Source organism: Pseudidiomarina woesei, from assembly GCF_001418345.1.
In the GTDB taxonomy this organism is placed as follows: Bacteria; Pseudomonadota; Gammaproteobacteria; order Enterobacterales; family Alteromonadaceae; genus Pseudidiomarina; species Pseudidiomarina woesei.
Genome location: NZ_LIPW01000005.1, coordinates 1 through 57,671, shown reverse-complemented (window position 1 = coordinate 57,671; position 57,671 = coordinate 1). Strand labels below are relative to the sequence as shown.

At 47.8% G+C, this 57,671-nt stretch carries 51 protein-coding genes and 1 tRNA gene (1 of these 52 running past the window's edge); 28 read left to right on the top strand and 24 right to left on the bottom strand.

Annotated features, from left to right (window positions below):
• From ASC40_RS08735 to ASC40_RS08720, 4 genes are all read right to left on the bottom strand, one after another.
• Nucleotides 1–138, bottom strand: partial view of an alanine racemase gene (locus ASC40_RS08735; protein ID WP_055439423.1) — the beginning only. The gene continues 999 nt to the left of window position 1, outside the view; the window shows 138 of its 1,137 coding nt (coding positions 1–138); it begins with the start codon at nt 136–138; the stop codon falls past the left edge of the window.
• 154 nt (nt 139–292) lie between these two features.
• A complete protein-coding gene (katG, locus tag ASC40_RS08730) occupies nt 293–2,446 on the bottom strand; it encodes a catalase/peroxidase HPI (protein WP_055439422.1) in 2,154 nt (717 codons plus the stop codon).
• A 336-nt stretch (nt 2,447–2,782) separates the two neighbouring features.
• The gene (locus ASC40_RS08725; protein WP_055439421.1) at nt 2,783–4,624 is read right to left on the bottom strand and encodes an Lnb N-terminal periplasmic domain-containing protein; all 1,842 of its coding nucleotides are present in this window, start codon (nt 4,622–4,624) and stop codon (nt 2,783–2,785) included.
• Nucleotides 4,625–4,640: 16 nt separating this feature from the next.
• On the bottom strand, nt 4,641–5,081 hold the full coding sequence (locus ASC40_RS08720) for a DUF3015 family protein (protein ID WP_055439420.1): 441 nt from the start codon (nt 5,079–5,081) through the stop codon (nt 4,641–4,643).
• A gap of 195 nt (nt 5,082–5,276) precedes the next feature.
• Here ASC40_RS08720 and ASC40_RS08715 point away from each other — a divergent pair, with 195 nt between their 5' ends.
• Together ASC40_RS08715 and proB are read left to right on the top strand one after the other, a co-directional pair.
• Complete coding sequence (locus ASC40_RS08715) at nt 5,277–6,869, top strand: ABC-F family ATPase (protein WP_055439419.1); 1,593 nt, start codon at nt 5,277–5,279, stop codon at nt 6,867–6,869.
• Nucleotides 6,870–6,975: 106 nt separating this feature from the next.
• On the top strand, nt 6,976–8,085 hold the full coding sequence (gene proB, locus ASC40_RS08710) for a glutamate 5-kinase (RefSeq protein ID WP_055439418.1): 1,110 nt from the start codon (nt 6,976–6,978) through the stop codon (nt 8,083–8,085).
• A 190-nt stretch (nt 8,086–8,275) separates the two neighbouring features.
• Here the strand turns inward: proB and ASC40_RS08705 are convergent, their stop codons facing one another.
• The gene (locus ASC40_RS08705; RefSeq protein ID WP_055439417.1) at nt 8,276–10,705 is read right to left on the bottom strand and encodes a S9 family peptidase; all 2,430 of its coding nucleotides are present in this window, start codon (nt 10,703–10,705) and stop codon (nt 8,276–8,278) included.
• Nucleotides 10,706–10,913: 208 nt separating this feature from the next.
• Between ASC40_RS08705 and ASC40_RS08700 the strand changes: the two genes are divergently transcribed.
• The gene (locus tag ASC40_RS08700) at nt 10,914–11,585 is read left to right on the top strand and encodes a hypothetical protein (protein WP_055439416.1); all 672 of its coding nucleotides are present in this window, start codon (nt 10,914–10,916) and stop codon (nt 11,583–11,585) included.
• A gap of 5 nt (nt 11,586–11,590) precedes the next feature.
• Here the strand turns inward: ASC40_RS08700 and ASC40_RS08695 are convergent, their stop codons facing one another.
• Nucleotides 11,591–12,466, bottom strand: a complete 876-nt coding sequence (locus tag ASC40_RS08695; protein ID WP_055439415.1) for a LysR family transcriptional regulator — start codon at nt 12,464–12,466, stop codon at nt 11,591–11,593.
• Between the two features lie 130 nt (nt 12,467–12,596).
• On the opposite strand from ASC40_RS08695, the gene ASC40_RS08690 reads away from it, so the two are divergent.
• Both ASC40_RS08690 and ASC40_RS08685 read left to right on the top strand, forming a co-directional pair.
• Nucleotides 12,597–13,532: a sodium-dependent bicarbonate transport family permease gene (locus tag ASC40_RS08690; RefSeq protein WP_055439414.1), complete on the top strand. Its 936-nt coding sequence runs from the start codon at nt 12,597–12,599 to the stop codon at nt 13,530–13,532.
• 107 nt (nt 13,533–13,639) lie between these two features.
• Nucleotides 13,640–14,689, top strand: coding sequence for an isopenicillin N synthase family dioxygenase (locus tag ASC40_RS08685; protein ID WP_055439413.1), 1,050 nt, complete (start codon nt 13,640–13,642; stop codon nt 14,687–14,689).
• A 2-nt stretch (nt 14,690–14,691) separates the two neighbouring features.
• Here ASC40_RS08685 and ASC40_RS08680 read toward each other — a convergent pair whose 3' ends face one another.
• From ASC40_RS08680 to ASC40_RS08670, 3 genes are all read right to left on the bottom strand, one after another.
• Nucleotides 14,692–15,429 (bottom strand): endonuclease/exonuclease/phosphatase family protein, encoded by a 738-nt coding sequence (locus ASC40_RS08680; RefSeq protein WP_055439509.1) that lies wholly within the window; start codon nt 15,427–15,429, stop codon nt 14,692–14,694.
• Between the two features lie 271 nt (nt 15,430–15,700).
• Nucleotides 15,701–16,618, bottom strand: coding sequence for a tetratricopeptide repeat protein (locus ASC40_RS08675; RefSeq protein WP_055439412.1), 918 nt, complete (start codon nt 16,616–16,618; stop codon nt 15,701–15,703).
• A gap of 21 nt (nt 16,619–16,639) precedes the next feature.
• Nucleotides 16,640–17,374 (bottom strand): hypothetical protein, encoded by a 735-nt coding sequence (locus ASC40_RS08670; protein WP_055439411.1) that lies wholly within the window; start codon nt 17,372–17,374, stop codon nt 16,640–16,642.
• A 72-nt stretch (nt 17,375–17,446) separates the two neighbouring features.
• Here ASC40_RS08670 and ASC40_RS08665 point away from each other — a divergent pair, with 72 nt between their 5' ends.
• Nucleotides 17,447–18,667, top strand: coding sequence for a sensor histidine kinase (locus tag ASC40_RS08665; protein ID WP_082432523.1), 1,221 nt, complete (start codon nt 17,447–17,449; stop codon nt 18,665–18,667).
• Complete coding sequence (locus tag ASC40_RS08660) at nt 18,664–19,344, top strand: response regulator (RefSeq protein WP_055439409.1); 681 nt, start codon at nt 18,664–18,666, stop codon at nt 19,342–19,344. Before ASC40_RS08665 ends, ASC40_RS08660 begins: the two co-directional genes overlap by 4 nt.
• Before the next feature lie 130 nt (nt 19,345–19,474).
• Here ASC40_RS08660 and ASC40_RS08655 read toward each other — a convergent pair.
• Nucleotides 19,475–19,551: transfer RNA gene (locus ASC40_RS08655), tRNA-Arg, on the bottom strand.
• A 79-nt stretch (nt 19,552–19,630) separates the two neighbouring features.
• Entirely contained in the window at nt 19,631–21,106 is a 1,476-nt protein-coding gene (locus tag ASC40_RS08650) for a serine hydrolase (RefSeq protein ID WP_055439408.1), read from the bottom strand.
• A gap of 106 nt (nt 21,107–21,212) precedes the next feature.
• Here ASC40_RS08650 and ASC40_RS08645 point away from each other — a divergent pair, with 106 nt between their 5' ends.
• Nucleotides 21,213–22,712 carry a tetratricopeptide repeat protein gene (locus tag ASC40_RS08645; RefSeq protein ID WP_055439407.1) on the top strand — a complete coding sequence of 500 codons (1,500 nt, stop codon included), beginning with the start codon at nt 21,213–21,215 and terminating at the stop codon, nt 22,710–22,712.
• Nucleotides 22,713–22,814: 102 nt separating this feature from the next.
• Here the strand turns inward: ASC40_RS08645 and cydB are convergent, their stop codons facing one another.
• The gene (gene cydB, locus ASC40_RS08640; protein WP_055439406.1) at nt 22,815–23,816 is read right to left on the bottom strand and encodes a cytochrome d ubiquinol oxidase subunit II; all 1,002 of its coding nucleotides are present in this window, start codon (nt 23,814–23,816) and stop codon (nt 22,815–22,817) included.
• Between the two features lie 3 nt (nt 23,817–23,819).
• The gene (locus tag ASC40_RS08635) at nt 23,820–25,214 is read right to left on the bottom strand and encodes a cytochrome ubiquinol oxidase subunit I (protein WP_055439405.1); all 1,395 of its coding nucleotides are present in this window, start codon (nt 25,212–25,214) and stop codon (nt 23,820–23,822) included.
• A 127-nt stretch (nt 25,215–25,341) separates the two neighbouring features.
• Between ASC40_RS08635 and ASC40_RS08630 the strand changes: the two genes are divergently transcribed.
• Nucleotides 25,342–25,767, top strand: coding sequence for a YqaA family protein (locus ASC40_RS08630; protein ID WP_055439404.1), 426 nt, complete (start codon nt 25,342–25,344; stop codon nt 25,765–25,767).
• Here the strand turns inward: ASC40_RS08630 and ASC40_RS08625 are convergent.
• A complete protein-coding gene (locus ASC40_RS08625) occupies nt 25,744–27,138 on the bottom strand; it encodes an amidohydrolase family protein (protein ID WP_072243431.1) in 1,395 nt (464 codons plus the stop codon). The genes ASC40_RS08630 and ASC40_RS08625 overlap by 24 nt on opposite strands.
• A gap of 128 nt (nt 27,139–27,266) precedes the next feature.
• Here ASC40_RS08625 and ASC40_RS08620 point away from each other — a divergent pair, with 128 nt between their 5' ends.
• Together ASC40_RS08620 and ASC40_RS08615 are read left to right on the top strand one after the other, a co-directional pair.
• The gene (locus ASC40_RS08620) at nt 27,267–29,342 is read left to right on the top strand and encodes a S9 family peptidase (protein WP_055439403.1); all 2,076 of its coding nucleotides are present in this window, start codon (nt 27,267–27,269) and stop codon (nt 29,340–29,342) included.
• Nucleotides 29,343–29,391: 49 nt separating this feature from the next.
• Nucleotides 29,392–29,892, top strand: a complete 501-nt coding sequence (locus ASC40_RS08615; RefSeq protein WP_055439402.1) for a TIGR00645 family protein — start codon at nt 29,392–29,394, stop codon at nt 29,890–29,892.
• Nucleotides 29,893–29,901: 9 nt separating this feature from the next.
• On the opposite strand, the gene alr is transcribed toward ASC40_RS08615, so the two are convergent.
• Both alr and ASC40_RS08605 read right to left on the bottom strand, forming a co-directional pair.
• Nucleotides 29,902–31,008 carry an alanine racemase gene (alr, locus tag ASC40_RS08610; protein WP_055439401.1) on the bottom strand — a complete coding sequence of 369 codons (1,107 nt, stop codon included), beginning with the start codon at nt 31,006–31,008 and terminating at the stop codon, nt 29,902–29,904.
• An 8-nt stretch (nt 31,009–31,016) separates the two neighbouring features.
• Nucleotides 31,017–32,390: a Na+/H+ antiporter NhaC family protein gene (locus tag ASC40_RS08605; protein ID WP_055439400.1), complete on the bottom strand. Its 1,374-nt coding sequence runs from the start codon at nt 32,388–32,390 to the stop codon at nt 31,017–31,019.
• Nucleotides 32,391–32,551: 161 nt separating this feature from the next.
• On the opposite strand from ASC40_RS08605, the gene ASC40_RS08600 reads away from it, so the two are divergent.
• Complete coding sequence (locus ASC40_RS08600) at nt 32,552–33,409, top strand: prephenate dehydratase (RefSeq protein ID WP_055439399.1); 858 nt, start codon at nt 32,552–32,554, stop codon at nt 33,407–33,409.
• Here the strand turns inward: ASC40_RS08600 and dinB are convergent.
• On the bottom strand, nt 33,379–34,461 hold the full coding sequence (gene dinB / locus ASC40_RS08595) for a DNA polymerase IV (RefSeq protein WP_055439398.1): 1,083 nt from the start codon (nt 34,459–34,461) through the stop codon (nt 33,379–33,381). The two genes, ASC40_RS08600 and dinB, sit on opposite strands and share 31 nt — an antisense overlap.
• A 173-nt stretch (nt 34,462–34,634) precedes the next feature.
• Between dinB and ASC40_RS08590 the strand changes: the two genes are divergently transcribed.
• A complete protein-coding gene (locus ASC40_RS08590; RefSeq protein ID WP_055439507.1) occupies nt 34,635–34,979 on the top strand; it encodes a c-type cytochrome in 345 nt (114 codons plus the stop codon).
• A gap of 230 nt (nt 34,980–35,209) precedes the next feature.
• Nucleotides 35,210–37,828, top strand: a complete 2,619-nt coding sequence (locus tag ASC40_RS08585; protein ID WP_055439397.1) for a sensor domain-containing phosphodiesterase — start codon at nt 35,210–35,212, stop codon at nt 37,826–37,828.
• Between the two features lie 7 nt (nt 37,829–37,835).
• On the opposite strand, the gene rep is transcribed toward ASC40_RS08585, so the two are convergent.
• Nucleotides 37,836–39,848, bottom strand: a complete 2,013-nt coding sequence (gene rep, locus ASC40_RS08580) for a DNA helicase Rep (protein WP_082432521.1) — start codon at nt 39,846–39,848, stop codon at nt 37,836–37,838.
• A 130-nt stretch (nt 39,849–39,978) separates the two neighbouring features.
• Here rep and ASC40_RS08575 point away from each other — a divergent pair, with 130 nt between their 5' ends.
• Complete coding sequence (locus ASC40_RS08575) at nt 39,979–40,218, top strand: accessory factor UbiK family protein (RefSeq protein ID WP_055439396.1); 240 nt, start codon at nt 39,979–39,981, stop codon at nt 40,216–40,218.
• Here the strand turns inward: ASC40_RS08575 and ASC40_RS08570 are convergent.
• Nucleotides 40,215–40,913 (bottom strand): hypothetical protein, encoded by a 699-nt coding sequence (locus ASC40_RS08570; RefSeq protein WP_055439395.1) that lies wholly within the window; start codon nt 40,911–40,913, stop codon nt 40,215–40,217. The two genes, ASC40_RS08575 and ASC40_RS08570, sit on opposite strands and share 4 nt — an antisense overlap.
• A gap of 144 nt (nt 40,914–41,057) precedes the next feature.
• On the opposite strand from ASC40_RS08570, the gene ASC40_RS08565 reads away from it, so the two are divergent.
• Both ASC40_RS08565 and ASC40_RS08560 read left to right on the top strand, forming a co-directional pair.
• Nucleotides 41,058–41,798: a ferredoxin--NADP reductase gene (locus ASC40_RS08565; RefSeq protein WP_055439394.1), complete on the top strand. Its 741-nt coding sequence runs from the start codon at nt 41,058–41,060 to the stop codon at nt 41,796–41,798.
• An 85-nt stretch (nt 41,799–41,883) separates the two neighbouring features.
• Nucleotides 41,884–43,422 carry a YifB family Mg chelatase-like AAA ATPase gene (locus tag ASC40_RS08560; RefSeq protein WP_055439393.1) on the top strand — a complete coding sequence of 513 codons (1,539 nt, stop codon included), beginning with the start codon at nt 41,884–41,886 and terminating at the stop codon, nt 43,420–43,422.
• Here ASC40_RS08560 and ltaE read toward each other — a convergent pair.
• Nucleotides 43,408–44,418 (bottom strand): low-specificity L-threonine aldolase, encoded by a 1,011-nt coding sequence (gene ltaE, locus ASC40_RS08555; RefSeq protein WP_055439392.1) that lies wholly within the window; start codon nt 44,416–44,418, stop codon nt 43,408–43,410. The genes ASC40_RS08560 and ltaE overlap by 15 nt on opposite strands.
• Nucleotides 44,411–45,040: a hypothetical protein gene (locus ASC40_RS08550; protein WP_055439391.1), complete on the bottom strand. Its 630-nt coding sequence runs from the start codon at nt 45,038–45,040 to the stop codon at nt 44,411–44,413. The genes ltaE and ASC40_RS08550 overlap by 8 nt, the downstream gene beginning before the upstream one ends.
• Before the next feature lie 184 nt (nt 45,041–45,224).
• Between ASC40_RS08550 and ASC40_RS08545 the strand changes: the two genes are divergently transcribed.
• The 4 genes from ASC40_RS08545 (at nt 45,225) to ASC40_RS08530 (ending at nt 48,138) form a co-directional block, all read left to right on the top strand.
• Nucleotides 45,225–46,196 (top strand): PLP-dependent cysteine synthase family protein, encoded by a 972-nt coding sequence (locus ASC40_RS08545; protein WP_055439390.1) that lies wholly within the window; start codon nt 45,225–45,227, stop codon nt 46,194–46,196.
• Between the two features lies 1 nt (nt 46,197).
• The gene (locus tag ASC40_RS08540; RefSeq protein WP_055439389.1) at nt 46,198–47,361 is read left to right on the top strand and encodes a cystathionine gamma-synthase; all 1,164 of its coding nucleotides are present in this window, start codon (nt 46,198–46,200) and stop codon (nt 47,359–47,361) included.
• A 105-nt stretch (nt 47,362–47,466) separates the two neighbouring features.
• On the top strand, nt 47,467–47,673 hold the full coding sequence (locus tag ASC40_RS08535; protein ID WP_055439388.1) for a hypothetical protein: 207 nt from the start codon (nt 47,467–47,469) through the stop codon (nt 47,671–47,673).
• Between the two features lie 39 nt (nt 47,674–47,712).
• Complete coding sequence (locus ASC40_RS08530) at nt 47,713–48,138, top strand: VOC family protein (RefSeq protein ID WP_055439387.1); 426 nt, start codon at nt 47,713–47,715, stop codon at nt 48,136–48,138.
• 8 nt (nt 48,139–48,146) lie between these two features.
• On the opposite strand, the gene ASC40_RS08525 is transcribed toward ASC40_RS08530, so the two are convergent.
• Nucleotides 48,147–49,073, bottom strand: coding sequence for a pyridoxal-phosphate dependent enzyme (locus ASC40_RS08525; RefSeq protein WP_055439386.1), 927 nt, complete (start codon nt 49,071–49,073; stop codon nt 48,147–48,149).
• A gap of 115 nt (nt 49,074–49,188) precedes the next feature.
• On the opposite strand from ASC40_RS08525, the gene ASC40_RS08520 reads away from it, so the two are divergent.
• Nucleotides 49,189–49,803 (top strand): YjaG family protein, encoded by a 615-nt coding sequence (locus tag ASC40_RS08520; RefSeq protein WP_055439385.1) that lies wholly within the window; start codon nt 49,189–49,191, stop codon nt 49,801–49,803.
• Nucleotide 49,804: 1 nt separating this feature from the next.
• Here ASC40_RS08520 and ASC40_RS08515 read toward each other — a convergent pair whose 3' ends face one another.
• Nucleotides 49,805–50,098, bottom strand: coding sequence for a DUF1145 domain-containing protein (locus ASC40_RS08515; protein ID WP_245622248.1), 294 nt, complete (start codon nt 50,096–50,098; stop codon nt 49,805–49,807).
• On the bottom strand, nt 50,099–50,722 hold the full coding sequence (rsmD, locus tag ASC40_RS08510; RefSeq protein ID WP_055439384.1) for a 16S rRNA (guanine(966)-N(2))-methyltransferase RsmD: 624 nt from the start codon (nt 50,720–50,722) through the stop codon (nt 50,099–50,101).
• Between the two features lie 87 nt (nt 50,723–50,809).
• Here rsmD and ftsY point away from each other — a divergent pair, with 87 nt between their 5' ends.
• From ftsY to ASC40_RS08480, 6 genes are all read left to right on the top strand, one after another.
• Nucleotides 50,810–52,033, top strand: coding sequence for a signal recognition particle-docking protein FtsY (gene ftsY, locus ASC40_RS08505; protein WP_055439383.1), 1,224 nt, complete (start codon nt 50,810–50,812; stop codon nt 52,031–52,033).
• Complete coding sequence (gene ftsE / locus ASC40_RS08500) at nt 52,030–52,704, top strand: cell division ATP-binding protein FtsE (protein WP_055439382.1); 675 nt, start codon at nt 52,030–52,032, stop codon at nt 52,702–52,704. The genes ftsY and ftsE overlap by 4 nt, the downstream gene beginning before the upstream one ends.
• A gap of 3 nt (nt 52,705–52,707) precedes the next feature.
• Nucleotides 52,708–53,688: a permease-like cell division protein FtsX gene (gene ftsX / locus ASC40_RS08495; protein WP_055439381.1), complete on the top strand. Its 981-nt coding sequence runs from the start codon at nt 52,708–52,710 to the stop codon at nt 53,686–53,688.
• A 129-nt stretch (nt 53,689–53,817) separates the two neighbouring features.
• Complete coding sequence (gene rpoH, locus ASC40_RS08490; RefSeq protein ID WP_055439380.1) at nt 53,818–54,684, top strand: RNA polymerase sigma factor RpoH; 867 nt, start codon at nt 53,818–53,820, stop codon at nt 54,682–54,684.
• Nucleotides 54,685–54,866: 182 nt separating this feature from the next.
• Nucleotides 54,867–56,579 (top strand): RHS repeat domain-containing protein, encoded by a 1,713-nt coding sequence (locus ASC40_RS08485; RefSeq protein WP_055439379.1) that lies wholly within the window; start codon nt 54,867–54,869, stop codon nt 56,577–56,579.
• Nucleotides 56,580–57,020, top strand: coding sequence for a hypothetical protein (locus ASC40_RS08480; protein ID WP_055439378.1), 441 nt, complete (start codon nt 56,580–56,582; stop codon nt 57,018–57,020). It abuts the gene before it with no gap.
• The last annotated feature ends 651 nt before the right edge of the window (nt 57,021–57,671 follow it).

The following is a 57,671-nucleotide window of genomic DNA, read 5'->3' as shown; positions in this document are numbered from 1 at the left end:
TTTTAAATGTGGCCGCAATTGGCATCCAAGTCGATTAATACGTGTGGCTAAGCGGCCCACATTGCGTGCAAAGCGCACTTCATCAATCAATAAAAATGGTGTTTGTTCATCGTTAAGCCAGTGGCTCGATGTTGGCATAGCAGTTATCTTCTTGGTTGATCAAATAGATATTATTCAGAGTATTATTGATTACTTAAATAAGCAAAGAGGAATGTCGTTCCATGCTGCATATGGACTCGCTATAAAAAAAAGCCCAGCGTAAAAAGCTGGGCTCTTTTTTGCTAGCAGCTGACTAAATGTCAAACCGATCGGCGTTCATCACCTTCGTCCACGCTTTCACAAAGTCATGCACAAACTTCTCTTGTGAATCATCTTGTGCGTATAACTCTGCGTATGCGCGCAGTACCGAGTTTGAACCAAACACCAAATCAACGCGGCTGGCGGTGTACTTGGTGTCGCCAGTTTTACGATCTTGAATGGCATAACTGTTGCGGCCAGTTGGCTTCCAGCTGTAACGCATGTCAGTTAAGATACTGAAAAAGTCATTGGTTAAACAACCCACTTTGTCAGTAAATACGCCGTGTTTGCTGCCACCGAAGTTGGTACCTAATACCCGCATGCCGCCAATAAGTACGGTCATTTCAGGAGCTGTTAACCCAAGCAACTGTGCTCGGTCTAGCAGTAACTCTTCAGGGGCCACATTGTAGTCTTTCTTCAACCAGTTGCGGAAGCCGTCATGAACTGGTTCCAGTGGCTCAAAGCCTTCCACGTCGGTTTGCTCTGCGGTCGCGTCGCCGCGCCCAGGTGCAAAAGGCACATCAATGGATACGCCGGCTTGCTTAGCCGCTTGCTCAACACCGTAGTTACCTGCCAGAACAATGACGTCAGCAAGGCTAGCACCGGTTGCTTCAGCGATCGGTTGTAATGCGCTAAGCACTTTGTTTAAACGCTGCGGTTCGTTTCCTTCCCAGTCTTTTTGCGGCGCTAAGCGAATGCGCGCGCCGTTGGCACCGCCGCGTAAATCTGAACCGCGGAATGTCCGAGCGCTATCCCAAGCAGTCGCCACAAGCTCACTAATGCTTAACCCAGTTTCGGCAATTTTTGCTTTCACTGCAGCCACATCATAATGGGTATTGCCTGCAGGAATTGGGTCTTGCCACAGCAAGTCTTCTTTGGGTACATCAGGGCCTATATAACGGGCTTTGGGGCCCATGTCGCGGTGGGTTAATTTAAACCAAGCGCGCGCGAATACTTCAGAAAAATACGCTGGGTCATTGTAGAAGCGCTCAGCGATCTTACGGTATTCAGGGTCCATTTTTAGCGCCATATCGGCGTCGGTCATAATCGGGTTGCGGCGAATGCTTGGGTCTTCAACATCAACCGGCATGTCTTCTTCTTTGATATTAATCGGTTCCCACTGCCAAGCACCGGCAGGGCTCTTTTTTAGCTCCCAGTCGTAGGTAAACAGCAAATAGAAGTAGCCGTTGTCCCATTTAGTTGGATGCGTGGTCCACGCGCCCTCAATACCGCTGGTTACGGCGTCACGGCCAATACCTCGAGTTTTGTGGTTCATCCAACCCAGGCCTTGCTCTTCAACGTCAGCGGCTTCTGGGTCTGGCCCTAAATTTTCCGCACGGCCGTTACCGTGACATTTACCCACAGTGTGCCCACCGGCAGTCAGTGCCGCGGTTTCTTCATCGTTCATGGCCATGCGTTTAAAGGTAGTACGCATGTCTTTCGCGGTTGCTAACGGGTCAGGGTTACCGTCAACCCCCTCTGGGTTCACATAAATTAGGCCCATTTGCACCGCAGCCAACGGATTCTCTAAGCTTTCGCTAGACTTATCGCTGTAACGGGTTTTACCTAACCACTCTGTTTCTGAGCCCCAGTAAATGTCCTTTTCTGGGTGCCAAATATCTTCTCGACCAAAAGCAAAGCCGTAAGCGGGTAAACCCATAGACTCATAGGCCATGGTGCCGGCATAGATAATTAAGTCAGCCCAGCTTATTTTGTTGCCGTATTTTTTCTTAATCGGCCATAACAAGCGGCGCGCTTTATCAAGGTTGGCGTTGTCCGGCCAGGAATTTAAAGGTGCAAACCGTTGGTTGCCGGTACCGCCACCACCGCGACCATCAGCAATACGATATGAGCCAGCAGCGTGCCACGCCATGCGGATCATTAAACCGCCATAGTGACCCCAATCGGCAGGCCACCATTCTTGGCTGTCGGTCATTAACGCTTTCAGGTCTTTTTTCAAGGCTTCGACATCGAGTTTTTTCAGCTCTTGCGCGTAATTAAAGTCGGGCCCAAGCGGGTTTGTTTTGCTGTCGTGCTGATGCAAAATGTCTAAATTCAGTGCGTTAGGCCACCAGTCCATATTCGATTTACCGATAGCAGTGTGCCCGCCATGCATGACTGGGCATTTGCCTGCCTTTGAATCACTCATTAGTAAGCTCCTTCAAGCTTTATGTTGCTGATTTGATGTATTAACCTTAGACCCTATTGTTAATTTAGTAAAAGCTAATTAAACGACTGTGTTAATAGTTTTTTTCGATACATATGAGCGTGATCATGGAAAATATACGTAAGGCGTATGCTGCGGCAGCTCGAGTCGCACAGTACTCGATTTTGCGCCACCCAAGCAGAAGCATGGCTGAAACACTACGAGTTATTGCTGATCGCGCCGAACAATTTATAGAGCCGGATGTGTATGGGCGCGGTGAGCTGATTGAATCATTTGAACTGAAGTTGGCAAATATGCTCGGTAAGCCTGCGGCCTTGATTAGAAATACCAAGACCAGCCAAGCTGGGCAACATGCTCATTTTGTTTGGAAAGCATTACATGAAGGTCACTATGGTTCGTGTGAAATAATGACGCTGCACAGGTTGTTAGCAAAGATTGTTTATTGAACGAGCTGGTGACGCTAACAGGCTGTTGTACTTCGCAATAGCCTTTCTGTTGGCCAAAGTCGAACTCGACACCTGCGCGTATATTCAGCGTAACATTGTGCCGGTCGGTGTTGATTTCTTGAGTGTGAATTCGGCCCTGGAACATGGCGTACGGCGTAAAGTGACCCTGTTTATATGCCTTTCCAATACCGGCCTCAACAAAGCTTGAGAGCTTAGGTTGTGATGCGCGCAAACGGCGTCGCTCTGCTCCGGTTCGAATCATCCACGACATACCGCCATCATGAGCAAGCCCCGTACTACTTACGTTTAACGCTTCTATATTCAGTAGCCAAATCTTTTCGACCTCAAGCTTATGGTCTATAGCAACTATCTCAACCTCACCCATTGAAAGTGCAGAGTTGGGCAGCTTGCCCGCTGAAGGTTGCAAGCGGTCGTAGAAGCTCGGGCGCAAAGTAAGTGCGTAGGCGTTACCTTGCTGTTGGTAATGACGATAACTTAAGCGTATTAAATTTGCCGGCTGACTAAGATGAGGCGGCTCACTATTTACGCTTACACTTAACGTATTACCAGGTTCAAAAGCAAGTAGCGCCCGAAGCACTCTCGCTTTGTTTTGCTTCGGGGTTGGGTCATCGGGTTGCTGTCGCTCTAAAAACGTATAATAAGAGCTTAACGTGATCAGAACACGTTTTTGCTGCGCTTGCGTTAAAGCCTCATAACTTGAGGGTGTTTGCTTAGGTGAGCTAACCAAAGCTCTAACAGCCGTTTGTTCAAGCTGACTAAGTTGATGAAATTGCGCCTGAAAACTAGATTGAGCACTTTGTTTGACAGAAATTTTATGCACCAATTGTTGGTCAGGTTGATGCACTCGCTTCACAATGTCCGTTGGTAATACTGTCCATTCATTATGATCGACTAGATTGTTGTTACTGACCACCTCAATCGCGCGGGCGACATAATATGCACAATTTTTGCTCGTAAAAAAATACTGATAGTCGGTACGTGAGAGCTCCCATAAGTGGGCTGCAAGCAACTGTGCTTGCTGGGCGGTTAAAGCTAACTGGTAGTCCCACAAATTTCGTAATTCAACCTCGCCATATGAAAGGTTATGACGATAGAAGGGCTGAGCCGAATATCGAGCTTGATAACCACCAAACAAACCTTTGGCGATATAAGTTACTGGGTCGTCGTCATCGGGAACAACAGCGCCGAAATTAAGACTTGTATCGAGCAAGTTGCCGTTACCTGAATTATTTGAATCAATTCGTAAAAACAGGTGACCGTGAAAAGACGCTGGATTCTTTAAATAGCCATCAGCGAAAACGAGCGTAATTGACTGCACTGAGTCAGTGCCTAACCACTCTTGAAACTCGTTACAGTGCTGATAATTAAATGGTTCGACTAACTTCGCCTCTACAAGTGCTTGGTGGCGAGCGGGGAATAAACAGATATTTTGCGGTTGTTGAGTAAACGCAGTTAGTGTTGCATTCAATTCAGCAAGAGCATCTGTGCGGCCAGTACTCGCGAAAAAGAAACCGTCATTCTTAATTTCGCTAACACCGTCACTATTATATTGTAGTAGCTTCAGCCACAGCCGTTGTTGCGCAAACTCGCGGTGTGGCGTCGTAACTTCAGCAGTCGCTTTGGCCCCAAAAGAAAAGCCTTGAAGACAGATAAAAAGACCCGCAAACAGAGCGGGTCTAATAGCTTTTAACATGAACTGTCCTAGCAGCTTAGCTAGCGAAAGCGATAGCGCGTAGGTATAAAGCCTCAGCTTTCTTGACTACAGGCAGGTCAGCTTCAATTTGCAAAGAACGACGCAATTCGGCAACCGCCTTAGCGCGATCAGCAGGAGCAAGCATGTCCAACATGGCATTCAAATGCTCGCCTTCACCAATTGCCAAATCAGTTTCGATTTGCTCGTAGTTTTCATTGATGTACATGGCGGTAGCTACACTAGCACCTTTACAAGTCTCTTCGGAAACCGTTGCTGAAGTGACAGCAGTTGTACCCAAATCCCAAATAATGTTCGAGATTGCGGCAGCAGCGCCGTTATCGGGGAAAATCATGGCGCCAATACCGCATTGTTGCCATGGATTAACTTCGGCTTCAGCTTGTGGAGAAACAGAAAGAAGAACTGCAGCAGAAGCTAGCGCTAGTGATAATTTTTTCATGAATTAAGTTCCCTAATTATTAGTCTTTGATAAAACGGTAAAACTCGGCTTCGCTTCCGGCAAAAGCATCGAGTAACATCAGGATAACATGTTAACCTGATGAAAATAAATTAAAAATTTGAACTGTAATAGGCTTTGTAATTTGTCGCCAAACAGCGTAGATTACGCGCCTATTTTTTGTTCGGGTGTACATACGTGATTTCTGCTGCAAATATCACCATGCAATTTGGTGCAAAACCTCTTTTCGAAAACATTTCTGTAAAATTTGGCGAAGGTAATCGCTACGGTCTAATTGGCGCCAACGGGTGTGGTAAATCAACCTTTATGCGCATTCTTAGCGGTGAGCAAGAGCCGTCTGCAGGCAATGTTTCCATTGAACCTAATATGCGCGTGGGTAAGCTACGCCAAGACCAGTTCGCTTATGAGCAATTTAGCGTGGTGGACACGGTCATTATGGGGCATGAAGAACTGTGGCAAGTGAAAGCCGAGCGCGATCGAATTTACAGCATGGCCGAGATGAGCGAAGAAGACGGTATGCGTGTGGCGGACCTAGAAGTTGCGTTCGCTGAAATGGATGGGTATACCGCTGAGTCGCGTGCAGGCGAATTGCTATTGGGCGTTGGTATTCCGTTAGAAGCGCATTTTGGCTTGATGAGTGAAATAGCCCCGGGCTTAAAGTTACGCGTGCTGTTGGCGCAGGTCTTGTTTTCCGACCCCGACATTATGCTGCTCGACGAACCAACCAACAACTTGGACATTAACACCATTCGCTGGCTAGAAAACGTGTTAAATGAGCGCCAGGCAACCATGATTATCATTTCGCACGATCGCCATTTTTTGAATAGTGTTTGTACCCACATGGCCGATATTGATTACGGCGAATTGCGCGTGTACCCAGGTAACTATGACCAGTATATGTTTGCCGCCACGCAAGCACGCGAGCAGCTGCTCAATGACAATGCCAAGAAGAAAGAGAAAATAGCTGAGCTTCAGCAGTTTGTAAGCCGCTTCTCAGCCAATGCCTCAAAAGCCAAACAAGCAACCTCGCGTGCTAAACAAATTGAAAAAATTCAATTGGCCGAAGTAAAAGCTTCCAGCCGAGTCAGCCCATTTATTCGTTTTGAGCAAGAGAAAAAGTTGTACCGCTTAGCGCTTGAAATGGAGGGCGTGAATAAGTCGTTTGACGATTTGCACGTACTAAAAAACGTCAGCGCCATGATTGAAGTTGGCGAAAAAGTAGCGATTTTGGGTGCCAACGGTATCGGCAAAACAACCTTGCTTAAATGCTTAGTGGGCCAGCATACAGCTGACAGCGGCCTGATCAAGTGGTCAGAAAACGTCAACATTGGTTATTACGCACAAGACCATGCTGACTGGTTCAAAGAAAAGCTCACCGTATTTGACTGGATGAGCCAGTGGAAGCAGCCACACCATGACGAGCAAGCGGTGCGCGGCATACTTGGGCGTATGCTGTTTTCGCAAGACGATATTAAAAAGCCGGTGACTATTTTGTCAGGTGGCGAAAAAGGCCGCATGATTTTCGGCAAGTTGATCATGCAGCGGCCAAATATTTTAATTATGGACGAGCCAACCAACCACTTGGACATGGAATCTATAGAAGCACTGAACCTTGCGCTTGAACACTACGACGGTACGCTGTTGTTTGTTAGCCATGACCGCGAGTTTGTATCGTCGTTGGCCACCCGCATTATTGAGCTTACCGACAATGACATGCGTAACTTTGTCGGTAGTTATGACGATTATTTGAAACAGCAGTTACAAAGCTAAACATCGATAGCAATTCGCAACTGCTCGGATGTTCGCTTGCAAAAAGCCGTAGTATAGTTGCACCTTTCTTGGCCCATTAACTATGGACAAAAGTGGGTGAGCGCGCATGCTTGGTAAAAGTTGGCAACGAATTGTATTGAAAGTAGGTAGCGCATTAATTGCTCCTGATGGGAAAGGTTGCTCAAAGCGCTATTTATTGGCGCTGGCGCGATTTATAAGTGAGTGTCGCCAGCGCAAAATAGAGGTCATCCTTGTTTCTTCGGGCAGCGTTGCCGCTGGTCGGCATGCAATAGCGTTTGCACACCAACCCACTCCTATTTCTGTTAAGCAGGCCATGGCATCCGTCGGCCAGTATCAAATGATGAATTTGTGGCAGAACTTACTCGACTGCTACTGTGGTCAGTTGCTGCTAACGCATGACGATTTTAATAACCGCCGACGTTATATCAACATACAAAACGCCCTCCGTACCCTGCTCGATAATCACGTTCTGCCCATTATTAATGAAAACGACAGTGTCGCTACCGCAGAGCTTAAAGTGGGTGATAATGACAATCTGGCTGCGTTAGTGGCTGCGGCCATAGACGCCGACGTACTAATTATTTGCTCAGATGTGAACGGACTCTATTCTGCGAATCCACGCCAGCACAAAGATGCCCATTTAATCTCGCTAGTAGAAACTATTTCCCCCGCTATTTTTGCTATGGCCGGGGGCAGCCATCATGCCGTGGGTACTGGTGGTATGGTCACGAAACTACAAGCGGCCCAAAAAGCTAGTCAGCAGGGCATTGACACCGTGATTGTTAATGGCCAAAGTGCTTCAGCTTTTGAAGCATTACTGGCTGGTGAGTCGGTTGGTACGCTATTTCAACGGCAGCAAGACCGTTTGAGTGCGAAGAAACATTGGCTGCTACACAGCTTGAAAAGCCAAGGTGAAATTCAGCTCGACTCTGGTGCTGTGCGAGCGTTGCAAGAGAACGGTGCGTCGTTATTGGCTAAAGGCATATTAAGCGTAAGCGGCTCGTTTGATAAAGGTGACGCAGTATATTTGTGTGATGAGCAAGGCAATTCTTTTGCTAAAGGTATTTGCCAGTACCCGGCATCGGAGCTAACACGAATAAAAGGCCAACACAGCCAAAATATCATCACTATTCTCGGCTACTGTCCGCAAGAAGAAGTAGTGCATAGAAACGACCTCGTGCTCATTACTGAGTAAAGCAGCGCAGCAAGAACAACAAGGCGTTGGTGCTACAGGACATCCTCAAGCATCGCAATAAGAAGCCCTGCAACTATAACAAAGATATGACCTACCAGCGTATCGACTTCAAGGTTTGTAACACGGGAAGTGATGTGTTTACTCGAGCGCAGGTGAAAGAGAATATTCGAAATTTTTCAAACCACTTGCCTTACTCTTGTTCTTTTAAGTAGGTATCAAGCCAGCGCGTTTGCTCCCACAACATATGTAGAATAGATTCACGGGCACGATAGCCATGCGACTCATGGGGCAGCATCACTAAGCGAGCGCTGCCGCCCAAGCCTTTCATGGCTTGGTACAGTCGTTCTGACTGCATCGGAAAGGTACCCGAGTTATTGTCGTTTGCGCCATGAATCATCAGCATGGGTTCGTTTATTTTGTGCGCATGAAAGAACGGTGACATCCGAATATATAAATCGGTGTCGTCCCATACTGTGCGCTCTTCGCGTTGAAAACCAAAGGGTGTTAGGCTGCGATTATAAGCGCCACTGCGAGCAATGCCGGTGGTAAACAAGTCGCTATGGGCAAGCATATTTGCGGTCATAAATGCGCCATAGGAATGCCCCCCTAACGCAACTCGGTTTGGGTCAGTGATGCCGCGTTCGACACCTGCTGCAATCGCTGCTTTGCCGTTCATCACTAGCTGTTCAATAAACGTATCGTTGGGGCGTGCGTCACCTTCACCAACAATCGGCATGGTTGCACTATCTAGCACAGCATAGCCTTGCGTCGCCAAATATTGTGGACCCCAATAACTAATTCTGACGAATTCGTAGGGGGATCCTGAAATTTGAGCTGCCGCGGCTGAACTTTTATATTCACGTGGATATGCCCAAACCATAGTTGGTAACGGACCGTCACGGTCTTTATCATATCCTGCTGGCAGGTATAGTTCAGCCGACATAGCCAACCCATCTTCACGAGTATAAGTGATTAACTCACGCGTAATACCCTTGGTGTGAGGCATTGGGTGTGGGGTATTGGTCAACGCCCGCAATGAATCATCATCAAGGTCGCGCACGAAGAAATCGGCTGGGTCGTCAACACTTTCGCGCTGCATTAAGAATGTTAATGCTTGTGGGTCGATTAACTCTCTGGCTTGCTCAAAATAGGGAGCCTGACTGCGCCATAAACGTTCAACTTCTCCGGTGTTTAACGCGTAACGGTCAACAAACGGACGGTCGCCCTCGGCTGATGCGCCGGTGCCAGAAAGTAAGATATTATTGTTGGCTAAATAAAGCAGGGTGCGGCCGTCTTTCTGAATTGTGAATGGCTGACCCGGGTCGTTGTAGCGATCTTCCCACGAGCGTTCCCAAACCAACTCTGGTGAGCGTTTCCCTGTACTATCGATAAGCCATAATTTTTCGTTGCGATCGGCCCACCAGCGCTCCCAGACCAAGATATTTTCGGCGTCAGCAGCCAACGCACGTGAATAGCGCTTGCTTAAGTCAAGTAGCTTCTGCGGAGCTTTATTGAACGGCGCAGCTTGCTGAAATACACGATCACGCACGTCAGCTTTCACTGCAGGGTCACCTTGGTCAGCTGCTTCTGCCCAGACTAAGGTTGCGTCGGCATCGTTACGCCAGCTAATGGAACGACGGCCTTGCGCAACGGCATCAAAGGCAACAGGTAGGTTGTCGGCCAATGGTTGCTCGGCAACCTTATGCACTAGTTTCCCTTGCGGTGTCCAGACCTCGGTAGTCAACGGGAAGCGATACCATGGAACGGCATAAGAATAGGGACGTTTGATCTGACCAACTAATAGATAGTTGTCGTTAGGCGATGATAACACACTGCGATAAATAGCCGGGCTGCCAATATCTGTGGTTTTCCCTTTGAGATCGACAAAACTAATTTGGCTAGTGAAATAGTATTCAAATAATAATTCGTCTTGCTTGTTTTGTAATAAATCTTGGTAAGTGCGCCCCGGCGCCGAGCGCCCCATGCTTTCGGTTATGACCGGGCCCGTCGGCACGGTTTTTAATGCCGGTTGCTGCAGTTCGTCAGCTTTAAAGTAAGTATACAAACCTTTGCTGTCATGTCGCCACTCTAGCTGCGGCCCCCATACCGCATTTAACGGTTTCTTCGTCCATAGTTTTGCGCTTGATTTTTCGGCGTCGACAAGCCAAAGCTGAACGTGGTCATCGCGCATGTTGGCAAATGCAATATAACGTCCATTCGGTGACCAATGCGCGCCAATAATTTTTAAATTATCAGGCAACCCCGCGATAGAGCGCTGCTCGCCAGTTTCAACAGTCACCAATTTTAGTGAATTAATGTAGCGAGCCTGGCTCACTGTATAGTTGAGCGGGTTTATCCGCCGGCCAGCAAGCTTAATTTCGTCAGCTGCGACGTCATGAATATCAGGTAAGGAAGGATACCCTAGCACCAGTAATAGCTTGCCATCAGGGCTTAAGTTGGCGCCAGGCGAAGGTGCCGCATCAACGATATCAATAATTTCTTGGGCGGGTTGCTGGTAGTCTATTTTTACCGGGTTAGCGGCAACTGAACTGGTACCGGCAAGTAAAGAACTTAACCCGAAAATTACTGCAAATGAACGTAATCGCTTCGATTGCTTCATATTAAGAGCCTTTTTACTTGAATGAACAGAGATAGCTTTAAGCTAACATAAATTCATTGCAAGCGACCTTTATACTAAGCTGTTAGGTCGCAGGAAGTGAGGCATTCAACGCCTATGCCCGCCTTCTAAGTACTGATTGGCATAATAAAAGTTTTATATCTACAATGGTTGTGTAAAAAATGTTAACAATAAACAAAGGAAATTTGTTATGCGATATGTAAACTCACTCTTGTTGCTGCTGGTTTTGCTTATGTCATTCAATGCATTAGCTGCTACCGGCGGGAAGGTAACAATGATGGACGAAGGCGAACGGGTGCAGTTGGAATTTTTAGGTAAAGAGCTGTTACGCATTAATGATAACAGCGGTCAAGGATACATGGTTATGCGTGACGAAAAATTGTACACAGTCATGCAAGAAGCTGGTCAAACTATGGTGTTTGATTTGTCAGCAATGGCGGCTATGGTAGGCGGCAATATGGAAGAACCCAGCGTGTGGGGGGATGAGGTTCGCGAAATACTCGATATCTCTAACACGGGTAACCAAGAAACAGTAGCAGGTATTGTCGGAGAAGTGTTTACGATGCGTTATGTAGATAGTCGTGGAAGAACTCAAAACAGTACCTTGGTTTTAACTAAAAACGAGACAGTTTTTGCCATGACTCAAACCATGCTGGCAATGACAAAGTTACTTATTCAAGCCAGCAACACTAACGTTGATAAGAGTTTCACTGAAATGGAGCAACATATTCTTGGCAAAGGCTATGGTGTACTGAAGCAGGGAGATGATTTTCAGCTGACCCATATTACCGATGAAGCGCCGGCGGCCAGTCGCTTTGAATTACCAGCAAAACCGATGCAAATACCTGGTATGGGGCGATAAGCGCCTCATACCAGCTGTCGGAAGCGCTCTATGATTGCCTGATTTTGATTATCGCGGCGACTCACTATGTACCATTGTCCCGGCAATGGGAAACCAGCAACATTGAGCGTCGCGACAGGGTCATTTGCATGCGCAACAATGTGTTTTGACAGCACTGCAAGCCCGCTACCTGCGGCAACGCTCAATAATATGGCCTCATTACTTTCTATTTCGCTGCGATACCGCAAATGAATACCTTGGCTAGCCAGCCAAGAATCAAAAACCATGCGCGTTGCAGAACCGTTTTCACGCATGAGAAATGGCTCGTGTTGTAACTGCGCAAACGTAAGCTCAGTTTGGTTTACTGCCCAATGATCACTGGGCGCAATAAGTACTAATGGGTTTTCAATAAAAGCTTGAGCATCGGCATTTTCGTCCGTAGGCGGATGACTAAATAAATACACGTCGTCTTGACCTTGGAAGTAGCGCTGTAATGTGTTGGCACGGTTGCCAATATGTAATGTAACGCGTATGTCCGGGTAGGCACGGTTAAACTGCGCAACCAATTGCGGCACTATGTATTGAGCCGTATTGACTAGCGCAATATGCAGTTCGCCATGGGTGCCACTCTCTATTGCGGCTAGGGTATCGGCACAACTTTGAACGCGACGCAGAACATCGCCAGCAGCTTGGTAAACTTGTTCACCAGCAGTAGTGGGCAGCATATGCCGACCTTCTTGGTACAACAAGCGACTGCCGAACAGCTCTTCTAACCGCTTAACTTGCGCCGACACGGTGGGTTGCGTAAGGAACATACGTCGCGCTGCAGCTGAAATACTTCGGCTCTCAACAACTTGAATAAATACATCAAGCAAGCGAAAGTTTAGGTGGCGAATATCCATAACGACCTTTTCTCAGTGAATCTCAGTGAAATAGCATAGATTAATCTCTATACCATATTTCAAATATATTTATTTTTAAATATAGATAAATTTGCGCATACTACCGCGCAATTTGGAAAAGGAGGTAACCATGCCAGATATCGTGATAGCGTTCTTTATGCTGGGTTTAATCGCAGGCGTCGTTAAATCTGATTTGAAAGTACCCGGTCAGATATATGAAATCTTGTCTATATTGCTCATGCTAAGCATCGGCATCAAAGGTGGATTGGCTTTACACAGCGATTATCAAAGCGTGGTTTGGTCACACTTGCTTGCTATTATGGCACTGGGGTTAATTATTCCGCTAATTGTACTTCCTGTACTTTATAAAATAGTCAAACTACCGCGTGTTGATGCAATTAGTATTGCTGCGCATTATGGCTCGGTCAGCGCTGGTACTTTTGCCGTAGCTTGGGCCTTAGCAACCAGTGCAGGCTTACCCATCTCAGCAGATACCACGCTTTACCTTGTTATTTTAGAGCTACCGGCAATTATACTTATGCTGGCACTTTACCATTGGCAGCTGGGGCAAAAGGGTCAAAAAGCTAATATGGCAGCCATTTGGCACGAAGCGTTTACTAGCCGAGGCGTAATCTTACTTATTGGCGGTGTAATTATTGCTTGGCTGTACGGCCCTAAAGGACTTAGCTCTATCTCTGGGCTGGTTATCGATGGTTTTAAAGTGCTATTGGCACTATTTTTATTAGAGATGGGATTAACCACAGCTCGTATCTTTCGCCCGCTGCCATTAGCACACTGGCGCCTTGTGCTGTTTGCTGCAGTGGCACCGGCTATACTTATGTGGCCTGGTATTTGGTTAGCAAGCTGGCTAGATCTGCAAGCGGGAAGTACGCTAATTCTGGGCGCGCTGACAGCGAGTGCTTCTTACATTGCGGCGCCTGCTGCAATTAGGGCAGCAATTCCAGACGCGGATATAAGCAAAGCTATGTTGGCGGCGCTAGGAGTTACCTTCCCACTAAACGTATTGGTTTATGTGCCGGCAATGACCTCGTGGTTGAGCCGTTAAATGTCACGGTAATAATAGCGAAAAAATATAACATAGACGGATTCGTTCGTTCATAAACTAAACAAAGCGCCTTATATTGAGCGGGATATCGCTTAACGGAGGCGCCTATGAACGCTGCAACATTACCCATTATTTCTATGACCTCGCTGGAATCGGCTGCCGGGCTAGCCGCGTTGCGCGAAGCAGCAAGCGAGGTAGGCTTCTTCTACTTAACCGATCATGGCTTAAGTGAAGCTGCGCAGCAGCGTTACTTGGCGTTAACACGCACCTTCTTTCAACTGCCAACCGCCGTGAAACAGACGATTGATATGATTCACTCGCCACACTTTCGTGGATACAACGCGCTAGGTTCTGAAATGACTGCTGGCCGGTTAGATGCGCGTGAGCAGTTCGATTGGATGAATGAAGAGTTGGCACTGGCCCCCGACCAACTGCGTAGCCCTTGGCAAAAATTAATTGGCCCCAACTTATGGCCCAGTGCTATGCCAAGTCTCAAACCAGCTCTTACCCAGTTGCAACAGACCATGAGTCATATAACGGTTAATCTATTGCAGAAACTGTGCCTAGCTTTAGGCGTTACTAGCAATGCACTTGATCATACCTTAGGCTCACAACCTTATACCCATGCGAAACTAATTCGCTATCCCGCCCAGCAAGCACAGCAACAAGGCGTTGGTGCTCATAAAGATCCGGGTTACCTCACCTTAGTGCTGCAAGACGCTCAAAGTGGCCTGAAAGTTGAGCGAGGTAACGAGTGGGTTAACGTCGCTCCAATACCTGGCGCGCTGGTGGTCAACATTGGTGAGCTTCTAGAGCTAGCCTCAAATGGCTTCTTGAAAGCAACGAATCATAAAGTTGAAAGCCCAACAGGTGGCATTGAACGCTACTCAATCGCCTTTTTTATGGCCGCGCAACTATCGGCGACAGTACCCGTGCTGCCACTTCCAAGTCATCTAAAGGCGAGAGCGCTAGGGCCAAGCACTGATCCTAATAATCCACTTTTAACAGATGTGGGAAATAACGTATTAAAAGGGCGTTTACGCTCGCACCCACAGGTTACACGAAAGCACTATTGTGACGACCAATTAAGGCATTTGTTGGCAAAAAGCTTCGCACATTTGCCAACAAATGAGATTTGCAATGAGTGTCTTGCGTAGCGCTATAACTTAAATCGCGCATAAAGGGGATTATGGTCGGATACTCTACTTGTATCGTTAGCGAATGCTTCCTGAAGTGACAGATCGCGGTAGAAAATAAAATCTAAAGGGTGTTGCCGGTAGGTCTTAATATGGTGTGGATCAACCATGATGGCTTTCCGCAGTCCCAAACTGCGACAAAATTGCAGCAAGCGCAAGCGACGTTGACGGCTCCAAACGTTAAAATCGCCGGCTACAATAAGTGGTCCTTTATGCCCGAATATTTCTTCTTTAATTAACGCTATTTCTTGCGAGAACTGATTTGCACGCACAAAGTTCATCGCGTGAACATTCACCACTAACAGCGAACCGCCCTCTGCTAATGAGTGATACGAGAGCATGTAACTTTTGTGCGTGGCAAACATGCCTTCGCGCTTTTTACTTAGTCTAGGGTGAGCTTCTGTAAAAGCATATTGGCTTGCAGTGAGAACGCCATAAACAGAACGACGTGTTTGCATATTGGGCGCAATAGCATATGACCATTGTGGAAGAAACCAGCTATTTGGGGTGGTTAGCTTAGCCTCTTGAAGCAATAAAAATAGACAGGGGTAGCTAGCTAAAATACGAGCCAAAACCCGCTGAAAATCTTGCGATTCGGTAAGCTTTTGAGTATTCCAACACAACACTCCGAATTCTTCGCCATGATGAATAGGTTGCTTGTGTATAAATTGCGGAGGAATCACGATTTTAGGTTTTAGCACAACCCCACCTACAATAATGGCCAGTGACAACATAACGCTAAGCGGAAAAAGCGCCGCCATAAGGTTATGCGTTTGCTTATTGTAAGACTTCTTTTATTTTAAAAGAAGTCTAAGCATGAGCTGCATTGATTTACGGGGTAGTTACACTACACCACCGAATACCAATGCAATACAAATCAAGCATCTAGTACCTATTTTTGAATGACCCTGAATCACAGCGCAAATTGAAGTACTCTCTTACCTTGGCCCTGCGGCACTTCTAAATGTGCATTTAAAGGCGGTCGAGCAATTCATACAGTGCTTTGTCGTTCTCCTGACCAAGCTGCTGTGCAAGTTGGCGATGTGTTTCAACACCCGCTTCATTGTTGTCCAATTTCATGAGCTGAGCCATGCGAGCATGTGCCCAAGCAAGTTCTGGAATTTCTAAGTCGTTGTCGAATGCAAGAATGTATGCTTCCATACTTTGAATTCCATCTTGCACATCAATGCCGCTAAACACTGCATTTCTAGCCACTTGATAGCGAGCGTTTAGTTGTGCTGCACGAATTTCTGGATGCTCCGAGAGCGCGCTGTCTGCCTGTAACATAGCGGCTTGTTTGAATAAGGTGTGAGCGCCTGCATAATCTCCCTCTGCTTGCTTTTGTAGCCCCAAACGAAGTTTGAGTCGGGGTTCATTCGGGTGTTTTGTCATGGCCTGGGTTAATGCAGCGGTATAATTGTTAGCGTCGAAAACGTTCACTACACGTAATTGCGCAAGTGTACCTTGAAGGTTGTCGATCGTTGCTATATCAGCGGCCTTGGCCCGAGCCTTGGTCTCGCCACCGCCTACAATAGAAGGTGCATTCAAGTAGTAGTTCAGCGCGGCTAGTTGGTACTTCATATTAGTTGGCTCGAGGGCCACGGCTTTTTCAGTACACTTACGGCTTCTTGATGCATTGCGCATAGCGCTCAACATGCCTTCTCCCGCACGTAGGCCATAAATTACGCCACAGTAATAATTCACCTGAGGGTCCTCAGGGTACTGCTCAAGAAGCCTTTCCATTAGGCGCTGCGCAGGGCCAAGTTCATTTGGCAAATGTGCTTCTATTTGCTGCAGCTGAGGCTCAAGAGCTTGGGAATTATGTTGGGCCCAAGTGTTTACAGTGGCAAATGTGCATGCAGCGACTGTGAGAATAAATATGTGTTTCATAATCGGTCCTTATTTATGGCCTTAATTTAAAGCTTTGCGTGGCGGGTCATATTTCTTTGAGAGTTTGGCGATAAAGAATGATCCAATAACTCCAGGAGCGAACCAAAGGGCAGTTTGTACCCAGCCACTAGCGTGTAGTAACGAATTTCCACCAAACACAATGAAAGCGGTGTATGCACCAATTCCAGAGCCGAGATAAGCTCCCAAGTGTTCACGCAACCAAGCCGTTGGAGACACGCTTTTACGGTAGGTATAAACCAAGTTAGACACACCAATCACCACTCCAAGTGCGCCGAATGCAATGAGTAAAACGAGACTGTTAAAGAGTCCAAAAGCGCTAAGTGCTAATCCATTGATTGCAAGCGCTCCGTTGATGGCTAAAGGCAGAGGCTTTTTCAAGCCATTACGGTTGCGTTTGTGCTCCAGCACTTGATTACCGTGAAAAATAGCGCAGTGAATCAACATGCCAAGATGAATAAGAAACCAAGCAAAAATATAAGTTTGTTGTAGGCGCACCTCGGTAAGGTGAGGAACCGCAGCAAGTTCAGGTTTAACGGCAGTATTGAATAACAACACCATTACGGAAGCAAAAATGCCAGTCAACGCAACCACGTGCATACTTGAGCCATAGATTTTGCCGAATTTTTTGTGATTTAAACCGCCTTTACGAGAAAGTACAGGAACCCAAAATAGGCAGAGCGCGAGCGCTCCAGCCAGTACGTGAATTGCTACGGTAAGTTGATAGATGGTTAACATAATTGCCATTCCTCCGAGAACATAGGGGTAAAGAGCAGGCCTCTTAAACCATGGAGGAAATTTTAGGTGGCTATGAAAATGTATGTTAGTGACAGAAGTCACAACTTTAAAAATGACTTTTGGCCTATTGGTGATTTACGCAATTGCTTGCATACTCAGGCAATGGAACTGAAAAACTTAAAACTAGATGCTGATCGACTAAGCGGTATTGGCACCGTGCTGGTAGTGGCCGCTTTCGACTTATGGCTGTTACTCTCAACCACCAACGCAAGCATACCAAGGCTTACTTTGTTGGCGTTACTTTATGCAACTTTTACGGTTACATTTTTCATCAATACAAACGATGAAGTACCGCTCTCAAGATGGCCCCGACACCTAATAATTGGTGGTCAATTTGTAGTCATTTGTTCAATAATGTACACCACACCCAATATGTTTAATGCCATTTTATTAGTGGTGTGGTCGGCGCAGCTCCCTTATTTTATGCCTTTTCGCTGGGCGCTTTGGCTCACGCCACTGTGGAGCTTTGTTGCGTGGAGTACGCACTTTCTGCGTTGGCAGCCCGACGGCATTGTAATTACTGGGGTGCTGTTCACTACGTTTAATGTATTCGCGCTCATTATGATGGAGTCGAGGCGTAATGCAGAATTTCAAAAAGAGCGCGCAGAGCAAGCGAATCGAGAACTTATTGCTATGCAGTCACTTGTGAAAGAGGCGTCGCAGCAGGAAGAACGGCTGCGTATTGCCCGCGATATTCATGATCTTGTAGGCCATCATCTTACCGCGCTTACGGTGCAGCTCCAGGTGCTGGCGCGTAAGGTACCTGACGCTCTGAAAGTTGACGTAGAGCGTTCTCGTGCTATTTCGAAATTACTGCTCGCAGACGTGCGTGTTGCCGTAAGCGAAATGCGTGAACATGAACAACTGAATTTGCGCGAAGCACTTGAGGCTTTGGTCGAAAAATTACCGGGCATTGAGGTTTCATTGGCTTTCCCGAACAAAGTTGCGGTACTCAATTTAGAACAAGCGCTAGCAATATTGCGCGGTGTGCAGGAAAGCGTGACCAATAGCGTGCGGCATGGCAAAGCCACCAAGGTAGGAATTGAGGTGCAGCAATCTGAACGCGAACTTGTAGTGCGTGTTAAAGACAACGGGCAAAGCAGCAAACCGATCGAATTTGGCAATGGCTTGAACGGCATGCAGGAGCGGCTAAAAAGCTTTAATGGCACTGTAACTGCTGAGCGCCAAGCGCGCGGCGTTTTGGTGTGTCTTAGAATACCGGTGGGTTTATGAGCACTTTGCACTCACCCGAAAAGCACCGAGTTATGTTAGTCGATGACCAAAAATTAATTCGACAAGGCTTAGCGAGCTTATTGTCGCTTTCAGCCCATATTGAAGTAGCACATGAAGCAGCAGATGGCGAAGAGGCACTTGCGTGGATCAAAGCCCATGGCAGCGACATTGACATAATCCTGCTCGACTTAAGAATGCCAAAAATGAATGGTATTCAGCTTCTACAAGCCATGCGTGCAGAAAATATAAAAATTCCGGTTTTGATTCTGACCACCTTTGACGACCATAATATGCTTCTTGAAGCGTTGAAAGCAGGGGCGCGAGGGTACCTACTTAAAGACGTAGAACTCGAAATGCTAGTGAGTGGTATTGAGCGAATAGTCGCTGGCGAGTCAATGATTCAACCTACCATTACCACCTCGCTTTTAAACGGATTACAAGGCTTACATTCCGAATTTGAGGCCTTTGCCGCGCCCGAGGCGCTTTCCGCTAAAGAGCTAGAAATATTACGCCTTATTGCCGCCGGTTGTTCCAATAAAGAAATTGCCGACGCTCTTTTTAAGTCGGAAGGCACCGTTAAAAATCAAGTAAGCGCCATTATGGCGAAGCTTGGTGTGAGAGACCGGACGCGAGCAGTTTTAAGGGCTATTGAGTTGGGACTTATCGGGTTTTGTTAACGCTAAGGGAACCTATAGCTGCTCTCTGTCGCTAACTAGCTCCTTAAAATAACAAGTTCTAATCTTAAGTGCCTCAGTGGTGGCGGCTAATTAACGGTATTATCGGACAGACGGCTCTGAAATTCTTTGATGGCGCACCCGACAGGAGTCGAACCTGTGACCTCTGCCTCCGGAGGGCAGCGCTCTATCCAGCTGAGCTACGGGTGCGTAATAATTCGTGGTGAATCCAGAAGAGCCGGCATTATAGTGGCCAGTGGCAGTTATGTCTACCGCCACAGGCCTTATGTTAGTCTTGTTTCACAAGCTTGAGGTTATGAAAGTCAAAGCTAAAGTCGGTGAAAGGTGCTGCGGCCTCTATAGTGGCACTATTGACTCGATTATCGCGGTCAGCCGAAAAATCAATAAAGGCATCTGCTTCTAGCAAAGGTTCGGCCCAGCGAATAACGAAGGTATCGCCGTTGTAATGCTCAAGCTCGCCGGTTAATAGTTCTGTATGCGCGAAGTCAATCAGCAGTTTGCCATCGCGAGCGCGCACCGTCACATCGCCATACCACGGGTCACGATAAGTGCCCACGTACGCGCGTAACGGTAAACTAGGACGAATGTTGTCGGGTTGTTCAATGCTAAACAGCAGCTTTTCGCGCATTGACGCCTGATATTTTTTCTGTTCGTCGGCTACCCAGTCGCGGTCAGGTACGTCTAAAACTTGTTCTAGGGCTTCTTGCGTAACCGCCGTTAATGCGCCAAACGCCTGCTGGTTACTAAGCACCACCATGCCGAAGTTTTTTTCAGGAATTAATGTGGTGAGCGACAACATGCCCAAAATACCGCCGCTATGGTAAACATGCTTAACGCCGTGCTGTTGCTTCACAAACCAGCCTAAGCCGTAGCCCATGCCATCGCGCAGCGGTGTGGTTAGGTTCCAGTTTTGCTCCGGTGGACTTTCTAAGTTAGCGATAAGCCATTTGCCTAAGTCATTCACGTTGGCAGCCATGGCGCCGGCGGCGCGGAAATCTTCAATATAGTCCAACCCAAACCGCTTCAGCTCGCCTTGGTATTCAATAGTACCGACGGCGCGATTGGTGTTTTCAACTGGAATACTAGAATAGCCAACGTACGTATTTGTCATGCCAAGCGGCTGCAAAAACTGCTTTTCAATGTAGTTGCTATAGGGCATGCCGCTTACCCGTGCAATAACCTCTCCGGCCACCACAAACATGAGGTTGTTGTAGTTAAACTTTTCACGTAGCCCGTCTTTTAATGGCACATGAGCCAAGCTGGCAATAATGTCGCTAGTGGTTTTGTCCGTATTTGGCCAAATCATTAAATCACCGGCGCCTAGGCCAAGCCCACTGCGGTGGCTAACTAAGTCACGAATGGTCAGCTCTGCTGAGCGTTGTGGGTCGCTCAAGCGAAACTCAGGAATATATCGCACCACAGGGTCATCCCAGCTAAGCTTATTAATAGCAACTAACTTGGCTAACGCAGCGGTGGTAAAGGCTTTGGTGTTCGAGGCAATACCAAACAATGTGTCGGCGGTTACTGGAGCCTTACTGCCAATATCACGCACGCCAAAACCTTCGGCTAAAACCACTTCGCCATTGTGCACAATGACAACGGCTAAACCAGGCACGTTAAATGCTTCTAGGCTTTTGGTCGCGGCTTCTCGGGCTGCATTGGCTGGGGATGCTGACGCGCTCAGTACAGCGCCAGAGAAGAGCATGCTGACTAGGGTAATTAGAAAACGCTGCATAGGCTTCATGTTATTGAGTGCTCGTATAAAAACAAAAGATAATTTCTAACATAACCAAATTTGGTTTATATAAGAAGTCAGCATTTCAAAATAACCTCACTAAGAGGCAACACCTATGAAGCGTTTTTACTTAAGCGTTACGGTCGTTCTTTTTATGCTCATAACCAATACGGTTTGGGCCGACGAAGCAAAAGACCTTATGCGGGCCGCGCAACAAGCACAGCACAATAATCAGCATGAGGCCGCAATTAAACTGTTTGAGCAGGCCTTTAGCCAAGGCGCGTATGAAGCGTTTTTGCCCTTGGCGCGCTATTACTATAATGCTGAATACAAAAATGACACGCGCATCAATGCGCTCATCAAGCAACTGGAGCAGGCATCAGAGCAGGGCCACACGAGTGCGTCTGAAATGGCTAGGAAGCTCTTTCTTTCAAATGAGTTTACGAACAAAGCTAAGGCTTTCCACCATGCCCAACTGGCCGCGGCGAATAGCACGAAGGATACCGAACAGTGGGTTGAGGCAAATATGGTTCTGGCCGAACTTTATTTTGCCGGGCTAGGTACTGCAAAGAACAGTGAAACCGGCTTTAACACCATGAAACGTGTCGCGTATTCCAATGGTAAGCCTAATCTCAAGGTTCACGTGCAGTTGGGGTTGCTGTATGGCAGGTCAGGCAACATTGATGAGTCCGCAAAGTGGTTTAACTCGGCCATTAAGGCACTGGTAGGGTACAAACGAAATGCGAAGGCGTTGGTTTCTGATATTTACTATCAACTGGGTATTAAGGACCACTCTGCCCAAGCCGCTTTTGAGTATTTTGAAGGTAAGCCATTAACCACAGAGCAACTTAACGACTTAAAAACCTTTGCCGAAGAACGTGACCAAGACGTCCAGCTAGCACTAGCTAGGGCGTATGCCTATGGCGAAGGCACGGCTAAGAATCAGCAAATGGCCGAGCTCTATTTCCAACAAGCCATAACAAACGACGACTTAGCTAGTTTAAAAGCCTATATAGAGTGGCTTGATTACTACGTTGACACAACCCATGCTAAGGCGTTTCCTTACGTTCTGCGTGCCGCCAAGAAAAACGACCCGAAAAGTATGGGGCGGTTGTCTGATCACTATCTAAAAGGTATTGGTACCGCGGTAAACTATGGCGCGGCACGTGATTGGGCAGCGCGTGCTATCAGCGCTGGGTTGGAAGATGCTGAGAATGAGTTGGTGTTAGCCTTGCTTATGTCAACACCCCCGAGCAGTACTCATTGGTATTCTTACACTCAGAATACTCGAGGCGGCAAATTATACACAGCGAGCTCCGCAAATTATGGGCCGATGAACCTAAGTGGCCGGCGTATTCAGTACGTATTAAATCTAACAAAATACGGTTCAATACAAACTCAGCACTACGATGACATTATATTTCCGCGCGAATATACGAATTTTGTTACCGCGTACAAAGTCGATTGTAGTCAGCGCGAGCTGCAAGAAATAGGGTATCTGCTCCTTAATGGCGACAAGCTAGTTTATGAAGCTTTAGAAAGCGGTCGTTGGGGCTGGGGCAAGCCAGACTCAACCAGTACGACATCGCGTTTGTTGCAGCGAATTTGTAATTAGCGCTAAAGCAACACGCTTCGAATAAGCAGGCCGACCAGGGTGACACCAATTACCCCAGCGGCCCACAAGCCAATAAACCATAACCAGCGCTGCCAAGCGGGCTTAGTCATGATAACCGCTCTGTTCGCTAACTTTGCCGCGGAACACCCAATAGGTGTAACCGGTGTAAGCAAAAATTATCGGCAGTAAAATCACCGCGCCCACCAGCAGAAAAGCTAAGCTGTTATCAGGCCCTGCAGCCTCCCAAAGGGTAATTTCAAACGGGATTAAATAAGGGAATATACTGGCGCCAAACCCGACAAACGCGATTAAAAATACCCCAAGCGCCCACAAATAAGGTCGGCCTTGTTGCTGCTTAGTTAATGAAGTGAGTAAACCGCCACCAATAATGGCTAAGGCAAATGGCACTAACCATAAGCCAGCAGAGCCTGGCCAAGTTAACCAGCGGTGGGCCACGTTATCGAAGGTAGAAACCAAATAGACGCTGACACCGGCAATAGCAATAATAAGTAAAATTGCGGTATTTAAGCCCCATTTATAGGCTTTTTGCTGCAAATTACCGTCAGTTTTCATAACTATCCAAGTTGCGCCAAGTAAGGCGTAACCCACACAAACGGCCAAGCCAGCAAAAATAGTGAAAGGACTTAACCAGTCAAACCAGCCGCCGGCATAAGCGCGCTCGGCAACCTTAATGCCTTGTAGCATGGCGCCAAGCATAATGCCTTGGCTGAAGGCTGCAACCATAGAACCAAGCATGAATGCGCGGTCCCACCAATGCTTGTTATTTTTGCTTTTAAAGCGAAACTCAAAGGCGACGCCTCTAAAAATTAAGCCAAGCAACATGGCGATAACCGGCATGTACAGTGCAGGCATTAACACAGCGTAAGCCAGCGGGAAAACCGCCAGTAGCCCACCGCCGCCAAGCACTAACCAAGTTTCATTACCGTCCCATACGGGGGCAACTGAGTTAACCATACGATCGCGGTATTTCTCTTCTTTAACCCATGGAAACAGAATGCCCATGCCTAAATCGAAGCCATCTAAAGCCACGTAAGCAAAGACCGCAATGGCAATTAAAATGGCCCAAATGAGTGCATAATCCATGATCTAGCCCTCCTCGTGATACAGGCGTTCGGCTGCCATTGGCATGCGCGCATAGTCTGGAATGTGAGTATTTTCCGGGTCTCCGGCCATTTTTCGTAAGATATACACAGTACCCGCGCCAAAGACTAAAAAATACACCACTATAAATGCCACTAAGCTTGCACCAACTCCAACAGCGTCAATCGGGGAAGCGGCGTCGCTTGTTCTTAACAAACCTTGAATAACCCACGGTTGACGACCAACTTCTGTGACAATCCAGCCGGCTATGACGGCGACAAACCCCATTGGCCCCATGAACACTGCCGAGCGCTGCAACCATGGTGAGTCGAAAAGCTTGCCGCGTAAGCGAAGATAGCCTGACCACAACCCAACCAAGACCATCAATAAACCTATACCGACCATAATGCGAAACGACCAAAATACAATGGGGACTGGTGGCCAGTCTTCCTGAGGAAACGCATCTAGTCCGGTTACTTCTGCATTCACGTCATGCTTTAGAATTAAGCTTGCTAACCCCGGCACCTTAATCGCGTAGTCTACTTCGGCGGTGTCTTCGTTGGGCCAACCAAATAAGTAGAGAGGAGCGCGAGTTTCGGTTTTAAAATGCCCTTCCATAGCAGCCACTTTTGCCGGCTGGTGTTGTTGCGTATTTAAGCCATGAAAGTCGCCCACGATAACTTGCAGAGGCGCGACAATAAGAGCCATCCACATCGCCATGGAAAACATTTTGCGTGCGACCGCTGACTTACTGTCTTTCAACAGATGCCAAGCGCCCACGGCACCCACAACAAAGGCTGTGGTTAAATAGGCTGCAAGCAGCATATGAGCAAGACGATAAGGGAACGACGGATTAAAAATGACTTCCATCCAGCTCTCGACAATAAACTGACCTTGCTCGTTAATGGCGTACCCTGCGGGAGTTTGCATCCAGCTATTAACGGACAGAATCCAAAATGCGCTGATGGCTGTGCCTACAGCAACCATTAATGTCGCGAAGAAATGTAAGCGCTCACCAACTTTGTTCATGCCAAATAACATAACGCCTAAAAAGCCAGCTTCGAGAAAAAACGCGGTGAGTACTTCATAGCCCATTAATGGGCCAATAACGGGACCAGCTTTGTCAGAGAATACAGACCAATTTGTGCCAAATTGGTAACTCATGACAATGCCTGACACTACGCCCATACCGAAAGCGACGGCGAATATTTTTAGCCAGTAACGATAGAGCTTTTGGTAAACTGGATTTCGGGTTTTTAGAAATAGCCCCTCAAGTACGGCAAGGTAACTAGCGACACCGATAGTAAATGCTGGAAAGATAATGTGAAACGCAATGGTAAAGGCGAATTGTACTCGCGCTAGAAATACTGCGTCAGCTGCTGAGAACCACGTTTCAAACATGACAGACCTCGTAAATGCAGAACCTTTAGTCAGTATAGGTGCTCTTGGTCAACTTTTTATGGCAAATTGCGTGGTTTTTCAGGATGATTTCTAATATTACCCCTACAAAATATATGGCAAAAAGTTAATGGTGTACCTGAGTTTGTTTTTCGCGGCACTGCTGTCGGCAACTTTACTGCCGGGCTCGTCCGAAGTTTTGCTGGTAGCACTCAAGCTTGATGGGCATCAGGGCGTCAGCCTGTGGCTTGTCGCAACCTTAGGGAACACACTAGGTTCGTGTGTGAATTACGCTTTGGGGCGGTATGCATTGCACTGGCAGCATAAGCGCTGGTTTCCAGTTACACCTAAGCAGCTGAATAAAGGCCAGCAGTGGTTTGCTAAGTACGGTAAGTGGAGTCTATTTCTGGCGTGGATGCCAATTATTGGCGACCCGATAACGCTATTCGCTGGCATTATGCGGCTTCGCTTTGCGGTATTTTTAGTGCTCACCGCCATTGGCAAAGCCGCACGCTATGCCATTTTACTTGGGCTACTCGATGTTACGGTTGGGTGAGTTACGCATCCCCGCATTTCTAATTGCCGCTAAACGGCTATCGATGGTTGCTCTGTCAAACCATTGACCTGCCACCATAACACCCGAGCGCTCGGCCAGGGCTGACGGGTTTTCTAGTGGATTTTGCTTGAGCAGCACTAAGTCAGCGCGGTGGCCTTTTGCAACGCGCCCGAACAAATCTTTGTCGGCAAAGTAGTCGCCGGCCGCAACGGTTGCACTGTGTATAATTCCAGCGAGCGGAATGCCGGCATCATGCAACACGGCAAATTCGCGTAAGGCAGAGAAACCCGGCACGCTAAACAACTGCGGGGCGTCGGTGCCAAAAATCATCGGTACCCCCCCGTCAAACAGGGCCTTAATTAACTGCTGTCGATTGTCATGTTGAATCGCCGCTGCTTCGGCATTGAAGTAACCCAAGCTCGGTTCTTCTAGGTAATTAAACCAGCCAGCGCGAACGGTTTCGGGCACGTAATCAATTTCGTCATATTGGCGCAGCTGTTCGATATCACTCGCGCCAATAATTGTTGCCCACAATGCCTGCGTTGGCACTACAGCGGCCCCGTGGCGCAGGGTTAAGTCAACAAGATAGTCGAGTTCATATTTGCTGGCGGGGCGATTTAAAGCGTCAATGGCTTCTAAATAGCCATCTAAGTGATCAATAGTGCGTTGCCCTTCTGTCAAAGCCACTTCAAGACCTACGTCTTTCGGTACGTGACCCGCAAAATCCATGTTTGCGTCACGGGCTGTTTTCGCCATCGCTTGGTATTCGCTAAGCGTGAGCCCAGGGTGAACCTTTAATAAGTCCCAGCCTTCGTCACGTTGTTCAATAACGCGTTGCGTGGCTTTTTCTGGCGACTCAATGCTGTTGCCGTTGAAGCTTGGTCCAGCCAAATATAGTGTCGGTCCAACTCGTTTTCGTTCGGCAATATCGCTTTTTAATTGTAACTGGTGGGGGTAGCCGAGCATGCCGCGTACCGTGGTGACGCCGTTGGCGACATACATAAACAACACATCATCAAGGTAGCGTTCCGGTAATTGACCAAAGCTAGTCGCTGGTGGCACATGGCCGTGCATTTCTGTTAAGCCAGCCATTAAAAATTGGCCGGTGCCGTCAATGTGTAGGTAATTCTCGGGAATGGCCACATCAGAAGTGGCGCCAACAGCAACAATGCGATCGTCTTCAACCAGCACGGTTTGACCTTCGGTTAGTTGCCCCGAGTCGCGCGTAACGCTCACCACTGCAACATTGATAAAGGCAAAAGCATTGGGTGTTTGAGGCGCAGCTTCGGGCGCAGGTGGTTGAGCGGGCTCGCACGCTGCGAGGAAAATTAGCAAAGTAACAAGTGTCATGAAGCGAACTATTGTGTTCATTGTTAAGTCTCGGTTGTCTACCGCAGCGACAAGCAGGTTTGGCGTGTTGCTGCGCACTTTGGCTGGTGATTGGTTTAGGCTCTGATCAATAAAAACGATCACTTAAACATGAACAAGGATTATCGAAAATGCAATATTCACGACTCATTGCGTGGGCTGGCGCTTCAGTTTTGGCGCTGCAGGTTTTTGCAGAACCAGTTTTGGCGGCAACGATGGAAGGGAAAAAACAAGTGTCGACCTTCCAAGCTGAGGACATTTTCGCACTGGAATGGGCAACTGACCCGCAAATTTCACCTGATGGCCGTTACGTGGTGTATGTGCGTCACGGCTTTGACATTATGAAAGACAACACCAAGCACAGTTTGTGGATGCTTGATACAAAATCAGGCAGTCATACTCCATTGTTTGATGATCAATATAGCTATGGCAATCCTACCTGGTCACCGGATGGCTCACGCTTGGCGTTCAGCTCGAATCGCGGCGGTAAAAACCAAATTCATGTGTATCATTTGGCAACAAAAACACACAGCGCCATAACCGAAGTGCAGGAAACCCCGCGCCAGTTTGCCTGGTCAAAAAACGGCAAGCACCTAGCTTTCCTAATGAATGTTGCAGCCCCGAAAACCGATTATGCCAAATCAGTGAAGAAGCCCGAAAAGCCCAAAGATGCGAAGTGGGCAAAACCTCCAGTAGTCGTTGAACGAACTTATTATCAACGTGATGGGGCCGGTGTGTTAAAGGATGCGTATAGTCAATTATTTGTGGTGCCAAGTGATGGTGGTAATGCACGTCAACTAACCGCAGGTGCGTTTAGCCATAATGGCCCGTTGGCATGGGTTGATAACGACCAAGCTTTAGTGTTTAGCGCAAATCGCAGCGATAACTGGGAGCATCAAGTAAATGAAGCTGATCTATGGCAGGTGGCGGTTAGCGATGGTGCGCTGACTCAAATTACGAGCCAACCTGGGCGCGAATACGCTCCGGTTCTTTCCCCTAACGGCAAGCAACTTGCTTATTTGCAACGCGGTAGCGAGCCCGTTCCGTATCATAACGCCAAGCTTAACGTTATGGATTGGCAGAATAAAACATCACGCCAGTTGCTGGGTGACTTTGACCGTTCTTTAGAAAGCCCACTGTGGATAAACAACACCGCGCTAGCGTTGCAATATGCAGATCGCGGACGTTATAAGTTGGCGCAAGTTACACTCAATGGGCAACTAACCGATTGGGTAAACGATGTGGGTGGCGTTTCTGTAAGCCGTCCCTATTTAAGCGGTAGCTATTCATTGGCTGCCGAAACGGGCGCCGTTGCTTATACCCAAGGTAGCTCCTACCGGCCTGCAGATGTGACAGTATTTCACAAAAATAAAAAACGTAAACTAACAGCCCTTAACGAAGATGTGTTAGGCCACCGCGAGCTTGGAACCGTTCATGAGTTTACCTACACCTCAAGTTATGACGATACCGAAATTCATGGCTGGTATATTACGCCACCCAATTATGATGCAACCAAAAAGTATCCGTTGGTTCTCGAAATTCATGGCGGTCCGCACTTAGCGTATGGCCCAATGTTTGCTGCAGAGCAGCAGCGCTATGCGGCGGAAGGTTATATTGTTTTTTATAATAATTACCGCGGTAGCACTTCTTACGGTGCCGAGCACGCACTGAAACTAGATGGTTTTTATTCCTCAGAGCGTGATCATGCTGACCATATGGCTGGCATTGATGTATTGATTGAAAAAGGCCTTGTTGACGCCAACAACTTATTTATAGCTGGCGGTTCAGCTGGCGGAATAGCGACGACTTACGCGGTGGGTCTAACCGACCGATTCAATGCGGCAGCTGCAACGAACCCGGTTATTAACTGGGTGAGTAAAACGCTGACTGCCGATAGCTATTTAGGGCAAATTCATAATCAATTCCCCGCAAAACCTTGGGAAGACTATGAACACTATTGGAAGCGTTCACCACTTTCTTTGGTCGGTAATGTAAAAACGCCAGTGATGTTATTTAGTGGAGAAAATGATCGACGCGTACCTATGTCAGAAATTGAGCAGTTTTATCAGGCGCTGCAGTTGCAACAAGTAGATACCGCTATGGTACGTGTACCTGAGGCCTCGCATGCAGTGACCGCTCGACCTTCAAATATGATAGCGAAAATTGAGCACACATTAGCGTGGTTTAAACGTTACCTGAAAGAATAAATATTGATATTATGGCGCTAGATACAGTTCACAAAGAGCAAAGACAATCATGGAACGTTTTCTTGAAAACTTGATGTACAGTTTGCGTTGGCTGCTAGCGCCAATTTACTTAGGTTTAAGTTTGGCGGTTTTTCTGCTTGGTATTAAGTTCTTTCAAGAGCTATACCACGTGGTACCGATTATTTTCACAATAAAAGAAGTAGACCTTATTCTGCTTACACTTACGTTAATTGATATAGCGTTAGTGGGGGGGTTATTGGTTATGGTCATGCTTAGTGGTTATGAAAACTTTGTGTCAACGCTCAATATTAACAACGACACCGAAAAGCTCGCGTGGCTTGGCAAAATTGACTCAGGTGGCTTAAAAAACAAAGTGGCCGCGTCTATTGTGGCGATTTCGTCAATTCACTTATTAAAAGTGTTTATGAACGCCGAAAACCTGACAGAAACCACCATAAAATGGTATGTCATTATGCACCTAACTTTCGTGGGTTCGGCGTTTGCTATGGGTTATCTCGACCGCTTAACGCGTAAAAGTGGTGACGATTAAATAATAAAGTTAGCTGACAGGTACGCGTGGTACGCGAGCACTAACACCAGTGAGCAAGTCGTAGCTGATAGTGTCTGCACACTGGGCGATCTCGGCAACTGAAACATTTGCTCCCCACAATTCAACTTCATCACCGATGTTCACTTCGGGAACGTCGGTGATATCTACCATGATCATGTCCATGGTTACGGTTCCCGCTAAATGTGCTTTGTGACCGTTTATAAATACTGGTGTGCCGTTTTTAGCGTGACGCGGATAACCGTCAGCGTAACCAATCGAGACAGTTGCTATTGTACTATCACGTTTGGCTTCCCATGTGCCGCCATAACTGACAGTGTCGCCCGCTTTGATATCGCGAATTGCAATCACCGCAGCAACCAGTCGCATGACACTTTGTAGCGGTGCAGGAAGCTGTGAAGAGCTTGGGTTGTCACCATAAATTAGAATACCCGAACGTACCCATTGCTGGCTGGGGTGTGCCAAGTCAATGGCGGTGCTGACCAACGCGGCAGAGTTCGCGACGCTTAGGTCTAAATTGGCTTCGGTCACCGCGCAAGCATCTTCAAATAATTCAAGTTGCTGTTGATTGAGTTTATGGTTGTGGGAATCGGCCGCGGCAAAGTGCGACATCATGGTCACGCTAGCGACTTGTGGGCAACGCTTTAACTGTTGATAAGCCTCTGCCACCTGTTCAGGCGCCCAACCTAGCCGGTGCATACCAGTGTCCACTTTCAGCCATACCGCCAACGGGCGCACTAGTCGAGCGGTGGTTATTGCATTTAGCTGTTCTTGTTGATGTACCACCGGTTGAAAATTGTAATGTGCGCAAATGGGCAACTCAGCCTCGCTAAAACAGCCTTCAAGCAAGATCACCGGTTGTTGAAAACCGGCATTACGCAATTGCACAGCTTCGTCCACAAACGCCACTGCAAAGGCATCAACATAAGGCGCTATAGCATTGGCAACCGTCAGCATGCCATGGCCGTATCCGTCGGCCTTCACCACCCCAATAAGGCGTGCGTCTGCCGCTAGCTGACGAGCAACGCGCGCATTATTTTCAAGGGCTTGGCGGCTAATTTCTGCGCGGGTTGGGCGAAAGTGCACTCCGTTATTCATGGGGCTCCTTAAATCATGACAAAGCTGGCAATAATATACAGCACAAAGGTTATAACGCCGCCAGTTAGTGCGTAGGGTAACTGAGTGCGTACATGTTCAAGCAAGTCGCACCCCGAAGCCAATGCAGACACTGCGGTGGTGTCGGAAATGGGCGAGCAATGGTCACCAAATACGCCACCACCTAATACCGCGGCGAGCAGCAACGGGGCAGGTAAATTAAGCGCGACTATCATGGGCGCGGCAATGGGAATTAGTATGGCAAACGTGCCCCAAGATGTTCCTGTGGTGAAGGATATCAGTGCTCCGGCAAGAAATAACATAGGTGCAATTAAAATTAATGGTAAAAAGTCACCGACTAAATTGGCTAAAAATATGCCAGTGCCTAACTCGCGCAAGCTACTGCCAAGCGCTAAAGACAGCAGCACAATGCTGACTAACGGCAAGAGCTCGGACATACCTTTAAAACCGATATTGACCAATTGCTGATGACTTTTACGTTTGCTTGCCAGCAGCATAAGGTAAGCAACTACGCACGCTAAAGCCGTGGCATAAAGCACAGATTTCGAACCGTCGCCTTGGGTGATATCGCCACCGCCAGTACCGAACATAAAGGCCACCATGCCAAATACCATGACCAACAACGGCACCAGCATATAGCGCGCTTTACTGTTGCTAGGCACATGTTCAGGCAAGTCTTGGTGCGGCTGAGGCTGTGCTTCAATGGCGCGCATTGGGCCATGAACTTTGCCACTTATTGCGGTGTAAAACACCAAAACTAATGTGACGAGCGCATAAAAGTTGAAGGGAATCGTTGCCCAAAGGGTAGCTACTGACGAGCCAGGTAGGTTTTGCTGCTCAAGCATACCTAATACATAGGCACCCCAGCCGTTGAGTAAAATTAATATGCAAATTGGGGCGCTGGTGCTGTCAATTAAGTAGGCAAGTCGCGCACGACTCATGCCTAACTTTTCGAATAAGCCGCGTGACAAAATACCCGCAGTCAACACACTTAGGTTCGACTCGATAAACACGAAAACGCCGGTAAAAACGGTCATTAAGCTGGCGCTACGTTTGGTTTTTCCTAACCCTCGAGCCAGCAACGCCTCAACAGTAGCGGCAACGCCACCAGACTCGCGAATGTAGGCCAGTAAGGCACCGACCATTAAGCTGAAAATTAAAATTCGTGAATTCCCAGCTGAACCAAACACGGCGACAATTCGCTCAAGGGTGGCTACGAAGGTGTACAGTAATGATTCGTTCATATGCCACATGAGAAGCAATTCTGAAGAGGCAATCGCTAAAAGTAGGGCAACAATGACTTCTTTGCGCCAAAACACCACTAAAATTGCTACCAGTGGAGGAATTACTGACATCCAACCCATATTCTGTGCCTTTCTATTATTGTTTGCCGCTATTGTGCCAAGGACACATTCTCTGCGCAATTTAGCAGTATTGTCGTGCCAAACACAACAAACTGATACTAGCGAAGGTGTTATAAACCATGTAATTTGTAGGTATAACTTTCAATTTGCACAACGCGCTAATGACAAACCGTATACCTATTGCAACACTTGGGCCGGCCGGCACATTTTCTGAACTGGCGGTTTGGGAATTCGCGAAACAGTATGAACACATGCATTATGCGCTCTATCCAAGCTTACAGCGCACCTTGGCAAGTGTGCCATCGCACCATGATATTGCCGTGGTACCACTCGAAAATATCGTTGAAGGCATTGTTTCGCCAGTGGTCGACAGCTTTGTGCGGCAACCGCTGCAAATTATCGCTGAACTCGCCATTCCAGTACGTTTTTCTGTGGTGGCGAACCACCAAGAGCCGCAGCGCGTGTTTGCTCAGTTTGTAGCCCAGGGGCAATGCTCAGACTGGCTCGCGCAACACGAGGGCGATGTGGTAACCACTGCCAGCAATACTGAGTCGCTAGAATTACTACTTAACTGCCAAACCCCAGCCGCTGCAATTGTGCCCGAACACTTAATAACCGAAGCGTTATTAGCTAAGCATGAATTTGCTCAGGTGGTGCACGATGTGACAGATTACGCTCATAACGTCACGCGCTTTGTCGCCGTACAGCATCCACAGCCCTTGGCAGCAGCTCAGCCCGATAAGCACTATAAGTCGTCTATTGTCATCGTTGATGATCAAGATCACCCAGGCTTATTACTTGAGCATTTACAGGCTTTTGCCGTGCACCAAGTTAACTTACTAGCTTTGGTTTCTCGGCCGACAGGTCAAAAATTTGGCCAGTACCATTTTTTTATTGAGCTTGAAGGGCACTTAGAACACCCGCGAGTGCAGTCCGCCTTAAGCGCTGTGAAACTGCGCAACCGCGTGATTGAACTTGGTAGTTATGTTTACTCTAATTCTAGTTCAAGTTGCAGTTGATCATCAGGGTCGGGCAGCGCCACACTAATGCCAATAAGCCTTACACCGCGATGATTTCGGCGCTCCCAAGCTTCACGAACAAGTTGATAAAACAAACTTGGCGAGGCGGTTTGTAGCGTACGCGACACAGTGGTTTGCTGAAAGTCGCCAAATTTAAGTTTCACGGTTTGGCTTTTTATGTGTGCTTGCTGCCAGCGTGTTATCCGTAAGCGTTTTTGCAACTGCGGTAACAACACTTCGTCAATAAACTGCTCAACTTGCCGCAGTTGGTGCATGTCTTGCGGTAAGGTTTCTTCAACCCCAACACTTTTGCGTACACGTTCGGTCACCACTGGGCGTGGGTCGTGCCCGTGGCAGCGCTGGTATAGTAGCCAGCCCGACTTGTCACCTAGTAATTCTTGAAGTTTAGGCAGATCACATTGCTGAATGTCATGCCCAGTAAAATAACCAGCGTAATTTAATCGCTCTAAGCTTTTAGGCCCAACCCCGGGAATACGTGTTAGCTGCAGCTGGCCAATGTAGTCCATAACAGCATTCGGTGGCACTACAAACTGTCCGTCGGGTTTGCGCTCTTCGCTGGCAATTTTCGCCACCATTTTTTGATTGGAAATGCCGGCCGACGCGGTTAGCCCCATGCCACGTAGCCGATGCCGAATGCTTTCCATCGTTACGCTGGCGCTACCGTGGTATTGCGTATTGTGGGTTAAGTCTAGGTAAAACTCATCAATAGAAGCGGGTTCAACCAGCGCTGTCGTTTCTAGTAACACCGCGAGCACCTGTTTTGAAAGTTCGCGGTAATAGGTGTGGTCAGGTGACACAAAGTGCAAATTGGGGCACAACCGCCGAGCGTGAGCGCCACTCATGGCACTGCGTACACCAAACTGCCTAGCCAGATAGTTAGCCGTTGCGACTACGCCGCGTTCACCGCCACCGCCTACGGCAAAAGGTTTATTACGTAAGCTAGGGTCGCGCAAAACTTCAGCGCTGGCAAAAAATGCGTCGAGATCCAATAAAGCTATTTTTCGCGTATTTAAATCTGTATTTTCTGACATAGCACGGAAGTGTTTAACCTTGGACGGAATCTGGCTATAATCGCAACAACGAAACGAGCAAGCAAGCTCATCAGCTTATACAGGAGTCCACTGTGAACGTACTGAAAGTCGTAAAATCTAGCCGTGTTTGGGTTGCTGCAATCGCTTTAGCAGTTGGTAGCGCTAGTGCTGCTATGATGCCGCAACAAAGTAATGATGACATTAAAGAGCGTATTGCTCCAGTTGCACAAGTACGTGTTGCTGGTGCTTCAGCTGCAGCAACCGGTGGCGCTGGTGGCACACGTTCAGGTGACGCGGTATACAACAAGTTTTGTGCAGCGTGCCACACCTCAGGTGTGCTAGGCGCCCCGAAATTGAATAATGCAGCTGATTGGGAGCCGCGCTTAGCGCAAGGCATGGATACAGTGCTCAAGCATGCTATTGAAGGCTATAATGCAATGCCACCAAAAGGTACGTGTAACGACTGTAGCGATGAAGAAATTCAAGCAGCTATTGATTACATGATCGAAGAAATCTAAGCGATTTCTGACCAATATTCACAGTATTTATGATGAAAAAACCGCTGCGGCGGTTTTTTTATGCCTGTAATTTAACCAAAGTACTTTTCTAATGCGCACATGAAAGTTATACTCAGGCGTTACATTTACTAAAAGTTTACATTGTTTTTACGCCAAACATCAGTATATATTTGGTCAAATAACAAACAATGCGATGCTCAAAATATAAAATAAAACTATAAAAACAGAACATGCGACAGCGTCACGAAGCTGAAACCAACGAGCTGCACCGAAAACAGCAGCGAGAAATTGCGCGCCTGCGCAAGGCTGTTGCTCGCCTGAAAGACCTCACCACGAAATACCGCCAATCGGAAGTTATTCAAAAAGCGCTGTTTAAAATTTCGGAGCTGGCCTCGTCGGTAACCGACATGGAGCAATTTTATCAGTCGGTGCACGCTATTATTGGCGACCTTATGGTGGCGAAGAACTTCTTTATTTGTTTGCACGACCAGGTTGAAGACACTGTCCGTTTTGTTTATTTCGTTGACGAATATGACGACATACCATCGCTAAAAGCTATTCCGGCTGAATTATTAGGCAAGGGGTTAACTGGTTACGTTATGCGCACGGGTAAGCCGTTTTTGTATGACGAAGAGGTATTTAATCGGTTATGCGACAGCGGCGAAATTCGGGACTTAGGGGCTGCTCCGGTTGACTGGCTAGGGGTGCCATTGCATTCCGATAGCCGCGTCATTGGTGCCATGGTAGTACAAAGTTACACCGAAGACGTACGCTACAGCGAAGCCGACAAAGAACTATTCATGTTCGTTTCGCAGCATATTGTTAATGCACTTGAGCGGGTGCGGCAGCGCGAGATGATGCAAGAAGAAATTGCGCATCAAACGGCCAAGCTGCGGCAAATAAACGACGATTTAAAATCAGAAATTTCAGAACGTGAACGGGCTCAGCAGCTGAGTACTGTTTTATTCGCAATTTCTGAGGTAACAAATACCTCCGACTCGATTCAGAGTTTCTACCAGCAACTGCATCGGCAAATTGGTCAACTCATTAACAACGATAACTTTTTCGTAGCGCTGCTGGATGACGAACGAAAATACCTCGAGTTTCCTTACTACGTCGATGCGTTTGATAATAATCTGCAGAAAAAACGCCCGTTAGCGCGCGGTATGACCGAGTATGTTATTCGGCACAAAAAACCGGTGTTTATTGACGCCGACATGTACCAGACATTGGTCAGCTCAGGCGAAGTTGAAGACGCCACCAGTTATTATGGTACTCAACCGACACAGTGGCTAGGTTCTCCTTTGGTGGTTGATGACGAAGTAATTGGTGTGCTGTCGGTACAAACTTATACTGGTGACGTTTCCTACAAGCAAGACGACTTAGAGCTCTTGAATTTCGTTTCACAACACGTTGCTGTGGCGATTGAGCGCCGTCGTAATGCGGAAGAAGTGCGCCGCGTTAATGCTTATCTGGAACGTAAAGTAGCCGAACGCACTGAAGAACTGGTGAACGAAATTGAGCGCCGTAAAAAAGTTGAAGAAAAACTGTTTTACGACGCTCACCACGACGCCCTTACAGGTTTGCCCAACCGCTCAATGTTTACAGAGCGCTTGCAACAAACTCTCAAACACAAACGTCGTTATCCGCATCACAATTTCTCCGTGTTGTTTGTAGATCTAGACCGGTTCAAAGAGATCAACGACACGCTAGGGCATTCTGCCGGTGACGAATTTTTACTTGAAGCTAGCCGTCGCATTGGTGAATGCATTCGTGACAATGACACCGTAGCCCGGTTAGGCGGCGACGAATTTGTTATTTTATTAGACATGATTCGTCATATTGATGACGCCAAAGACATTGCCTCACGCGTTATTGAAAAAATGAAGCAACCTTTTGTGTTTGGCGAAAGCGAGCATTATTCCGGTGCTAGTGTTGGTATCGCCGAGTGTAAGTCACGCAATGACTCTGCTGAGCGGTTATTGCGCGACGCTGATGCAGCCATGTATCAAGCGAAGAGTATGGGGCGTGGTTGTTATGTCGTGTTTGACGAAAGTATTCACAAAGATCTGGTCGCCTCGCTACACCGTGAAACAGAATTACGGCATGCGCAATTTGACCAAGATTTTGTGCTGCAGAAATTCAATGTATTTGAGCTGAATAAAAACCAAGCTGTGGCGCAAGAACTGCTGCTGCGTTGGCAACGTGATGATAGCCTGCTACCGGCCGACCGGTTTTTAGCGATTGCAGAAAAAACCGGCATGACCATGGCACTTGACCAATGGATGCTCACGCGCTGTTGCGAATTGTTGGCTGAAGACGATAATGCCATGCCGGTATATGTCAGCATTTCTGCAAAGCACCTATTCAAGCTTGCCGACGTCAAAGCGCTGCAAGAAATTATTATAAGCTCAGGTGTGGCACCTGAAAGACTTATTCTAGAGTTCAGCGAAACCGAGCTGAACGATAACTCAAAACGTCAGTTGAGCTGTTTGCGTCAGCTTGCTGACTTTGGCGTGGGGCTTGCGCTGAATGAATTTGGGCGCAGCGCCGGTGCACTCCAATATATTTTGAATTATCCGTTTACTCACGTGAAACTCGACCCACGTTTTGTGGCTGATATAGCCACCAGCCAGCGCGCACAAACCATGGTGCGCAACGTGGTTCACTTATGTCGCGACTTAGGCATAGAAATAGCCGCTGCCGGTATAGATCTTGCTGACCAACAAAAAGCTTTGGTGCATAACGGCGTCAATTTAGGGCAGGGAATACTGTTTGGAGAACCCGAACAGGTAAAGTCACTTTCTCAACAACAGCCGACGCAAGCGCAGTCGGCGGGCACCGCTTAACCTCAAGTTAGTCTTCCATTGCTTTGCGTAATAATGCCAAGCCGCTTGCGCGTGCTGTTTCACGTGCTTGTTCGTTGGCTTTGGCTTGCTCTTCCCACTCTAAGTCATCTTGCGGTAGCTCATACAAAAAACGACTAGCTTCAGGGCGAACAACGTCGCCATATTGCCGACGTTCTTTGGCCATGGTGAAAATAAGCGATTGCTGCGCACGGGTAATACCCACATAAGCAAGGCGTCGTTCTTCCTCAACCATATTGTCGTCAATACTTGATTGGTGCGGAAGAATACCTTCTTCCATGCCCACCATAAACACATGGGGGAATTCCAGGCCTTTTGAAGCATGTAGCGTCATCAGCTGTACTTGGTCGCCTTGCTCTTCTTCTTCGTTGCGAGACAGCATGTCGCGCAGACATAGCTTAGCGACGGCTTGCTCAAGCGTGACCGGTTCGTTGTCATCGTCACCTTTAAGCATTTCGCTAACCCAGCGCATTAACTCGCTCACGTTCTTCCAGCGCATCTCGGCGGCGCTAACGCTCGGGCTGCTTTCATAAAGCCATTCTTCATAACCAATCAGCTTTAATAAGTCGAACAAAGCGCCGGTAGCCTCAGGCGTGTGATCGCAGCGCCGAGCGGTGCGCTTCATAAAGTCGACAAAATATTGCACCGACTGAAATTCTCGCGCCCCTAGACGGGTTTTTAAAGCTTGGTGGTCAGCCGCTTCATACAAACTAACATGTAGCTCGTGAGCCAACTCGCCAATGCGTTCAACTGTGTGAGGCCCAATGCCGCGCTTCGGTACGTTAATAATGCGAATAAAAGCGGTGTCATCACTGGGGTTAACCAGCAACCGCAAATACGCCATTACATCTTTCACTTCTGCCCGTGCAAAAAAGCTTTGCCCACCGGTCATGCGGTAGGGAATACGGTTACTCATGAGGGCTTTTTCAAAAATACGTGCTTGGTGGTTACCACGGTATAAAATTGCGAATTGATGATAAGGCGTGCGCTCCAAAAAGCGGCGACGAACAATCTCTGCAACGACACGTTCAGCTTCATGCTCTTCGTTGCGGCCATAGATAACCCGCAGCGGAACACCATATTCCATTTCGGAAAATAGCTTTTTGTCGAATACGTGCGGGTTGTTTTCAATTAAAATATTGGCGGCTTTAAGAATGCGCCCGTGCGAGCGATAGTTTTGTTCGAGCTTAATGACTTTTAGCGCCGGGAAATCACGTTGTAACAACGCCAAGTTTTGTGGCTGCGCGCCGCGCCACGAATAAATCGACTGGTCGTCATCGCCAACCACCGTGAAGTTAGCCCGAGCACCAACCAGTAAACGCACCAGTTCATACTGACTGGTATTCGTGTCCTGGTATTCGTCCACCAACAAATAGTGAAACTTCTGTTGCCAGCGTTCGCGTGCTTTTTCATCGGCCTTGAGCAATAACGTTGGCAGTAGAATTAAGTCGTCAAAGTCTATCGCGTTACAGGCTTTCATATTTTGCTGATAACGCCGGTAGAACTCAGCAAACATCTGCTCGTCTGCTTGTTGCGCCTGGTCCAGCACTTGGTCGGGGCTGAGCATGGCGTTTTTCCAGTTGCTGATTTGGCTTTGCAGCAACTTTAATAAATTCTTATCACCATCAAGCTCTGGCTCAGTAAGTGCCTTTAAAAGCGCAAACGAATCTTGGTCGTCAAACAGCGAAAAGCCAGCCTTCATATTCAAGCTTTTCACTTCTTTGCGAATAATATTCAAACCCAACGTATGAAAAGTAGATACGGTAAGCCCACGTGTGTACTGGCGGCCTAATGTTTGCCCAACACGCTCTTTCATCTCGCGTGCGGCTTTGTTGGTAAATGTTACTGCTGCAATGTGTCGAGCTTGGTAGCCACAGCGCTGAATAAGGTGCGCAATTTTCTCAGTAATCACGCGGGTTTTACCACTACCAGCACCCGCCAGAACCAGAACTGGCCCTTCAATCGCTTTGACAGCTTCTTGTTGACGCGGGTTTAACAACATGGCTTAGCGTTACCTTTTATTGACATGAGCAGACGAAACACCTGCGGTGAAGCGGCAGATTTTACCGCAAACTCCTGCTAAGCTAAAAGGCAATTACTGATTAACTTGAAATTAGCGGTGGATATTGATCATGGACGCAAAAAAAATTGAAGACATAGCTCGTCAAATTAACGACAGCATTCCTGCAGGCGTAAAAGATTTTGCTGGTAGTTTAGAGCAGCGTATTAAAACTATTTTGCAGCAACAATTAGGTAAGCTCGACGTCGTGACGCGCGAGGAGCTTGACGTGCAGCAGCAACTGTTATTGCGTTTACGCCAACGCGTAGAACACCTTGAGCGTGAGCTAGAGGCAATGAAAAAAGAAGATTAATCGCATTGCGCCCAAGTGGTGTTCATGCTGACAGGAACAAACTCTGGTAGCGCATCGGCTGCATTTTCAAGGCGTTTAGTATACTCACTTAGTGCCAATTCATTGCGAAGAATAGCGTTAACATCGCGGTTAATAAAATATCCAAGCTCGCCAACCTTGTACATCGGCGAGCCTTTGGTTTCTCGCACTAAGCTTGTTGCATTGCCATTGATGGCAGACAAGCAACAGTTTTCTAAGTTGTTAACCATGGTTCGAATAATTGAGTCGGGAACCTTCATATTGTCAGGGTCACGGGAGAAGCGACGAAGCCCTTCAATTTTTTCATAAGCTTCGCTGACACTTTTCATCGACTCTTTAAGTAAGGTTACTGTCTCATGGGCTAATGCTAAATTAAGCTCACTTAGTATGCCGCGACTAGTGGTCGCCTCGTGCAGCGGAAATACACTGCGATTAAGGTTCAGTTCGCGCCATTGTTCATTCAAGTAGCGTAAGGTGGCGGTTTCAGGCGCCTCTAACTTTTCAAGCGCATGCAGCTGTTCGGCAAAGCGGCATACGCGATCATGACTTTTTGCTTGATCGCTGGCTGGCGGTTTATTGGGTGTTGCTGCTGTAGGCGAGCTACTTTCAGTGCAACCAGTAAATAGAATGAGAGCAAAAAAATACAAACTTACCTGCCAGCGGTGCTTAATTAGCAAACTCAATCTCCTTGTGTGCGTTAAGCTTAATCGCCCGAGTGTAACACTGACTTTACGCAAAAAGTACCTGCATAACTAGAATTATTCAAGCGGAATTCATACTATGGGTTTCGCGTAACAAACCTTCATTCAAGGAGAACAAAAATGGCGCAGTGGTTAACCGGTGAAGTGATTGAGAATTACGCGTGGAACCAAGAGCTATTCAGTTTGCGCGTGCGAACACAGCCGTTTGAATTTATTGCCGGCCAGTTTGTTAGGCTTGGCCTACCCCATGAAGGTGGACGCGTGCAGCGCGCGTATTCATTGGTCAATGGCCCCGATGAGCATGTACTCGATTTTTTAGTTAATCGTGTACACGACGGTTTATTTTCTCCGCTACTGCATGATTTGCGCGCCGGCCAAACCATTGAAGTATCGCAACCGCCCAGTGGGTTTTTCACCCTAAATGAAGTACCTGAAGGTGACAGCTTATGGCTTATCTCAACCGGTACTGGCATTGGCCCGTATTTATCTATGCTCAGTACCGATATTCCATGGCAGCGCTTTAAACGCATTCACTTAGTGCATGCCGTGCGTTATGCGGCCGACCTAGCCTATAACGAAAAAATTCTACAGTGGGTAGCGGAACACCCCGGCCAGCTTACCTATCAACCCGTAGTAAGCCGCGAAGATCACGCTGGTGCATTACGTGGCCGTATTCCGGCGCTTATTCAACAGGGCGACTTACAGCGCGCCGTAGGCGATCTCTTAGACGAACGCGCCCAGGTCATGCTATGTGGTAACCCAGACATGATTCGTGATGCCAAAACAGTGCTCGCCGATATGGGACTTGCCAAGAATTTACGACGCAAACCCGGCAACGTCACCATGGAACATTACTGGTAATTCGTACACCGAAATACGTGGTTATTATCCGTCGAATTGTTGGTGCCCACGCTACACTCTAATTTTTCAGTGAGGGAGAGTGAGCATGGCAAAGGAAGGCGTTCGAATTGCCAAGATCTATACGCGGGCACTGCAAGGCATTGAAGCGCCACTAGTGACCATAGAGGTGTGTTTGGCATCGGGGCTACCGTCATTCACCATGGTGGGGTTGCCACAAACGGGAGTGCGTGAGGCGCGCGACCGGGTGCGCTCGGCGATGTTGGCCAGCGACTTTTCCTTTCCCAAAGGCCAAAAAATTACCGTTAACTTAGCGCCTGCTGATTTACCAAAATTTGGTGCGCGCTACGACTTGGCCATCGCCATTGGTATTTTAGTTGCGAATAACCAAGTGCCTGAGTCGAGCACCGTCGGGCGTGAATTCTATGGTGAATTAACACTCAATGGTGATTTGCGTGAAGTGACCGGTATATTGCCGGCCGTAATGAGCTGCCGGGACGAAGGGCGCGAAGCGGTTATTCCATTGGACAATGCTGACGAAGCGGCGGTATTGCGTGAACAACAGTGCGTAGCGGCGATAAGTCTACGAGACGTGGTAGAACACCTCACGAGCCCTACAAAACTACCCTTCATTAAACCTCAAGAAGCGCGCGAACCAGACCCAATACATGGCGATATTGCCGACGTGATTGGTCAACATCAAGCCAAGCGCGCACTGCTCTTGGCAGCCTCCGGTGGGCATCATTTGATGTTTGTTGGGCCTCCGGGCACAGGAAAAACCATGCTAGCACAGCGTTTACTTGGGTTACTGCCCGCTCTTGATGAACGTGATGGTTTAGCGGTGGCTGCCATTCGCTCGGTGAGCGGAACCCTGCGCGGTAATCACTGGCAACAACGTATTTTGCGGGCGCCCCACCATTCGTGCTCGGCTGCGGCACTGGTGGGTGGCGGTTCACCCCCGCAACCCGGCGAAATTTCCCTAGCGCACAGATCACTGTTGTTCTTAGACGAGTTACCTGAGTTTGCACGGCATGTGCTTGATTCACTGCGTGAGCCACTCGAGTCAGGCACTGTGACCATTAGTCGCGCCGGGCATCAAATAACCTACCCGGCCGATTTCCAACTGATTTGCGCGTTAAACCCGTCGCCGTGCGGCTATTTTGATGGTGATTTGTCGAGCGCTCGTGCCTCTCCCGATCAAATTGCTCGGTACTTAGGCAAGCTTTCTGGGCCCTTGTTAGACCGAATTGACATGCAAGTAGATGTGCCACGTCAGCCAGATGTGTTGCGCCAACAGCATGAGCAGCAGGAACCGCTTTCGCCTACTTGGCGCGGATGGGTAGCAGAGGCTCGGGCCTGCCAACTTGAGCGCCAAGGCTGTTTGAATAGCGAGCTAAAACCAGCTCAGTTAGCTGAGTTTTGCCGGTTAAGCGACGACGATCATGTGTTTTTGGTTGCTGCCATAGAGCAGTTTTCACTGTCGCATCGTGCTTACCATCGTTTGTTGCGCTTAGCGCGAACCATTGCTGACCTTGACGATAGTGACGCTATACAACGAAAACATTTGGCCGAGGCGCTTAGTTTTCGCGCTCTCGACCGCATACTTCAGCAGTTACACAAGTTGTAACGCTTGTTTGAATAAGTGCACCGCGGTGTCGATGTCTTCATCGCAAATATTGAGATGGGTGACCAAGCGCATACGCTGCGAACGTGCAGTTAATATGCCGTTATCGCGTAAGTAATCGCTCACTTTTTGTGCCTGTTCAAGTGACTCAAAGTTGACATAAACCATGTTTGTTTGAGCTGACTCAACCGAGATATTCGGTAATCCGCTTAGTGCATCATGTAACTGTTGGGCGCGCATGTGGTCTTCAGCTAAGCGCTCAACATGATGGTTTAAAGCGTGGTCCATTGCTGCCGCGATGATACCCGCTTGGCGCATGCCGCCACCAAGCATTTTGCGCCATCTATGTGCCCGTTGAATAAACTTTTTGGATCCAACTAATACCGAGCCAATTGGTGTGCCTAAGCCTTTCGAGAAACAAATAGAGACACTATCAAAAGGTTCCACAAGATCACTTAGTGACTTTCCTGTTGCTACACAGGCATTAAAAATTCGAGCACCATCTAAGTGCAATTTCAGACCATGCTTATCGCATAACCGCCGCGCTTTTAACATGTAGTCTTGCGGAATTACACGCCCAGTATGGGTATTCTCAAGCGACAATAACTTGGTGATTGGAAAGTGTGGGTCATCCGGTTTAATTCGCTTTTCGACAGCCGCCAAATTTAACGTGCCATCGGCCTCTACTTCAAACGGTTGCGGAACAATACCGCCTAATACCGCAGCACCGCCCGCCTCGTAACGGTAGGTGTGGTATTCTTGGCCAACAAGGTACTCTTCGCCGCGCTGACAATGGCTGAGCAGGGCAAGTAAGTTAGTTTGGGTGCCGCTGCTAGCTATTAGTGCAGCTTCTTTACCCGCCAGCTGAGCCACTCTCTGTTGTAATGCATTAATGGTAGGGTCATCGCCAAATACGTCATCACCGACGGGCGCCGCTGCCATCACGGCACGCATAGCCGCTGTGGGGCGCGTTACCGTGTCACTGCGTAAATCAATCATGGTACCCCCAAGCTGGTGGTGGAAGGTCAATAGGTTGGCTCAAATCGACCTGCACTTCAAAAATTCGGCCAGGGCGCGAGAGCTTATAGCTCATGGTTTTTGCGTCAAAAAACTGAATAGTCCAGGTATTGGCCACCGACACGTCTAAGCCATTTTCAATAAATAACGCTTTGCTGGCCTCGTCAACGGGAAACGCCTGAATGGTGGCTGAGCCGCTAGCTAAAGTTTGGCCTCCATACGGTGATACCGCGTCGGCACTGCCGTCTTCGTGCAAATGAATGTGTTGGAAGTCAATGTAGCCTGGGTGTTGTGTCAGTACCCAAGTGCGCGAACGGTCGTCACCGACATGCAGAGGCATACGTACGACATTGTCCTCGCAGTCACGAATGTGCACTACCAGCGGATGATCCCAAGCGGGACTTGGTTGGTTATCTTGCACAATGGTTGCGTTAAAAGCTTGTCCACAATACGGTTGAAATTGCTGCATAAATGCCGATTGTTCCGCTAGTAACTGCCCATTGTTATTCTGGTTGGCAGGTGCACAAGCGGTTAAGCCAGTAATAGCCACGACAGCCGCACAAAATGTGTTGGTACGCCCTAATTTTAAGTTCGAGTAAATCATGGAAGATTCCTTTTTATAAAACGAGGGGCTCTGAACTAAGTGGCCACCTGGTTATTTGTTATTCCAAAATGTGTGGATACTTTGCCATAGCTTGCTTTGCTATAAAACATACCGTCGTGCGATAATGTCAGTCATTCGACGCAAAATATACTGCGATTTAAAGTAAACAACGGACAAAATAATCATGCATGTTTATCAAAATGTTCTGGAAATGATTGGCAACACGCCAATGGTCAAAGTATCTAACATCGACACTGGCCCTTGTGAACTATATCTCAAGCTCGAATTTATGAATCCAGGCGGCTCCATAAAAGACCGCATCGCAGTAAGCATGATAGAAGCCGCGGAACAGTCAGGCGCATTAAAGCCAGGAATGACCATTATTGAAGCAACCGCAGGTAATACCGGTTTAGGTTTAGCGTTAGTGGCAGCCAGCAAAGGTTACCCGCTGAAAATTGTTATGCCAGACAAAATGTCAGCCGAAAAAGTAAACAACCTCAAAGCCATGGGCGCGGAAGTTGTACGCACCCGCTCTGATGTGCAAAAAGGCCATCCTGAATACTACCAAGACATGGCGGCACGGCTAGCTGAAGAAAACGGCTACTTTTATGTTAACCAATTCACCAACCCAGCCAATGTGGCGGCCCATTACCGCACTACAGGGCCCGAAATTTGGCAACAAATGCAAGGCAACTTAGACGCGTTTGTATGTGGTGTTGGTTCGGGCGGAACTTTGTCGGGCATTGGCCGCTATCTGCGCGAGCAGAACGCAGACATTGACTTAGTACTCGCTGACCCAGACGGTTCTATTCTCGAGCCGCTGATTAACCGCAACGAAACCGTCGAAGCGGGCAGTTGGTTGGTTGAAGGTATTGGCGAAGACTTCGTGCCAGATATTTGTGAAATTAACCTAGCCAACAAAGCCTATGCAATTAGTGACAAAGAAGCCTTTCATACCGCGCGCGAGCTGTTGGTTAAAGAAGGCGTCATGGTGGGTTCATCAAGCGGCACCCTTATTGCCGCCGCGTTACGTTATTGCCGTGAGCAAACTGAAGCTAAACGCGTAGTGACCTTAGCTTGTGATACCGGCAACCGTTATTTATCAAAATTATACAACGACGAGTGGATGGCCGCTCAGAACCTGTTGGAGAAGTAACATGGCAGATGCAAAGAACATGAAATTCGCAACCCTTGCTATACACGGTGGCCAGTCACCAGAGCCGGCAACCGGCGCAGTCATGCCGCCAATTTTCACTAGCTCGACTTACATTCAAGAAAGCCCAGGCGTACACAAAGGCTTTGAATACTCGCGCTCACACAACCCAACGCGCTTTGCTTGGGAGCGCGCTGTTGCCAGCCTAGAGGGCGGCAAGCAGGGGCTTGCTTTTGCATCAGGTATGGCTGCTACCTCAACCATCATGGAACTGCTAGACAGTGGCGACCATGTGATTGCTATGGATGACTTGTACGGCGGTACTTTCCGCTTGTTCGATAAAGTACGTGGGCGTTCAGCAGGTTTGAACTTCTCTTATGTTGATTTGGCTGATTTGAGCGCGGTAGAAGCGGCAATTACGCCAAAAACCCGCATGATCTGGATTGAAACCCCAAGCAACCCAATGTTGAAGTTGGTGGATATTAAAGCAGTGGCAGCCATTGCGAAAAAGCACAACATGATTGTGGTGGTGGATAATACGTTTGCAACGCCATACAACCAACGGCCGCTAGAAATGGGTGCCGACATTGTCATGCACTCGGCAACCAAGTACCTCAATGGTCACTCAGACATGGTTGGCGGTATTGCTGTCGTTGGCGACAATGACGAGCTGGTCGAGAAAATGCTATTTTTGCAAAACTCAGTGGGCGCGGTCGCGGGGCCATTTGACAGTTACTTGGCGCTGCGTGGTGTTAAAACCTTGGCGTTACGTATGAAGCATCACAACCAAGCGGCCATGGAATTAGCGCTGTGGCTTGAACAGCACCCACAAGTTGAGAAAGTGATTTACCCTGGCCTGACTAGCCACCCGCAACATGAGTTAGCAAAGCAACAAATGTCAGGGTTCGGTGGCATGATCTCAATATTATTGAAGGGCGACCTTGAAAAAGCCCGTCGTTTTCTTGAAACCGTCGAGATTTTTGCCCTAGCAGAAAGCCTAGGTGGGGTGGAAAGCTTAATTGAGCACCCAGCAATTATGACCCATGCGTCTATTCCGAAAGAAAATCGCGAAAAACTCGGTATTTTGGATAATTTTGTGCGTATTTCGGTAGGCATTGAAGACTTAGACGACCTGAAAGCGGACCTAGATAAAGCGTTAAGCGCCTGATATTTCAGGCGCTTTAACACTCTTTTACAATTTGATGAATTTACGCTAGGCTAAGTTCCACTATTAAAACGACGCTGAAAAAGCGCAAAATAAGGGAACAAAGTTATGCCTCTTAGCCTATTTTTAATGCAAGGTTTGGTGGCCGCGTTGTTGTTCTATGTGTTGGTGGGGCAATATCACCGCCAACCGTTGTGGAATATGCTTGCCGTACTCGTGTGTGGGCTTCTGCCACCACTCAACTGGGCCATTTTGTTAGTCGCAGTTGGGGTTCGCATGTGGCGTCGGTCAACACCAATGGTGCCTATTAAGTAATAACACTAGGTAAAACAAGTAGCGAGATACGCCGTTAATATGCAGTCAACACTTCAACCGTTTCATTTAGCTGTGCCGGTGCATGACATTGCCAAAGCGCGTGAGTTTTATGGCGCTATTTTAGGCCTTAGCGAAGGGCGCAGCAGCGAACAATGGGTTGATTGGAATTTCTACGGCCACCAATTCGTGACCCACCTAGCCCCAGAAAAAACTGGCGTGGCGCACCATAACCCAGTTGACGGGCATGCCGTTCCGGTGCCTCATTTTGGGGTGGTATTAACCATGTCCGATTGGCATGCGCTGGCTGAACGTGTCCGCGCCGCTAGCATTGAGTTTGTTATTGAACCGCACATTCGCTTCAAAGGTCAGCCTGGTGAGCAAGCCACCATGTTTTTTTATGATTTCAGCGGCAACGCACTTGAATTTAAAGCCTTTAACGACCTAAACCAATTGTTTGCAAGCTAGCCCTAGTGCTAGCGCGCTAAGTTGCCGCCACTAATAATGACCCCAATGCGCTGCCCTGCAAATAGCTCTGGGTAACGTTGAATAGCCGCAATAACAGTTGCCGATGAAGGCTCTATCCATTGTTCTGTCAATTCAAACACTAATTTTTGCGCCGCCAGGGCTTCGCTATCGGTCACGACCAAAATATCGTCAACGCGCTGCCGAATAACTGCAAAGGTTTTATCGCCAACGCTTGTCAACAACCCATCGCATACACTCATTGGCGGCATGGCCGGCTGTAACACGCCCGTGCGAAACGAGGCTTGCCCATCGGCGGCTAACTCAGGCTCAACCCCATACACCTTGGGCACCCCATTGGCTTTGGCTGCCGTTGCGGTACCGCTCAATAACCCCCCACCGCCAAGTGGTGCCACCAAACAATCTAAATCGGGCTGCTCAAGCATCAGCTCATGAGCCGCAGTACCTTGCCCCTGCCATATATGTGCGTGGTTATACGGCGGTATAAATTCACGCCCAGTGGGTTTTTGTGCTGCAACAAATGCCTCGCGCGCAGCCATGCCGGCGTCAATAGTGATTAACTCAGCGCCATAACGCGCCATATTGTCGCGCTTAAACTTAGAAGCATTCGCCGCCACACCAACTCGAACCTTAACCCCTAATTGCTGGCCAGCCGCCGCTAGCGCTGCCCCATGATTACCCGACGACACGGTATAAACGCCACGAGCTCGCTGTTCTTCACTTAATTGCAGCAGCGCATTACACGCCCCCCGAAACTTAAAGGCGCCTGTGTGCTGCAAATGCTCGCATTTTAGCCACACCTGAGCGCCCAGCGCTTCATTCAGCTTTAAGCTGACTAACACGGTGGTGCGGCGCACGTATGGGGCGATGCGTTTGCTTGCTGCGGTTATCTTGGAATAGTCGTCTTGTATCGTCATAAAGCGTATACTACCTGAAAGCAAAATCGATATTAGCTATTAGATATTAGATCTGATGTTTCGAGCTCTTGCTAATATCCAATATCTAATAGCTAATATCGCTTTAGGGGTTTATATGGTTTTGAATACTTTTGAGCGCATTCGAGCGCTGCCCATGGCGTACCAAACCGTCATGGCACTGTACCTGTGCCAACGCATGGTACCGAACTACGAATTATTCCATCATGTTACTGGTTTTGGCGACCCGAAACCACTACAAGGTGCGTTGAATGCGTGTTGGGACTGGGCTTGGCAGGGCAAAGCGGTGAAAGTGAATTTCGCCCGTTGGCAAGAAAAAGTCGATGACGTGACGCCAAGTGAGCATGGCCATGACATGCTCGGCGTGTACCCAGCCATGGACGCATGCACGGCCATAAGCACCTTGTTACAGGGGCTTATGGATCAGAACAGTGCTGACTTAGTCAGCGTTGCGAAGGTTTCCCAAGCGAGCGTAGCGAAGTTTTTAGAGCTGACAGAAGGTGCTGAAATGGATGCGCAAGAGCGCCGTAAGCTGCTTCGCGAGCATGAGTTAGCGCAGTATGAAATTGAAGTGCAGCAGGCTATTTTGAACTATTTAGAAACCGTGGCCGAGCATGAGGCGCAACCATCGCAAACCTTGGTGCGCCAAGTGCGTGACATGATTGCCGACGAAGGCGTATCCAACATCGGCGTTAGCATGGCAGAAGAGTAGTTTACGACTCTTCATTATTTGCGGTGCGCGCTGGTTGGGCGCGCACTATGGCCAACCAACCAATAACGCCAAACAAAACAATTTGCCAATAGTCGCCGCGGCGCCATTGAATATGTTCTTTGTATACAGTTGCAAACATCAGCAATTGAATAAGGTGCAAGGCAATCAGCAGCACCATCAGAAATAGAAAAAATGCGAAGCCCTTACCCGCAAACGGCGACACTAAGTTGGCCAGCATAACGCCCCAAATAATCGCAAACACCAAACGCCCTAACCACACTGCAATTCCCATCATTTAATCCTGTTCGTTAAGTGGCTTAACATCACTGCGCACTTGATAAAGTCTGAAAGTAACCTGGCCTGCGTGCTTTTCACGATGCAAATGCCAACTATGGGGCACGGTTGGTACCAAGCCGCGCTCCGTTTCAACGTAAACCCAGCTTTGTTCAGCTAGCCAGTTATGTTGCACCAATTGCTCAATACAACGCTCAGCTAACCCCATGCCAAATGGCGGATCAACAAACACCATATCAAATGGCTGTGCAGGCTGTTGGCGCAAAAACGCCAGTGCATCGGCTTGCTGCACTAATGCTTGGCCTGAACAAGCCGGCGAAAGTGCTGTTGCGTGTTGTGTTAACAGTCGCGCGGCCTGCGTGTCTTGTTCAATTAAAATAACTTGGGCGGCACCGCGTGAAAGGGCTTCAAACGCAAGCGCGCCACTACCTGCAAATAAATCTAAACAACGCGTATCAAGCAGCTCGAATTGTAACCAGTTGAATAGGGTTTCTCGCACGCGGTCAGTGGTTGGGCGTAAACCGGGAACATCGGCAATGGCAAGTTTGCGCCCGCGCAATTGCCCGCCAATAATTCTTAGCTCGCCAGAGCCCTTGCTTTTCTGCTTGTGCGTGTTTCGCGGCATGCTAAAGTAAGCCTTCTTATAAATGACGTGTTAAACTGTGCGGCATTGTAAACTGACCCGCACAGAACTTCCAAAGGTAAAACAGGCATGGCCAAAGGATCTTTCTTCTCGTTGTTTCGCAAAAACAAAAACGACGACGCTAAATCATCAGCAGACACCGCTGTTCAAGAGCAAGAATCACAGGCGCAACCAGAACAGCAACCAGAACAGCAACCAGAGCCGCAACCAGAACTGGAAGCCGAGCAACCGCTACCAGAAGAGCCGTCTATGGCTGAAGTTGCAGCGCCCGATGCTGCCGAAATTTGTGCGCAAGTTACCGCCGAGTCGCGTGCTGACGCAGCACCGCAGGTGGAAGAAACCCAGTCGAAGCCAAGCCTTTGGAAACGCTTAACGGCAGGGTTGCGTAAAACCTCAAGTGCCATTGGCGACGGCTTATGGGGTATTTTCAAAGACAAAAAAATTGATGACGAACTGTTTGAAGATCTCGAAACCCAATTGCTTACAGCCGACATTGGCGTGCCGACAACCTTAAAAATAGTTGAGCAATTGACCGAGCAAGCCAGCCGCAAACAGCTACAAGACGCTTCGGCGCTGTATGAACTCCTCCAGCAAAACATGACCGATATTTTAACCCCAGTGGCGCAACCATTAACGATTCCGGCCGAGCAAAAAGGGCCCTTTGTTATTTTAATGGTTGGCGTGAACGGCGTAGGTAAAACCACAACTATTGGCAAGCTGGCTCAGCAATTTAAACGCGAAGGCAAGTCGGTTATGTTGGCTGCAGGTGACACATTCCGCGCTGCGGCAGTTGAACAGTTACAGGTGTGGGGCCAACGTAATGATATTCCGGTGGTTGCCCAGCACACCGGCGCCGATAGCGCATCGGTCATATTTGACGCGGTAGAAGCCGCCAAAGCCCGTGGCGTAGATGTTTTAATTGCCGACACGGCCGGACGCTTGCAAAACAAAGCCCACTTAATGGATGAGCTAAAAAAAGTGGTGCGGGTGATGCGCAAACTCGACGACACCGCTCCGCACGAAGTTATGCTCACCTTAGACGCAGGCACTGGGCAAAATGCAATTAGCCAAGCCAAGCTGTTCACTGAAGCCGTTGGAGTTTCAGGTATTACATTGACTAAGCTTGACGGTACCGCCAAGGGTGGTGTTATTTTTGCCATTGCCGATCAATTTAATATTCCTATTCGCTATATTGGTGTTGGCGAAGGCATTGACGACTTACGGCCATTTGTTGCCAAAGAGTTTGTCGGCGCACTATTTCAACGCGAATTAAGCGAGACAGAAACCTCATGATTAAGTTTGAGCAAGTTAGCAAAACCTACCCTGGTGGGTTTCAAGCGCTGAATAACGTAAGTTTTCACCTTGAACCCGGCGAAATGGCTTTTTTAACCGGCCACTCGGGCGCAGGCAAGAGTACCTTGCTTAAGCTAATTAGCATGATGGAACGCCCAACAGCTGGGCGAGTGCTTATTAATGGCCACGACTTAAAGCGTATCAACGTACGCCAAATACCCTATGTGCGCCGCGATATTGGCATGATTTTTCAAGATCACCGGCTATTAATGGACAAAACGGTGCTTGATAACGTTGCTCTGCCATTGCTTATTGAAGGCTACAGCATGCAAGAAGCTCGCAAGCGTGTGCAAGCGGCGCTTGAAAAAGTGGGGTTGGGTGACAAATTGCGCCATTACCCCATGATGCTTTCGGGGGGTGAACAACAGCGTGTTGGTATAGCGCGCGCTGTGGTGAACAAACCTCCGTTATTGTTGGCCGACGAACCCACCGGTAACTTAGACCCGAAATTATCAAGTGAAATCATTAAGTTATTTGAAGACTTCAACCGCGTTGGTGTGTCAGTGCTTATTGCTACCCATGACTTAGGCCTGATAGCGCGACTGCGCTACCGCACCTTAACGCTACGCGATGGCCGTATGATCAACGACGGCTTGCAAGAGGAGGGGTAAGCAATGAGTTTACTGTTCCGTAGTCGCCAACAAGGCGCGCAACAAGTCAAAATTTCAGGCTTTCGTCGTTTTGTCATGTTTTGGGTGCATAATGCCCAGCAAGCCGTTGCAAGCCTTGGTGAACTAGCGCGTTACCCGTTAGCAAGCCTCATGACCATGGCCGTATTAGGCTTAAGTTTAACCTTGCCAGCAACGCTGTATGTGGTGGTTAAAAACACAGAAACCATTGGTGCTGATTGGCAACATGCCTCAGAAATTACGCTGTTTCTGCGCAAAGACTTAAGCCAGCAAGAAGTTTCAACCTTTCACAAACGGTTAAGTTTGTCGAACGATGTTGAAAGCGTGCGCTGGATTGATAAAAACGAGGCGTTGCAAGAATTTCGCGAGGCCTCTGGGTTTGGCGATGCCTTGAATGCATTAGAAAACAACCCGCTACCAGATGTGTTGTTAGTGTTGCCCGTTGCCAACAAACGCGGTACGGCTCAGGCCCAAGCGCTAGCGCAACAGCTAAGTAACGAGCGCGAAGTTGAGCAAGTGCGGCTCGATTTAGATTGGCTGCAACGCTTAGAGGCGCTGTTAAACCTTATACGCGATGGTTTATTGGCCTTGGCAACGTTGCTATGTGTCGCTGTGGTGCTCATAGTGGGCAACACCATTCGGTTAAATATCAACAGTAAGCGTGACGAGATCATGGTCATGAAGCTCGTTGGTGCAACCGACGGCTTTATTCAACGCCCATTTTTGTATACCGGTGTGTGGTATGGTTTTGTTGGCGGTTTTATTGCGTGGTTAGCAACCGCAATGGTGATCTGGTGGATATCGGGTGCCGTAGCAGACATTAGTGAGTTGTACCAAAGCCAGTTTCGGTTATCAGGTTTAAACTTTAATGAAATGATGGTGTTATGGCTGGTTGCCATTGGTCTTGGTTTGCTGGGTTCTTACATTGCTGTAAGAAAACATGTACGAACCATTGAACCGCAGTAATTTGATCCCCATTTGATCATTGTCAGCAGCGTCAAGTTTGCTAGAATGAAGGAACTTTCAGATCATAAAGTGGTCTGATGTGTGTCTGGATAATGAAGTGCGGGCACAAGCGAGAGAGGATGTTGTTGCATGAGCTCTGAAATGACAAGTATGGCATTAGCTGTTCCACAAGCCAGTGGCAGCCTAGAAGCGTATATTTCGTCGGTAAACCGTATTCCAATGCTAAGCGCAGAAGAAGAGCGGGAGCTGGCTACACGCTTACACGAACAGGAAGACTTAGAAGCTGCGCGTCAGTTGATTATGTCTCACCTGCGTTTTGTCGTGCATGTTGCACGTGGCTATTCTGGCTACGGCTTACCTCAAGCAGACCTTATTCAAGAAGGTAACATTGGCTTAATGAAAGCAGTACGTCGTTTTGACCCAGCGGTTGGCGTACGCTTGGTATCGTTCGCGGTACATTGGATAAAAGCTGAAATTCATGAGTATGTGCTGAAAAACTGGCGCATGGTCAAAATTGCCACCACCAAAGCGCAGCGCAAATTATTCTTTAACTTGCGCAAAATGAAAAAGCGCTTGGGTTGGTTTACGCAAGAAGAAGTGAACACAGTTGCAGAAACCTTAGGTGTTAGCACCAACGAAGTGTTGGAAATGGAAGCGCGGATGAGCGCCCATGACCAAGCATTTGAGTTAAGCTCAGATGACGATGACGCACGCGAAGGTTCTACCTATTCACCAGCGCAGTATTTAGAAGACAAGCGCTCAGACCTAGCTGAAGAAGTTGAAAACGAGCAGTGGGAATCACACACGCAGCAGCGTTTATTGTCAGCGATTAAAACCCTTGATGAGCGCAGCCAAGACATTGTCCGCGCCCGTTGGTTAGACGATGACAACAAAACCACGTTGCAAGAATTGGCTGATAGATACCAAGTTTCAGCCGAACGTGTGCGTCAGCTAGAAGCAAATGCTATGAAGAAATTGCGTATGGCAATGGCTTAAGTAAAGAACACATTCATTAAAAGCTCGAAGTTGTTATAACAGCTTCGAGCTTTTTTTATGGATAAAATTCAGCATCTGGTCACATTGAAAGAATAAAAAGCGAACAAAAAGTACTTGAATGTGTTTTAAATGTTAAATAAGGTGATAAAAAACACATAAAGGAACAGTTCAATGCAACGGATATGCCCCTATCTTGTTGTCTTATCTATTTTATTCAGCAGTTTGGTAAGTGCTCAAAATGCCGTGGAGCCTTTGGCAACGTACTCAGTGATGGCGACCGTACGTTCACTTACGACGGTGCTGACCGCGTTACCCACATCAGCGGTTATGGCAGTAGCTCAAGCATGCGTTACGATGCCCAAGGCGCGCTGTACTATCAACAAGACGTTTTACAAGAAAGTAATCAAAGCGTAACCTACACCAAACACATGGTCGGCGGATTTGAGAAAAAATCCCGCAGTGGCGGCGCCGGCAGCTTAACCGAATACCGTTACACCGTAGCGGATGACGTGGTCATCGTGCAGCGCGAAAGCGCAAGCACAAGCACGGAAGCCACGTACTTGCTCTTTAAAGACCACCTAGGCTCGGTGTTTACCACCTTAGCCACCACTGGCGAGATAATCAGCCAGCAGCTATTTAGCGCCTTTGGTCAAACCCGAACCATTTACACCGCAGGCGGTGTTGCACTTGGCAGCATGTTGCCGCCAACCGAGCAGGGCTTTACCGGGCATCGGCAAATGGATGCCTTGGGCATTGTGCACATGAAAGGGCGCATTTACGACCCCACCCTCGGGCGCTTTTTGCAGGCCGACCCGTTTGTGCAAGCACCCAAGAACAGCCAGAACTACAACCGCTATAGCTATGTGCTGAACAACCCCATGAGCTATACCGACCCGAGTGGGTATTTTTTCAGTAAGCTGTGGGAAAAAATTAAGCCCATTATTGGTGTGATTGTCGTTGCGGCTCTATACGCCTATTGCCAAGCGTGTGCCACGTATTTTGCTAGCAGTTGGTATGGTGCTGCCACCGCAGGAGCTATAGCTGGTGGTGTTAATGCTGGCTTTAATGGTGGCAATATACTCACCGGTGCATTGCGAGGCGCCTTTGCTGCCGCTGCGTTTTATGGGGTTGGTGAAGCCTTTAGCGGTATGGATGTCAGCATGGGCACCAGTGCTTATTACGGCAAGGTGCTTATGCACGGCATAACCGGCGGCGTCATGAATGTGCTCAGTGGCGGCAAGTTTGGGCATGGATTCGCAGCCGCAGGCGTTACCCAAGCCTTTGCTCCGGCCATAGGTAAAATAGACAAAGGCAGTCGCTTTAGTGCAGGGCGCGTAGCCGCTGCCGCTTTAGTTGGCGGTACCGCATCAAGTTTAAGTGGCGGTAAGTTCGCTAATGGCGCGATAACTGGGGCTTTTTCTCGGTTGTTTAATGATGAAGTGCATCATCAGAGTGTAGCTAATCGTGTTGCTGACGAAGTTGGTAAAAAGGGGCGTTTTGCAAGTAAAGGCGAAGCAGACTGGATATATCAGAATAATTCAGATCCGAATTTATCCGTTGACGTTGATGCGAGCAAACTAACGGTAGAGTTGACTAGTGATTGGTCAGTATGTCGTAACACCAATCATGGCATGTGTGCAACGGGTCGCGTAACAGGTTCTGACTACGCTGTGCATGGACAAGTAACAGTTAGAGATAGACAAGATGGTACTTTTGGCATCTACAACCAACAGTATGATTACGAAATGCATCCTGTAAATTCTCCGACAAATTTATTTCGTAACATTGCGACAATGCTCGGTCGGCCATCGAGTGGCTGGATGAACACAAGCTTTTGGATAAACTATCAGGGTAATACTCAAATTATTCCTTTAAATTCTGAAGGCGGTGGTTGAATGCGAATTATAATAATCATAGGGCTACTGCTCACTTTTTTTTATATGAATACACTTGAGTATGACTTACGCGGCACTGATTTATATGTAAAGTGGCCTGAAACAGAGATGCAAATGCTCAATATCACAGCGACTGATGAAGCACTTGTTTACCCACATGTTTTAGACGCTCAGCGACGTCGGCGTTACTTATATGTGCTTCGCGCAGTCACGTATTTCTTTGAGTGTGGTGAAGGGCGCGCAATCATCTCGTTACAGGGGGATTTAGAAGTTTATGTTATCAATGTCACTAATCTACAATCTAAGCGCTTTAGTTATGATGAGTTTCGCAACTATGCAGAAATGCAAAATCTTAACGTCGAATTAGACACCGAAAAGTATAATCCAAGGTTTGATAAAATTGAAAAATTAAAAATTACTGAAGACTGCACCGAATTCTGAAATCAGTTTTTGGGGAATACGATGCGTTGTAAGCCGACTAGTATTCGAAAGTTATGGCTGCTAAATTCAGGAACTACATATGGGAATTAAGTCGAACTTATTATTAATATTATGATTGTTTCCTTCTTTTGCGTTGTCGGATTAGTAATAATTTTATTTATTGAGTATTACTTGTCCATGAAATTTGCGGCAAAACTGTCAATAGAAGATAGGTCGTTCAGCTTGAGTAACAGAAAAATCAAGGATGCGCATGAGGCATTTACAAAAGGTAATCATTTATCTAAATATTTAAATAAAAGTGATGATAGATTAATGGTTTCCGTAATTAAAACAAGACAAGTGTTGACATTGGTTTTTATTATATCGTTCTTCCTTTGATTCTTTGATTCTTTGATTCTTTGATTCTTTGATTCTTTGATTCTTTGATTCTTTGATTCTTTGATTCTTTGGTTCTTTGATTCTTTGGTTCAATTGATGAATTTAGGGTGCGTACTCAGGGTAATATCGCGAACGTTTTTTTAGCAATATTATGTTCGGTTTGACGATCTGTATCGGTAGTGTTCAGAATTCTGTGTCATTTCACTAAGCTAGCATAAGAGAGATGACACGTGACTAGGCCGGGCTTCGGCAAGATGGCGTTCAACATATTAT

Excerpts from the sequence above, each read along its gene's own strand:
- katG (WP_055439422.1), bottom strand. The coding sequence starts at position 2,446 with ATGAGTGATTCAAAGGCAGGCAAATGCCCAGTCATGCATGGCGGGCAC.
- ASC40_RS08725 (WP_055439421.1), bottom strand. The coding sequence starts at position 4,624 with ATGTTAAAAGCTATTAGACCCGCTCTGTTTGCGGGTCTTTTTATCTGT.
- ASC40_RS08720 (WP_055439420.1), bottom strand. The coding sequence starts at position 5,081 with ATGAAAAAATTATCACTAGCGCTAGCTTCTGCTGCAGTTCTTCTTTCT.
- proB (WP_055439418.1), top strand. The coding sequence starts at position 6,976 with ATGCTTGGTAAAAGTTGGCAACGAATTGTATTGAAAGTAGGTAGCGCA.
- ASC40_RS08705 (WP_055439417.1), bottom strand. The coding sequence starts at position 10,705 with ATGAAGCAATCGAAGCGATTACGTTCATTTGCAGTAATTTTCGGGTTA.
- ASC40_RS08700 (WP_055439416.1), top strand. The coding sequence starts at position 10,914 with ATGCGATATGTAAACTCACTCTTGTTGCTGCTGGTTTTGCTTATGTCA.
- ASC40_RS08695 (WP_055439415.1), bottom strand. The coding sequence starts at position 12,466 with ATGGATATTCGCCACCTAAACTTTCGCTTGCTTGATGTATTTATTCAA.
- ASC40_RS08690 (WP_055439414.1), top strand. The coding sequence starts at position 12,597 with ATGCCAGATATCGTGATAGCGTTCTTTATGCTGGGTTTAATCGCAGGC.
- ASC40_RS08685 (WP_055439413.1), top strand. The coding sequence starts at position 13,640 with ATGAACGCTGCAACATTACCCATTATTTCTATGACCTCGCTGGAATCG.
- ASC40_RS08675 (WP_055439412.1), bottom strand. The coding sequence starts at position 16,618 with ATGAAACACATATTTATTCTCACAGTCGCTGCATGCACATTTGCCACT.
- ASC40_RS08670 (WP_055439411.1), bottom strand. The coding sequence starts at position 17,374 with ATGTTAACCATCTATCAACTTACCGTAGCAATTCACGTACTGGCTGGA.
- ASC40_RS08665 (WP_082432523.1), top strand. The coding sequence starts at position 17,447 with ATGAAAATGTATGTTAGTGACAGAAGTCACAACTTTAAAAATGACTTT.
- ASC40_RS08660 (WP_055439409.1), top strand. The coding sequence starts at position 18,664 with ATGAGCACTTTGCACTCACCCGAAAAGCACCGAGTTATGTTAGTCGAT.
- ASC40_RS08650 (WP_055439408.1), bottom strand. The coding sequence starts at position 21,106 with ATGAAGCCTATGCAGCGTTTTCTAATTACCCTAGTCAGCATGCTCTTC.
- ASC40_RS08645 (WP_055439407.1), top strand. The coding sequence starts at position 21,213 with ATGAAGCGTTTTTACTTAAGCGTTACGGTCGTTCTTTTTATGCTCATA.
- cydB (WP_055439406.1), bottom strand. The coding sequence starts at position 23,816 with ATGGATTATGCACTCATTTGGGCCATTTTAATTGCCATTGCGGTCTTT.
- ASC40_RS08635 (WP_055439405.1), bottom strand. The coding sequence starts at position 25,214 with ATGTTTGAAACGTGGTTCTCAGCAGCTGACGCAGTATTTCTAGCGCGA.
- ASC40_RS08630 (WP_055439404.1), top strand. The coding sequence starts at position 25,342 with ATGGTGTACCTGAGTTTGTTTTTCGCGGCACTGCTGTCGGCAACTTTA.
- ASC40_RS08625 (WP_072243431.1), bottom strand. The coding sequence starts at position 27,138 with ATGAACACAATAGTTCGCTTCATGACACTTGTTACTTTGCTAATTTTC.
- ASC40_RS08620 (WP_055439403.1), top strand. The coding sequence starts at position 27,267 with ATGCAATATTCACGACTCATTGCGTGGGCTGGCGCTTCAGTTTTGGCG.
- ASC40_RS08615 (WP_055439402.1), top strand. The coding sequence starts at position 29,392 with ATGGAACGTTTTCTTGAAAACTTGATGTACAGTTTGCGTTGGCTGCTA.
- alr (WP_055439401.1), bottom strand. The coding sequence starts at position 31,008 with ATGAATAACGGAGTGCACTTTCGCCCAACCCGCGCAGAAATTAGCCGC.
- ASC40_RS08605 (WP_055439400.1), bottom strand. The coding sequence starts at position 32,390 with ATGGGTTGGATGTCAGTAATTCCTCCACTGGTAGCAATTTTAGTGGTG.
- ASC40_RS08600 (WP_055439399.1), top strand. The coding sequence starts at position 32,552 with ATGACAAACCGTATACCTATTGCAACACTTGGGCCGGCCGGCACATTT.
- dinB (WP_055439398.1), bottom strand. The coding sequence starts at position 34,461 with ATGTCAGAAAATACAGATTTAAATACGCGAAAAATAGCTTTATTGGAT.
- ASC40_RS08590 (WP_055439507.1), top strand. The coding sequence starts at position 34,635 with ATGATGCCGCAACAAAGTAATGATGACATTAAAGAGCGTATTGCTCCA.
- ASC40_RS08585 (WP_055439397.1), top strand. The coding sequence starts at position 35,210 with ATGCGACAGCGTCACGAAGCTGAAACCAACGAGCTGCACCGAAAACAG.
- rep (WP_082432521.1), bottom strand. The coding sequence starts at position 39,848 with ATGTTGTTAAACCCGCGTCAACAAGAAGCTGTCAAAGCGATTGAAGGG.
- ASC40_RS08575 (WP_055439396.1), top strand. The coding sequence starts at position 39,979 with ATGGACGCAAAAAAAATTGAAGACATAGCTCGTCAAATTAACGACAGC.
- ASC40_RS08565 (WP_055439394.1), top strand. The coding sequence starts at position 41,058 with ATGGCGCAGTGGTTAACCGGTGAAGTGATTGAGAATTACGCGTGGAAC.
- ASC40_RS08560 (WP_055439393.1), top strand. The coding sequence starts at position 41,884 with ATGGCAAAGGAAGGCGTTCGAATTGCCAAGATCTATACGCGGGCACTG.
- ltaE (WP_055439392.1), bottom strand. The coding sequence starts at position 44,418 with ATGATTGATTTACGCAGTGACACGGTAACGCGCCCCACAGCGGCTATG.
- ASC40_RS08550 (WP_055439391.1), bottom strand. The coding sequence starts at position 45,040 with ATGATTTACTCGAACTTAAAATTAGGGCGTACCAACACATTTTGTGCG.
- ASC40_RS08545 (WP_055439390.1), top strand. The coding sequence starts at position 45,225 with ATGCATGTTTATCAAAATGTTCTGGAAATGATTGGCAACACGCCAATG.
- ASC40_RS08540 (WP_055439389.1), top strand. The coding sequence starts at position 46,198 with ATGGCAGATGCAAAGAACATGAAATTCGCAACCCTTGCTATACACGGT.
- ASC40_RS08535 (WP_055439388.1), top strand. The coding sequence starts at position 47,467 with ATGCCTCTTAGCCTATTTTTAATGCAAGGTTTGGTGGCCGCGTTGTTG.
- ASC40_RS08530 (WP_055439387.1), top strand. The coding sequence starts at position 47,713 with ATGCAGTCAACACTTCAACCGTTTCATTTAGCTGTGCCGGTGCATGAC.
- ASC40_RS08525 (WP_055439386.1), bottom strand. The coding sequence starts at position 49,073 with ATGACGATACAAGACGACTATTCCAAGATAACCGCAGCAAGCAAACGC.
- ASC40_RS08520 (WP_055439385.1), top strand. The coding sequence starts at position 49,189 with ATGGTTTTGAATACTTTTGAGCGCATTCGAGCGCTGCCCATGGCGTAC.
- ASC40_RS08515 (WP_245622248.1), bottom strand. The coding sequence starts at position 50,098 with ATGATGGGAATTGCAGTGTGGTTAGGGCGTTTGGTGTTTGCGATTATT.
- rsmD (WP_055439384.1), bottom strand. The coding sequence starts at position 50,722 with ATGCCGCGAAACACGCACAAGCAGAAAAGCAAGGGCTCTGGCGAGCTA.
- ftsY (WP_055439383.1), top strand. The coding sequence starts at position 50,810 with ATGGCCAAAGGATCTTTCTTCTCGTTGTTTCGCAAAAACAAAAACGAC.
- ftsE (WP_055439382.1), top strand. The coding sequence starts at position 52,030 with ATGATTAAGTTTGAGCAAGTTAGCAAAACCTACCCTGGTGGGTTTCAA.
- ftsX (WP_055439381.1), top strand. The coding sequence starts at position 52,708 with ATGAGTTTACTGTTCCGTAGTCGCCAACAAGGCGCGCAACAAGTCAAA.
- rpoH (WP_055439380.1), top strand. The coding sequence starts at position 53,818 with ATGAGCTCTGAAATGACAAGTATGGCATTAGCTGTTCCACAAGCCAGT.
- ASC40_RS08485 (WP_055439379.1), top strand. The coding sequence starts at position 54,867 with ATGCCCCTATCTTGTTGTCTTATCTATTTTATTCAGCAGTTTGGTAAG.
- ASC40_RS08480 (WP_055439378.1), top strand. The coding sequence starts at position 56,580 with ATGCGAATTATAATAATCATAGGGCTACTGCTCACTTTTTTTTATATG.